A 55,309-nucleotide genomic window follows, 5' to 3' on the forward strand; every position below is an offset into this window, starting at 1 on the left:
GCCGACCGCTTTCTGGAAGCCGTCTGGCGCGAGGCGCTCTGGCTGGTCAAGGATGGCATTGCCACCACCGAAGAAATCGATGAAGCGATCCGCATGGGCTTTGGCATTCGCTGGGCCCAGATGGGATTGTTCGAAACCTACCGCGTGGCCGGAGGTGAAGCGGGGATGCGGCATTTCATGGCTCAGTTCGGGCCAGCCTTGAAATGGCACTGGACCAAACTGATGGACGTGCCGGAATTCACCGATGAACTGGTCGACCTGATCGCCGATCAGTCAGACGCGCAATCCGGAATGCATTCGATCCGGGAACTGGAACGCATTCGCGACAACAATCTTGTCGGCATGATGCGGGCCCTCAAGGCGCAGAATTATGGCGCGGGGGCGGTGCTGAACCAGCATGATGCGCGGTTGAAACCGGGTGCCCTGCCGTCGCTGGATCAGGCGGATCTGAGCCAGCCGATCCTGACCCTGTCCCGCGCCGTTCCGTTGGACTGGACGGATTACAACGGCCACATGAACGAAGCCAAGTATCTGGAAGCCTTTGCGGCCGCCACGGACCGTTTCATGGAGATCATCGGTTGCGATATGGAGTATATCGCGTCGGGTGGCAGCTATTTCACCGCCGAGAACCACATCCGTTACATCGACGAGGTCCATGCAGGGGCGAAGATCGACGTGCGCACGCAGATGCTGTTGGGGCAGGGCAAGAAGCTGCATGTCTTTCACAGCATGTATGAAGGCGACAAGCTGTTGGCCACGGGCGAGAGCTTTCTGCTGCATGTCAGTCTTGAAACCCGCCGTCCCAGCCCGCCGTCGCCCAGGATCGAAGCAGCGATGGCGCGGATTGCCGAGGCACAGGCCGCTTTGCCTTACCCTGAAGGGGCGGGTGCCGCCATTCGGAAGCCATCGTGACTAGGCGCGTATTGGTAACGGCCGGGGCATCAGGTGTCGGTCATGCGATGGCCGCGGCGTTTGACGCCGCCGGTTATAATGTCTGGGTAACGGATATTGACCAGTCAGCCCTGGAAATCTTGCCCGACCATTGGGTGGCGCAAAGGGCTGATGTGACCAATGAGGCCGACATGAGCGCGGTGTTTCAGGCTGTCGGGGCCGCCGGCGGGTTGGATGTTCTGTGCGCAAATGCCGGAATCGCCGGGCCGACCAGCGCGATCGAGGATATCGATCTGGATGCATGGCGCGCCTGCGTTGCGGTCAATTTGGACGGGGCCTTTCTGGCCGCCAAGCACGCGGCCCCTATGATGAAATCGGCGCGGGCGGGCAGCATCATTTTGACCTCTTCGACAGCCGGTCAGTACGGCTATCCGTTCCGAGCGCCCTATGCCTCGGCCAAATGGGCGGTCATAGGGTTGATGAAAACGCTGGCGATGGAACTTGGGCCGATGGGCATTCGCGCAAACGCCATTTGCCCGGGTGCCGTGGAAGGCCCGCGTATGGAAGGTGTCTTGGCCCGAGAGGCAGCTGCGAAAGGCATGACCCGCGATGAGGTCTATCAGGGCTATGCCTCGGGCACCTCTATGGGGCGCTTTGTGGAAGCGCAGGATATCGCCAATATGGCCGTCTTTCTTGCTTCAGACGCAGCACGGCTGGTGTCTGGGCAGGTGATTGCGGTGGATGGGCACACGGTCAACCCCGACCCAAAACTGTAGGTCAGCCCTGATTTGGTCCGCGGATCTGGCGGATGGTCTGACGGACCGCCTGCCAATCCTGCGCCTCTTTCTGGTTTCCGGCGGCTTCGCATTCACGCATTTTCTGCGCGGCTTCCGCCTCGGCCCGGTCTCCGTGCGCGGCATACAGCGCGCGCGCATATTGAGCGGTTTGAATTGCGTCCATTCCTGTGGTCCTCCGTTTGTGATCGGAATGCCCGTTGGTTCGCGCCAAGGGACGATAGCACAGGTTTTGCGCCGCTGCATCAATTCTTGCCGGATACAGCCGTTCTGAGTTGTCGCAAGTGGTCCGGGAAATCGCGGGCGGCCACATCGGCCTCGCGCACAAGTGTGTCGAAGTGCCGTGAAAACGTCTCGATCCGGTCCCGGTCTCGGAACGCCATATAGTGACTGCCTGCATAAAAAACGCACAGCAGCGGCCCGAAAATCGTTACAGGGGCTGAATAAAGCCGTTTGGCATCGAACAGATAAATACGCATTCGGGGATAAAGCTGTTCACACAGCTCCAGCAGGTGATCGATCTGGTCCTGACGAATTTCCGGGCAAAGGCCATGGTAATACCCCGTGCCGCTTGCAAAGCTTTCGATCTCGAACAATGGCATTGCAATTTCGTAATCAGACTGCGCACTGCGCATCCACGCCAACCTGTCTTCGGACGCACCGATGGCCTGATCCGCCGTGCGCCCCAGATGGGGGGCATATTCCCACTCCAGCACCGCGCGCGTCTTGAGCATGTCAGGCAGGGCGGCCGGAACATAGCGGATCTTGTACCCAGCGGCTTCTTTGTGCCAGTCGAAAATCCGCTCATCGACCAGGGCGCGGGGCGCTTCGGTAATGGACAGGGAACTGGCCAGAATCTCTGCCGCGCTTTCCGGCCTGTCGGACAGGCCCAGCAACCAGTCAGCCGAAACGCCCAGTGCCGCGGCGCAGCCACCCACAACATGCGCATTGGGAAGACGCGCGCCATGATCGGCCAACAACTGAGATACGGTTGAACGGTCCACGCCGATATGGCGCGCAAGCGCGCTTTGGCTGACGTGACGGTCCTCAATCGCGCGGGCAAGGCGTAGGCGGAATTGAGCGGCGCGGTCGCGTTTGTCGATATTTTCCTGCATAAGATGAAAAATATCATAACTGATGAGTTTTGTTAATCATATTCAGAATTTTCAGCACGCGCACTGAACGGTAACCCCTTTGTAAAAGCAAAAAGAATGGGGTTCGGAATGGAAACGCGGCGAAGATCTGTCGTGAAAGCAATCGTGTGGAATGCCATGGGGCTGGCGACCATGACGCTGGTGGGCCTAATCGCCACAGGCTCGGCCGCCGTCGGCGGGGCATTGGCGCTGGTGAATACCGCCATCGGCCTGACGCTTTACATTGTCTATGAAAGAATTTGGGCCGGAATTTCGTGGGGGCGCAATGGCTGAGCCCTCAACACCCAAGTCGCCCGAATGGGGTACATTTGCCCTGATCGTCGGCTGCTATGCCGCATGGCTGGTCGGGCTGTTCTGGTTGGCGGATATTTCGCTGTGGTTGACGGTGCTGGCTTTGGGCTTTGTTGCGGCCCTGCATTCGTCTTTGACGCACGAAGTCCTGCACGGGCACCCGTTCCGAGCCAAATGGCTGAATGAGGCGCTGATGGCGCTGCCGTTGACCCTGGCCATTCCCTATAACCGTTTTCGCGATCTGCATTTGGCGCATCATCAGGATGCCACTTTGACCGACCCGTATGACGACCCCGAATCCAACTATCTGGATCCCAAGGTTTGGGCGGACCTGCCGCGCGGCGTGCAGGCTGTGCTGGCCCAGAACAACACGCTTCTGGGGCGGATGGTTCTGGGCCCGGCCATTGGGCAGGTGCTGTTTCTGCGCGACGAATGGCGGGGGCTGCGGCGCGGCGACAGGGCGATCCTGCTGGCCTGGGCATTGCATATCCCCGGCGCGGTTGCAGTACTGTGGATCGTTGCACAGTCGGCCATGCCGATCTGGGCCTATCTGATTTCGGCCTATATCGGGCTGGCGTTGCTGAAAATCCGCACGTTTCTGGAACACCGCGCGCATGAGAAGTCCCGCGCGCGGACCGTGATAATCGAAGACAGCGGGCCGCTGGCATTTCTGTTTCTGAACAACAACCTGCATGTTGTTCATCACATGAATCCCGCTGCGCCATGGTATCGGCTGCCGTCGTTGTATCGGGATGGCAAAGACAGGTATCTGGCCTGCAATGAGGCGTATGTTTACCGCTCCTATGCACAGATCTTCCGGCAGTATCTGCTGCGCGCCAAGGACCCAGTTCCGCATCCGCTCTGGCCAAAGCACTGATTTGGCGACACAACGGGTGACATGAGTCTCTGGATCCCTGTCACCATCGCCGCCGCCAGTTTTCAGACCGTGCGGTTCATGCTGCAAAAATCCTTGAGCAGCGTGAAACTGTCTGCCGCCGGCGCGACCTTTGCGCGATTTGCGTATTCCATGCCGCTGGCCGTTGCTGGGCTGTTTGTGGCGATGCTGACAATGGGCGCCAGCTTGCCTCCGATTGGTGGAGTGTTCTGGCTGTACGCTGTCATCGGAGGCACGTCGCAAATCCTGGCGACGATCTGTGTTGTGGCGTTGTTCAAACAACGAAACTTTGCGGTCGGGATCACCTTCAAGAAAACCGAAGTCATTCAGACCGCGATCGTCGGATTTCTGGTTTTGGGCGACAGCGTTTCCAGCGGCGCGCTGGTTGCGATCCTGTTGGGGTTGATGGCGGTGCTTTTGCTGTCGAAAACCCCCGGAGGAGGCGGCGCCTGGTGGCGGCATCTGACCAACCGCGCGTCCCAACTGGGGCTTGGATCAGGGGTATTGTTTGCGTTTTCCGCCGTCAGCTATCGCGGGGCCTCGTTGCAATTGGGTGATGCCGACGCCTGGTTCCGCGCACTGATCACCCTGGCCGCCGTCGTGACGTTTCAGTTTGTCAGCATGGGCCTGTGGCTGTTGTGGCGCGACCGGGCCGAACTGCGCGCGGTGTGGCAGACCCGATCCACCGGCGTGTTTGTCGGCCTGACCAGTCTGGGCGGTTCGTTTTGTTGGTTCTGGGCCTTCACCCTGCAAAACGCAGCCTATGTCAAAGCGCTGGGGCAGGTAGAGCTGATCTTCAGCTTGATGGCCTCGATCCTGTTTTTCCGCGAGACGATCACCCGGCGAGAAATCGCCGGGATGTTGCTGTTGGGTGTCTCGATACTGGCCTTGGTGCTGGCGATTTAGCCGGCACGACGCTCGTCAAAGCTCAGGGCAATGAAGCTGGGCAGGTGATCGCCCATACCCACCACGGCCCGGCCATTGTCTTCCTTGCGCCCGCGGCCACGCCCTTTGGGCTCTCGCTCTTTCCGGGTGTCTTTCTTGGCTTCGGAGTCCCGGGCTTTTTTCTCGGGCTTCGGCTTTTCAGGCTTGGGCTCTTCCTTGACCGGATTGTCGATGCGCGGGATGTCCTTCTGGATCAGCTTTTCGATCGCAGCCAGGGCTTTTTCATCGCGGACCGAGCAGATCGTGATGGCCTTGCCTTCGCGCCCGGCGCGACCGGTGCGGCCGATACGGTGCACGTAATCCTCGGGGTGGCCGGGGACGTCGAAATTGAACACGTGGCTGACGGCTGGAACATCCAGACCGCGCGCAGCGACGTCGGATGCAACCAGCAGACGCAATGATCCGTCGCGGAACCCGTCCAGCGTCTTCATCCGTTGCGATTGGTCCAGATCGCCATGGATCGCGGCAGCGTCATAGCCGTATTTCTTCAGCGATTTCGCGCAGATATCGACATCGGTCTTGCGGTTGCAGAAGATGATTGCGTTGGTGCACTTTTCGCCCTCTGCGTCGATCAAGGCGCGCAGCACGTTGCGTTTCTGGCTTGCTTCACGGTCCCGACGGCCGCCTTTGAACATGACAACGCCCTGTTCGATCGTCTCGGATGCGGTCGCTTGCCGGGCGACTTCAACCCGGGCAGGGGCGGACAGGAAAGTATCCGTGATGCGCTCGATCTCGGAAGCCATGGTCGCCGAGAAGAACAATGTCTGCCGCGTGAACGGCGTCAGCGAGAAGATGCGTTCGATATCAGGAATAAAGCCCATATCCAGCATCCGGTCGGCTTCGTCCACCACCATGATCTGAACACCGGTCAGCAGCAGCTTGCCACGTTCGAAATGGTCCAGCAGGCGGCCCGGAGTGGCGATCAGAACGTCGACGCCGCGATCGATCAGGGCCTCTTGCTCTTTGAAGCTGACACCGCCGATCAACAGTGCTTTGGTCAGTTTCAGGTGTTTGGTATAGGTGTCGAAATTCTCGGCCACCTGGGCGGCCAGTTCCCGCGTCGGACACAGCACCAGCGAGCGCGGCATGCGCGCGCGGGCGCGGCCACGGGCCAGCAGGGTGATCATCGGCAGTGTGAAGCTGGCGGTCTTGCCAGTGCCGGTCTGGGCAATCCCCAAGACATCACGGCCTTCCAGAGCGGGCGGAATCGCGCCTTCCTGGATCGGAGTGGGGGATTCGTATCCGGCCTCTTCAATGGCTTTGAGGACCTTCGGGTTCAGGTTCAGTTCGTTGAATTTTGTCATGTATGTCCGGTTTTTGCGGACACTTGACCTGGCCCGCGCGTCAAAGATTTGCCGGGCCCGGATGGCCATGCGCGTAATGCGACATTTCGGCTTGTACGCGGACATAACAAAAACGTTGATCGGGGTCAAATGAAGAGAATTTCACCTGACCCTGCTTGTTGTCTGCGGTGAATTTCAGCAACAATTCAGCAACTTCCGGGGAAGTGTTTCTGTAGTTTTTCGTCCAGGTTCAATGGGCGGTGGCGCAGCAGGCCGTGGCGTTCCAGGTTGGCGCGCACCTCTGCGTCCGCGCCGCTCATTTCATTGTAGAACGCACGCAGCCCGACCATGCCCTGTTCGGCCTCGATCCAATTGAGCAGTTCGTTCTTGCTCAGCCCCCCCTGTTCGCGCGGAACATTCGGAGCCATGCCGGCCTGATACGAGCCACGATCCATGCGGAACTGGTAGTGCGCTATCCAGTGGTCCCAGTCCGGGGCATGACGATGGCACAGATCGATCTGCGGAAGCTCGTATTTGCAGGGCAGCAGCACCTTGTTCTGAAACAGGTTGTGGATGCGGATGCTCAGGTTTTTCAAGCCGGTGCGCACGAACAGCTTTCCCTGCACGTGACTCAGGAAACCGCCCATGACGAAGGCGCCGTAATTCGGATAAATGGCCTCGACCAGCGCTTCGCGGTCCGGGCCATGCGGGATATGAGCTTTGTACAGATCATCGCCCCCGGCCAAGGCCTCCAACGGGCGGACGCGCACCGCGGGAACCGTGTCTGGAACATCGCGCAGGACATCGGAAATGGGGGCCGCCGGCCAAAGAAACTCATCCACATCGATATGTGTCAACCAATCCAGCCGAGTGTTTCGATAGGCAAAAGTGGCGTGAACCGACTGGCGCACCTGATGCTTTTCCGGCCGTGCGCGTCCGCGTTTTTCCCAAAAGGCGTCATCACAGTTACGGACCCGGACCTTGGGATGCATTCTCAGTGCCCTGAAGGTGCGGCGGTTGGGTTCGTCCATGTAGATATACATGAAATCCGCCCCCAGTTCGAGGTGATGGGCCACGAACCGAAGGACGTCTTCGGTTGGTCCCCGGACCATGGAAACAATGCCCCAGGTGGTCATTTGCGCGGTGCGCGGGCGTCGCGCATGCGTTTCAGGCGTCGAAAAATTCCACCTGGGTCCTTGTTCAATTGTATCATCAGGTGATCCACCAGCGGCGCAATCGTGGGATCATTCATCGCCCTGGTCCAGATCGGAGCGATGAGATTGACGTCAAGCCCGCCTTTTTCAAAGGAAAAGCCTTTCATCTGATAGGGCAGCGGGACGTGGTTCCTGTCCTTGAACTGAAACGGCGTTTCGGGGGGCAGTCCCGAGAAGAGCCGCTCGAACTCATACAGCTTCATCATGCTGAAGAACACGCGCAAGGCATGTCCGACCTCGCGCTGTGTCGGCGTCTGACCGTGATCCGCAAATGTCTGAACAGACGACACCAGCCAACGCAGGTCGAGGGCGGAAAGAAGATGGTCGGATTGTTCGTCCCACAACCGGCAGAACAGCGCAGGGGCCTGACGCGGAAACGAGCGTTTTCTGAGGTTCGAGATCAGCTGGGCGTTCAGGAAGGCAAGCTCTGACTTTCCGACGAATTCCCGCGCGATCTGAACGCGTTTGCGATCCCAGGTGGTGCTGCGCCCGGGCGGTAATTCGGTGGCGGAGTCAGGTACGATGCGTTTGGCCAGATCATCCAGATCGACGTCAAGCTCGGGCAGGGTCAGGGTGCCGAACTGAAACGGGCTGCGCCGGTTCTCATAGCTGTCCAGCATGTCGGGCAGGCCACCGGGATAGGTCAGTTCGTCGTCACTCATGCGCGCAGGATTGCACAGCCAAACCTGCCTGTGCAATCAGACAGTTGCCTCAGGTCATCATCTCTTTTGTCGCGGTCAGGTTCAGCGCGGGATAGTCACGGACCACCCGATCGATATCCCATTGCAGGCGGGTCAGATAGACGATGTCGCCGTCATGATCATGCGCGATGTGCTGCTTGTTGGCGCCCACGAATTTCTCGACTTCGGCCTTGTCACCGCTTACCCAGCGGGCCGAGGTGAACTGCGATGCTTCGAACCGTACCGGCAGGCCGTATTCCATCTCGATCCGGCTGGCGAGCACTTCGAACTGCAATGCACCCACGACCCCCACGATAAAGCCCGAGCCGATCGAAGGCTTGAACACCTTGGCCGCACCTTCTTCGGCGAATTGCATAAGGGCTTTTTCCAGATGCTTGGCTTTCATCGGGTCGCCCGCGCGGACGCCTTGCAGCAGTTCCGGCGCAAACGACGGGATGCCGGTCACCCGCAGCGCTTCGCCTTCGGTCAGCGTATCGCCAATGCGCAGCTGCCCGTGGTTGGGAATGCCGATGATGTCACCGGCCCAGGCCTCTTCCGCCAACTCGCGGTCGGACGCGAGGAACAGAACCGGGTTCGAGATCGCCATCGGCTTTTTCGACCGCACATGGGTCAGCTTCATGCCACGCTTGAAGTGACCGCTGGCCATGCGGACAAAGGCCACCCGGTCGCGGTGTTTGGGGTCCATGTTGGCCTGAACCTTGAACACAAAGCCTGCAACTTTCTTTTCATCCGGGGAAATCTGGCGGGGTTCTGCGGATTGAACCTGTGGCTGCGGACCATAGGCGCCGATGCCCTCCATCAGTTCCTTGACGCCGAACGAGTTGATGGCGGAGCCGAACCAGATCGGTGTCATGTGGCCTTCCAATACTGCCTGCGGGTCAAGCGCGGGCAGCAATTCGCGCGCCATCTCGACCTCTTCCAGCAGCTTGTCCAGCAGATGCTCGGGGACGTGTTCGGCCAGTTTGGGGTCGTCCAACCCGTTGATTTCGATGCTTTCCGCCACCTTGTTGCGGTCGGCGCGGTCCATCAGTTCCAGCCGGTCGCGCAGCATGTCATAGCAGCCGATGAAGTCGCGCCCCACGCCGATGGGCCAGGCGGCGGGCGTGACGTCGATGGCCAGCATTTCCTGAATTTCGTCGATGATCTCGAACGTGTCGCGGCTTTCGCGGTCCATCTTGTTGCAGAAGGTCAGGATCGGCAGATCGCGCAAGCGGCAGACCTCGAACAGTTTCTGCGTCTGGCTTTCCACACCTTTCGCGCCGTCGATCACCATGACGGCCGCGTCCACGGCTGTCAGCGTGCGATAGGTGTCTTCCGAGAAATCGCTGTGGCCGGGTGTATCCACCAGGTTGAACCGGAAGTTCCCATAGTCGAACGACATCGCCGAGGCCGAGACTGAGATGCCGCGATCCTTTTCCATCTGCATGAAGTCCGACCGGGTCCGCCGCGCCTCGCCTTTGGCGCGCACCTGACCGGCCATCTGGATCGCGCCCCCGTACAGCAGGAACTTTTCCGTCAGCGTGGTCTTGCCCGCATCCGGGTGCGAGATGATGGCGAACGTCCGGCGTCGGGCGATCTCGGGCGGCAGGGTGGGTTGGTTCGAGGTATCAAGCATGAGCGCGCGTATATGCGGGGAATCCTGCCGAAGCAAGACAAAGGGTCTGGTACGAATCATGGGTCTGTGGCAGAAAGAACATATAGTGAACAAATGATGGAGTGGATCAATGAATTTGAAAGAGATTGCCGATGAACTCGTGGCTGGTTGCCGGGAAGACCGGGCCAAGGAAAACCTGTCCAAGCTGTATGCGCAGGATGCGGTGTCGGTTGAAGGGCAGGATTTTCAGGGAATGGGTCGGGAAACCAAAGGGATCGACGCCATCCGTGGCAAGCATGAGTGGTGGGAAAGCGCTCATGAAGTGTCTGGTGCGTCTGTCAGCGATCCGCTTCCTCATGGCGAAGACCGTTTTGCCGTGATTTTCGAAGTGCAGGGCAAGGTGAAGGAAACCGGCGAAGCGTTCGATATGCGCGAAGTGGGTGTCTATCACGTCGCCGACGGCAAGATCATACGGGAAGAGTTCTTCTATTGATCGACGATCCGTTTCTGGTCTTCCCTGTCTGGCCGGTGCTAGACATGCGGCGATGACTGACAGGGAGGATCGTATGGATCTGGGAATTCAAGGAAAACGCGCGCTGGTCTGTGCCAGCAGCAAAGGATTGGGTCTTGGCTGCGCCGAGGCGCTTGCCGCGGCTGGCGTGAATCTGGTGATGAACGCACGCGGCCCCGAGGTGTTGGAGGCTGAAGCCGCACGCCTTCGGTCAGAACACGCCGTCGAGGTGAAGACCGTGGCCTGCGACGTGACCACGCCTGACGGTCAGGCGCAGGTGATCGAGGCCGCGCAGGGCGTTGATATTCTTGTGACAAATGCCGGTGGACCGCCGCCCGGATCGTGGTCGGACTGGGAGCGTGATGATTTCATCAAGGCGCTGGATGCCAACATGTTGACGCCGATTGCATTCATGAAAGCCCTGCTTCCCGGAATGATGGAAAAGGGTTGGGGCCGGGTGGTGAATATCACCTCTCAATCCGTGCGTGCGCCGATTGCGGTTCTGGGCCTGTCAAACGCGGCGCGTACAGGTCTGACGGGCTATGTGGCCGGAACCTCGCGTCAGGTGGCGCCACACGGGGTGACCATCAACAACCTGCTTCCGGGCATCCACGCCACGGACCGGGCGGATTCTCTGGACAGCGGTGTGGCGGCGCAACAGGGAATTTCGATTGACGAAGCGCGTGCCAACCGTGCGGCGACGATCCCGGTCAGGCGCTATGGTTCGCGGCAGGAATTTGGTGCGACCTGTGCGTTTCTGTGTTCGCAACATGCGGGCTTCATCGTTGGCCAGAATATCCTGCTGGACGGCGGTGCGACCAACCTGACGATGTGATCATGGCGCAGGGGTTTTCGTTGAAAGATCAGTTGTTCAACGCTGAGAAAGTCCGCTTTCTCAGCGACTTGTTCTTGGACGCTGAACCGGGTTTCGACGCCTCTGCGTTTCAGTCACAGGTCATGTCGCGCCTGTCTGAACTGGAACTGAAACAGCGTATGAGCTGGATCGCGACATGCCTGCAACAGGCCGTGCCGGGCGACTTGCCGACAGTCGCCCCGGTGATTTTGCGGTCTTTGCCGCCTCCGCTGGACCCTGCCAGATCGGATGATGATTTCGGCGATTTCATTTTCGCGCCGCTGGGCGAATGGGTCGCGGCCATCGGGCTGGATCACGTCGATCTGTCTCTGGATGTGTTGGAGGAGCTGACGCAGCGGTTTTCGATGGAATGGGCCATTCGGCCTTTCCTGAACCATGCCCCGGACAAGGTGCTTGGGCGGATGCAGGACTGGTGCACCCACAGCAGCTATCACGTGCGCCGATTGGTCAGCGAGGGAACGCGGCCCCGTCTGCCATGGGGGCAGGGCATCGGCCTGGGTCTGACGGATCCGTTGCCGCTGTTGGACCGGTTGCACGGCGATCCGACCCGGTATGTGACGCGGTCGGTGGCCAACCATTTGAATGATATCACCAAGAAAGACCCGAGCCTGGTGCTGGGGCGTCTGGACAAGTGGCGCACCGAGGCGCGACAGACTGCGGCAGAGCTGGAGTGGATGACCTCTCATACGCTGCGCGGATTGGTCAAGGCCGGGCATCCAGAGGCGATGAAGATGCTGGGATATGACCCTGATGCGGATATCGCCGTGACAATTGATCTGAGTTCCGAGGCCCGTATCGGCGAAGCGCTGGAGTTTTCCGTTGATCTGACCGGGGCAGGGAAACAACCGGTTCTGGTGGATTATATTATTTATTTTCAGCGTCCTGCGGGAAAAACATCACCCAAGGTGTACAAGCTGAAACAGGCGGCTTTGAACAACGGCAGGCTCACATTGGCCAAGCGTCACAGGCTGAAGGGTGATGCCTCTACCTTCAGGCTAATCCCCGGCGCGCATCGGCTTGAGGTTCAGGTGAACGGCGTTGTCCGTGCCGGCGTGGACTTTGAGTTGTTGGGTTAGTTGGGCGCAGGAACACTCACGCTTTCGTCAGAACGACCGTGGCCGGATTGCGAATGCAAGGCCGCTGCACTAGCTGCGTACAGACACGCATGACGGGGAAGCAGCGATGAAACACGATTCGGTACGGAATTATTATGGTGAAGTCCTGCAAAGCAGTGCGGACTTGCAGACCAACGCCTGTTGCACGCCGGACGACATGCCGGATCATCTCAAGCGGATAGTGTCCAGGATTCATGACGATGTGCTGACCCGATATTACGGGTGCGGTCTGATCGCGCCTCAGGATCTCGAGGGCGTGTCGATTCTGGATCTTGGCTGTGGGGCGGGGCGCGACGTCTATGCGCTGTCTGCCATGGTTGGTGAAAAAGGCCGGGTCGTCGGTGTGGACATGACACCCGAACAACTGGACGTTGCCCGCGCGCATCAGGACTATCACGCCCAAGCCTTTGGACACGCCAAAAGCAACGTTGAATTCCATCACGGCTATATCGAGAAGCTGGAGGAACTGGATCTGGAACTCGGATCGTTCGACATCATCGTCTCGAACTGCGTCATCAACCTGGCGACCGACAAGGATGCCGTGCTGCGCGTCGCGCACCGGTTGCTGAAAGAAGGCGGCGAGATGTATTTCTCGGACGTCTATGCCGACCGCCGTGTCCCGCAGGCGATGGCCGAGGATGAGGTTCTGTATGGCGAATGTCTGTCGGGTGCATTGTACTGGAATGATTTCCTGTCGATGGCGCGCAAGGCAGGTTTCGGTGATCCGCGCCGGGTGACGCACCGCCCGCTGACCATCGAGAACCCTGCGCTGGAAGAACGTGTTGCCCCGCTCAGATTCTTGTCGGCGACCTACCGTCTGTTCAAGCTGCCGGCGCTGGAACCGGCCTGCGAGGATTACGGCCAGGCGGTGATCTACAAAGGCACTGTTCCCAACGCGCCGCATGCGTTTGTACTGGACGATCACCACGTCATCGAAACCGGCAAAGTCTTTCCGGTCTGCGGCAATACCTGGATGATGCTGCGGGACACGCGGTTTGCCCGCCACTTCGACTTTATCGGTGATTTTTCCACCCATTTCGGCATTTTCGAGGGCTGCGGCGGCGAAAGCCCGTTCGAGGCAACAGGTGAAATCGCATCATCCGGCGGTTGCTGCTGATCTCTTGCACCTGAGGGGCGGGGTTGCTATCCCCGCCCAAGCCCGATGGATTTGATCGGGAAAGGCAATGGGGTCCATCGGTGACAGGTAACGCAACTCCTCCGCGTCTGGAAATTCGCAACATTATTCGCCGGTTCGAGGGGCGGGTTGTTGTGGATGACGTTTCATTGACCGTGCAGGCCGGCAAGGTGACGTGTTTGCTGGGGCCGTCAGGTTGCGGGAAATCCACCACCCTGCGCATGATCGCCGGGGTCGAGATGCAAGACTCGGGCGAGATCTACGTCGATGGCAAACTGATCTGCGACACCGTGTTTCGGGTGCCCCCAGAGCGGCGCGAGATCGGGTTGATGTTTCAGGACTTTGCGCTGTTTCCTCATTTGAGCGTGGCCAACAACGTGGCCTTTGGCCTGAAAGGCAGCAAGGACGAAAAACGAGCCCGGGTCGAAGAGCTTTTGCGCAAAGTGGACCTGATGCGGTTCATCGACGGGTTCCCACATCAGCTGTCGGGCGGCGAGCAACAACGTGTGGCCCTAGCCCGCGCTTTGGCGCCACGGCCCCGGATCATGCTGATGGACGAGCCCTTTTCGGGCCTCGACAACCGTCTGCGCGACGGTATTCGGGATGAGACGCTGTCCATTCTCAAGGAAGAGGATGCGGCCGTTCTGCTGGTTACGCATGAACCGGAAGAGGCGATGCGGATGGCGGATGAGATCGCGCTGATGCGGCGCGGCAAGATCGTCCAGCAGGGCGCGCCATACAATGTCTATACCCGGCCGGCGGACAAGGCGGCCGTGGCCTTTTTCAGTGATGTCAACGTGTTGCGGGCGCAGGTGAACGGAGCGCTGGCAGACACGCCGTTCGGCCAGTTTCTGGCGCCGGGTATTCCGGATGGAACGGATGTCGAGATCGTATTTCGCCCCCAGCATGTCAAACTGGATTTCGACCGCAACGGCAAGGGCCCGCTGCCGACCGCAACTGATGGCGTTGCCGCGCGGGGCGTGGTCGAGCGTGCGCGTTTTCTGGGAAACGAAAGCCTGGTCGAGTTTCGCATGGACTACGACGGCTCGATCCTCAGGGCGACGGTCCCCAATGTCTTTGTGCCCAATCCGGGCCGTGTCATGTGGCTGACCATTCGTCGCGACAAATGTTTCGTTTTCCCCGAGACGCAGAGTTAACCTCGCGATTTCCGTGCAAGTGGTGCGCGAAAGCCTCAGATTGCAGGGTCGCGTCGCTTGCCGCATCGCGGGGCTGGGTCTATCAAGGGCCAAACGCGGGGGTAAATCGGGCACATGCGTATTCTTCTGACCAATGATGACGGGATCAACGCTCCGGGCTTGATCACGCTGGAGGCGATCGCTGCCGAACTGGCAGGTCCGGATGGTGAGGTCTGGGTGGTCGCGCCCGCCTTTGAACAATCGGGTGTCGGGCATTGCATCAGCTATACCCATCCCACGATGATCGCCAAGTTGGGAGAACGGCGTTATGCGGCGGAAGGGTCGCCTGCGGATTGTGTGTTGGCGGGGCTGCATGACGTGATGTCAGACTGCCCGCCAGATCTGGTCCTGTCCGGCGTGAACCGGGGCAACAACTCGGCCGAGAACACGCTTTATTCGGGCACTATCGGCGGAGCGATGGAAGCGGCGCTGCAGGGGGTACCTGCGATTGCTCTGTCACAGTATTTCGGCCCGCGAAATCTGGGGCTGGACGACCCGTTCGAGGCTGCCGCGCGGTTCGGGGCCGATCTGGTCCGGCGTATTTTGGATGCAACCCCGGTCGAGCAGGGCGATTACCGCTTGTTTTACAACGTGAACTTCCCACCTGTCCCGGCAGATGAAGTGCGCGGTACGCGCGTTGCCGCGCAGGGTTTCCGGCGCGACACGCATTTTTCGGTCGAGCCGCACAGCTCGCCCTCGGGGCGGCGGTTCCTGTGGATCAAGGGTGGCTATCAGCATAACCCGACTGCGCCGGGAACGGATGCTGCGGTCAATCTGGAAGGCTATATCTCGGTTACGCCGATGCGTGCCGACTTGACCGCATATGACATGCTGGAGGCATTGAAGGCGGTCGAATGAGCGGACTGGACCCGGAAACCGTGATGCAGTTCCTGTTTGCCCTGCGCAAACGGGGGGTCACGGATGCGCGCGTTCTGGAGGCAATGGAACAGGTTGATCGGGGCCGCTTTGTCACCGGCCTGTTCGCAGATCGCGCTTACGAGGACATGCCATTGCCGATCTCCTGCGGTCAGACGATCAGTCAGCCGTCGGTCGTTGGTCTCATGACGCAGGCGCTGGACGTTCGGCCGCGCGATACCGTGCTCGAGATCGGAACCGGGTCAGGTTACCAGGCCGCAATCCTGTCGAAACTGGCGCGCAGGGTCTATACGGTTGAACGCCATCGGCGGCTGGTCAGCGAGACAGGGAAGCTTTTTGCCGATCTGGGGCTTACGAATATCACGGCCATGTTGTCGGATGGATCCTTTGGCTTGCCGGAACAGGCTCCGTTTGATCGGATCATCGTGACGGCCGCGGCCGAAGACCCTCCGGGACCGCTCTTGGCGCAGCTGAAAATCGGGGGTATTATGGTTTTACCCGTGGGTCAGTCGGACACGGTGCAGCAGTTGATCAAAGTAACGCGCACCGAGGCCGGTCTGGACTATGAAGAATTGACGTCGGTCCGTTTCGTGCCTCTGCTTGAGGGGCTTGGCAAGGACGAGGCGTAACAGGCTTGATAAATTGGTCGTCGAAACCCCGGACAACAGGGGCAGGCGTTGAGGACAGAAATATGAGTGCAGTATCCAAATCAGCTATGCGTCGCTGCGCGACCGGAGTGGCCGCTCTGGCCATTCTGGCTGGGTGTGAAGGGCCACTGGATTATGACCTGCGCGGTCAGGTCGGCGGATTTTCGACCACTGATGCAGTGCAGTCGGCAACGACGTCGCGCCCGTCGCCCGACAGCCGGGGGGTGATAACCTATCCGAACTACCAAGTTGTCGTGGCCCGACGCGGCGACACGGTGCGCGATGTGGCCGCGCGTGTCGGCCTGCCCGAGGGTGAGCTGTCTCGGTTCAACGGCCTTCAGACAACCGACACCCTGCGAGAGGGCGAAGTTCTCGCCTTGCCGCGTTCGGTAGGTGCAGGCAGTGGCGTAGATATCGCATCAGTTGCCGGAGCCGCCATTGATCAGGCCCCTGAAACGGGGGGCGTCCGGACAACGACGCTGGAGCCTGCCAAGCCAGCCCCGGCGCCCGTCGCAAGCGGGCCGGAACCTGTCCGCCACAAGGTCAAGCGCGGCGAAACGGCTTACACGATCTCGCGCCTCTATCAGGTGCCGGTGGAATCGCTGGCGGAATGGAACGGCCTGGGGTCCGACTTCACCGTGCGTGAAGGTCAGTTTCTGTTGATCCCGGTCAAGAACCAGTCCGCGCCACGTCAAAGCGCTGCTGCAGCGGCACCGGTTGCGGCCACCGAGGTAACGGAGCCGGGGCAGGGGTCGCCGACGCCGACGCCTCCAAGTGCCACGCAGCCCTTGCCCGACGAAAAGGTCGCGCCGCGCGCTGAAGCCCCTGATGTGACGGCCGAAGCCCCGACAAACACGCGATCTACGGCCCTGTCCCTGCCGGTCAGCGGCACCATCATCCGCGGCTATGAAAAGGGCAAGAACGAAGGTATCGACATCGCTGCGGCCCCCGGCACAGCCGTCACCGCGGCTGAGGCCGGAACCGTAGCGGCGATTACCGCAGACGCGGATCAGGTGCCGATCATCGTGGTCAAACACAATAATGATCTGCTGACGGTCTATGCCAATGTTGATGAGATCACCGTCAAGAAAGGGGATCGTGTACGCCGTGGACAAAAGCTGGCGCAGTTGAGGGGCGGGGACGATGCCTATGTGCATTTCGAGGTGCGCAAGGGGTTTGAATCGGTGGATCCGGACCCCTACCTGAAGTGAGGGTGTATGGCCCTTTCGGGCCATGCCTCCGGCGGGAGTATTTTTGAAAAGATGAAGTGTGTCAGGCGTTTGGGTGGTAGTCGCTCAGGCGTTTGCCGGGTTCGTCCGCGAAGATCTCTGGCAGCGGCGAGACGGATTCGATCAGGTCGATGCGGAAGACGCGGAAGCCGTTGCGCAATTCGCACCATGCGGTAAGTGTCCAGACCCGTCCCCAGTATTCCATATGCAAGGGGCGGATGGTGCGTTCAGTCAGAACGCCGTCAATACGGCGGTAGGACAGCCGAAGCTTTTGGCGTGATTTGATGGCCGCGCGGATCGGAGCCATATGTGCAAGCCCGCGGGCTGCATCTGCAAAAGGGTAGACCGCGAATTTCCAGCTATCGGCTTCGGCCACAACCTGTGTGGGCAGAACGGCGTCGATCTTGTCTGCCAGAGAGTTCGCGGCGGCTTTCAGGTCTGGATCTGCGGCTTCGGCCACGATCGCCATGCCGAGGTTCAGGGCCTCAAGCTCGGCCGGGGTCAGATTCAGCGGCGGCAGGGTGATCTGCTCGCGCACCATGTACCCCACGCCGCGCTCTCCTTCGACCGGAACGCCCGAGGCGACCAGCGTGTCCATGTCGCGATAGATGGTACGGACCGACACTTCCAGCCGGTCCGCGATGTCCTGCGCGCGGTGCAGTTTGCCGTCGCGCAGGATCTGGATGATATCGAACAGGCGGTCAGTTCGGCGCATGACACGCCGTCCGGACCGCGCCTAGGCAGTCATGTTCCATAATACAGCCTCATGGCGCATCTGAACGCTTTCAGGGTTGATGGCTGCCATCATGCCTGCTGCACATTCCTGTTGCGGGAACTGTGCCGCAGCGTCCTGCGCGGCCTTCATGTCCGTCCAGACGACATAGTCCGTCCAGCTGCCGTCTGCGCCCTGGCTGAGCCGTCGGTGGGCAAAGCCGGGTGCGCTGCGAACAAAGGCTTCGGATGCCTTGCTGAGCTTTACGAACTCTTCAGGGGTGGTGCCGTTGGCAAGAGTGAAGGTGACGATTTCAGCAACATGGGTCATGTGAGTCTCCGTTGACCAGGTTTCGATGCCATCGTTCTAGCCACTTCCAACTGACATAAACCTGTCAGTTGGAAAATGCGAGCCCATAGTTTTTTGCAGATGAGGTCAATTTTCGCCCTCAATCTGTGCCGGATCCCTTTTGGGACGGGGCCTGGGGGCGTAAACACGCACCCAGTTCATATTCCCGGCGCACAAGGGCGCCGATGAAAAAGGAGAAATGAGATGCTGAACAATATTGGCCTTCCCGGTCTTCTGCTGATCGCCGTTGTGGTTCTGGTTCTGTTTGGTCGCGGCAAGATCAGCTCGCTGATGGGCGAAGTCGGCAAAGGCATCACCGCGTTCAAGAAGGGCGTGAAGGACGGTTCGGAAGAACTGGAACAGGACGCGTCGGAACTGGCCAAGGACGTCACGCCTGAAACCGAGAAAGACAAGGCGTAAGCGCAGATGTTTGATCTGGGCTGGACCGAACTTCTGGTCATCGGCATTGTCGCCCTGATCGTCGTCGGGCCGAAGGACCTGCCGGTTTTGTTCCGCAATGTCGGGCGGTTTGTCGGCAAGGCCCGTGGCATGGCACGCGAATTCAGCAGCGCCATGAACGAGGCTGCCGATCAGGCCGGTGTGAACGAGATCAAGAAAGGTCTCAACGCCGCCGCGAATCCTGTTGGCTCGGCCATGGACGGCGTGAAACAAGCCGCGCAGGATATGGCAAAAAGCATGGATCCCACCAAGTTCGATCCTGACAGCGAAACCGGCAAACTGGCAGCCGAGCGAGCCGAACAGGCCAAGAAAATTCAGGCCTCAACGGCCCGCGCTGCCGCCGAGCGCAAGGCCAAGGAAGCTGCCGAGGCCCTGGCCAAGGCCGAAGAAGCCGAAGCGGCGCTGAAGACTGAAGGCGAAACATGACCAAGACCGACGAGATCGAAGATACCTCGGCCCCATTGATCGAGCACCTGGCCGAGCTGCGTACGCGGTTGATCCACTGCGTCGTGGCTTTTCTGGTCGGGATGATCATCTGCTTTACGGTGGCCACGCCGATCTTCAATTTTCTAACCAACCCTTTGTGTGAGGTCCTGACCGAGCGCGGACAGGATTGCGGCCTGATCTTCATCTCGCCGCAGGAAGGGTTCTTTGTCGCGATCAAGGTTTCGCTTTTGGGGGGCTTCATTCTGGCGTTTCCCTATATCGGGATGCAGATGTGGCGCTTTGTGGCTCCGGGCCTCTACAAGTCGGAAAAGAATGCGTTTCTGCCCTTCATGCTGGCCTCGCCCTTCATGTTCCTTCTGGGCGCCAGCTTTGCCTTCTACGTCGTCACGCCTCTGGCCTATGACTTCTTCCTTGGGTTCCAGCAATTCGGCGCTGAAGGCGAAGCCGTGGCCGATGGCGCGACGGCGGCACCGCTGAGCGTGGTGTTTCAGGGTTCGGCACAGGAATACCTGAACCTGACAATCAAGTTCATCGTGGCCTTTGGGCTGTGCTTCCAATTGCCGGTTCTTCTGACCCTGATGGGCAAGGCAGGGCTGGTCAGCGCCGAGGGGCTGGGGGCCGTTCGCAAATATGCGGTGGTCGGCATTCTGGTGCTGGCGGCGATCGTGACGCCTCCTGACGTGATCACGCAGATTATCCTTTTTGTCGTGGTCTATGGCCTCTACGAGATTTCGATCTTCCTGGTGGCCCGGGTTGAAAAGAAGCGGGAAGAGCAGTTGCGGGCCGACGGCTACTACGATGATGAAGAAGCCGAAGCGGACGAAGATCTGATGCGGGAATTCGAAGACGACAAGTAACCTGCTGAAACAACAGTCGAGGCGCGCCCCGTTCGGGCGCGCCTTTTTCGTTCGCGGGCCTTGTTGCGCCAATCAGAACGTGCTTTGAACCGATCCGTATCTGACCGGAGGAGCCGATGGACGACCAAGCCCTGAACCGTATTGCTGCCGCGTTGGAGCGCATGGCGCCGGCGCCTTTGGCCACACCGGATTTCAATGCGGCCCCGGCCTTTGTCTGGCATGTGGAACCGGAACGCCTGGAACCGGTCGAACAGGTCAATCGCGTCGATCTGGATCTGCTGGTCGGCATCAATCGGTCGCGCGACACGTTACTTGACAACACCCGCCGCTTCGCCGCCGGCTACAAGGCAAACAATGCACTGTTGTGGGGCGCGCGCGGGATGGGCAAATCCAGCCTTGTAAAGGCCGTCCACGGCACGCTGAGTGCAGATCATCCTGACCTGAAGCTTGTGGAGCTACAGCGCGAGGATATGGCCTCGGTCGCGCGTCTGCTGAACCACCTGCGCGCGGCGCCTTATCGGTTCATCCTGTTTTGCGACGACCTCTCGTTCAGTCACGATGACCAGCACTACAAATCGCTCAAGGCCGTTCTGGATGGCGGTATTGAAGGTCGCCCGGAAAACGTGGTGTTCTACGCGACCTCGAACCGCCGTCACCTGATGCCGCGGGACATGATTGAAAACGAACGTTCCAGCGCCATCAACCCGTCAGAGGCGGTCGAGGAAAAGGTTTCACTGTCCGACCGCTTCGGTCTGTGGCTGGGATTCCACCCCTGCGATCAGGACGAATATCTTGCCATGATCGACCGCTATTGTGCCGCCTATGGCGTTTCGGTCGATGCCGAAATCCTGCGTGCCGAAGCAATCGAATGGCAGGCCACGCGCGGATCGCGTTCAGGCCGTGTCGCGTGGCAGTTCTTCGTCGATCTGGCCGGGCGCAACGGCGTTCATATCGTCTGATTCCAGCTTCATCTGGCTCAAAATATCCCCGCCGGAGGCATGGCCCGTCAGGGCCATTTCCTAAAGCAGCGCCAGTATCCGGGCGGCCTCATCAGCCGTGCTCGTCAGTGCATCGCGATCTTCGCCCGGGTGGAACCGGGCACGCACGGCGGTCGGCATCGGTGCGGGTTCCACGATCGAAACGCGCGGACCGGTGCGTTCGGTCTCGGCCGCCCAACTGCGGGCCAGGGCCATTTGCGCGGCCTTGGTGGCTCCGTAGATGCCATAGAATTTCTGACCGGCCTTCGGGTCATCAAAAAACACCGCGTGGCCGTTTTCACCCAGCAGGGGCGAGACATATGGGATCAGAACCGAGGTTGCGTTTGCATTCGTGTTGACTGCCTTGGTCCATTCCTTGGGGTCGACGAAATGTACCGGCGTCAGCGCCGAGGTGTGAATGGCCGTATGCAGCCACAAATCCACCTTGCCCCACCGGTCATGGATCCCGCGGCACAGGGTTGCCATCGCGTTCGGATCGGTGATGTCCATCGGTGCCAGCGTGGCAGAGCCACCCTTGGCCTTGATGCGATCGTCCAGTTCTTCCAGCCCGCCAGTGGTCCGGGCGACGGCGACGATGTGGTATTCGGGCGCCAGCGCTTCGGCCAGGGCAGCGCCCAACCCGCGCGAGGCCCCGGTTATCAGGGCGATTTTGGTCGTATCGGTCATGCCTGCGGTTTGAACCCCCGCGCGCGGGGCGTCAAGATGTGATCAGCCGCCGGGGATGGCGATACGCCGGGTCTGGCCGCTTTGTCGCAGCATTATGCCATGCTCATCAATCGCGACAATTGTGCCCGAGGCAACGCGGCTTCCGGGTTTTACTTCTTTCACGCGGCCTGATGACAGTCGCATCAGGGCGCGCATATCCGCTTTCGGCCCGAATACGCCCAGAACCGAGACGGAATTCTTCTTCAGCGCGCCCCGCTGTGTGGCCGCGCTTTGGACTTTGGCATTTGACATGATCTGCGGACCGGGACGTGGCCCGGACCCCTTCTTGCGTGAGTGGTCGCGGCCGGATAGCAAAACGCTCAAGCGAACAAAAGCGCTGCAAGGACAGGTGTCATCACGATTTGGCGCCCTTGAAAAAAGCCCTTGTGATTGCGCGGAATTCGCCGACTGGTTGTGGCAAATTTCCACTCATCCACATCACATGACAGCAATCAGGCCGGCCGAAAGCTGTTGGCTGGCCGGGATGTTCCGCCGTTTTGATTCGCTTTTCAGAACGGAAAACTGACTGTGTCAGTCCCGTTTCGTCCGCTCAGCCCGAGGCCAGTTTCGCCGCATTCCAGGACCCGCCCGGAACCTGCATGTCGGCGCGCTTCTGGCTGACACGGCTGCTGTTCTCAAGATTGTCCAGATAGTCTTCGCTGACGCTGCCCGTGATGTATTTGCCGTCGAAACAGGAACAGTCGAAGGCTTCGATTTCGGGATTGCCCTCCTTGGCGGCCCAGATCAGATCTTCCAGGTGCTGATAGAACAGGGCGTCGGCACCCAGTTCTTCGCGGATCTCCTCGATTTCCTTGCCGTTCGCGATCAGTTCGGCCTTGGTGGGCATGTCTATACCGTAGACATTGGGGTATTTCACCGGCGGCGAGGCGCTGGCGACATAGACTTTCTTGGCCCCGGCATCGCGGCACATCTGAACGATCTTCTTGATGGTGTTGCCCCGTACGATGGAATCGTCGATCAGCAGAACACTGTGGCCGTCGAATTCCAGCGGCACGGCATTCAGCTTGCGGCGGACGGATTTCTGCCGTTCCGCCTGACCCGGCATGATGAACGTACGCCCGACATAGCGGTTTTTCACCAGCCCTTCGCGATAGGGGATGCCGGTGATCTTTGCGGCTTCCAGGGCCACGGGGCGGGCGCTGTCGGGCACCGGGATGATCCGATCTATTTCCAGCCCTGAATCCTGAATCTGTTTCGCCAGCGTCTGGCCCATGCGCATCTGCGTCTTGTAGACCGAAACACCGTCCAGCAAAGAATCCGGGCGCGCCAGGTAGACATACTCGAATATGCAGGGCGTCAGCTTGCCTTCGACCGCCTGAAACTCGTGCATGTTGCCGTCCAGATCGATCAGGATCGCCTCACCCGGGCGAAGATCACGCAGCTTTTCAAAGCCGTTGATGCCAAAGGCCACGTCTTCCGAGGCAAAGGCATAATCATCACCGTCCCCGTCCACTTCGCGTTTGGCGACCGAAAGTGGGCGAATGCCAAACGGATCGCGGAAGGCCAACATACCGACACCCGCGACCAGACAGATCACGGAATAGGCGCCCTGAACGCGTTCCATCGTCATCTTCACACCGGCAAACAGATTGCGGATGGGTTCGCCGTTGCCATTCACCTTGATCGCGTCCGCCACTTTGTCGGCCAGGACGTTCAGAAGGATTTCAGAGTCTGACGTGGTGCGCAGGTGACGGCTGTATTTGCCGGTAACCTTTTCGCGCTGCTCAGCAGTGTTGGTGATGTTGCCGTTGTGAACCAGATAGATGCCGTAAGGGGCGTTCACGAAAAAAGGCTGCGCTTCGGCCGCGCTGAGGGACCCCGCCGTCGGATAGCGCACATGCCCCATGCCCACACGACCCAACAAGGTTTCTGCATCCTGGGCGTTGAACACATCCTTGACCAGACCGTTGGCCTTCTTTTCGCGGAAGAACTCGCCGTTGTAGGTCACAATCCCTGAGGCATCCTGACCCCGGTGCTGCAACATCAGCAGCCCGTCATAGATTTCGGCAAACACATCATGTGTCCGGCTTGCGATTCCCAAAATCCCACACATTTACGGGGCTCCAACTTCTATGACGATTTGACCTGAGGGTTGACCGCCGTTCGGCTTCGGATCCTCTGCACGGCGCGTGCTGTCAGTTTGGTGGCAGGCGAAAACGACGCCATTAGGGCGACCATCACAACGACCAGCGCGCATTCGAACAGAAAGAACAAGATCGGTGGCTCCGATTCCGTGGCGGGTTGGCCTCCACATAATGCCTAATGGCGTGGCTGTCATCAAAGGATCACACTCACCTATTGCCGCAGGTCAGGATTTCGCAGATCGGGGCAAGTTCACGAAGGAGATGACATGTGCAATCATATGTGCTGTCATGCCAATTAATATGTGCAAATCAGGATGGGTGAAGCACGCAAAGGGCCGGAATGTGGCAACATAAACCTCAAAAGAAGCAGGAGCGGATTAAACAACGGTGCCACAGGTGCCGGGGAATGGGCCGGGCGCCCTGTCAGATCTGCAACGGGGCAGGCGAAGTTGTCAAAAGCCGGGATATTCTTGGAAAACCGATTTCCAGCCGGTGCGATGGGTGTTTTGGGTTGAAAACGATCCGCTGCACGGTTTGTGGCGGGGAAGGGTACGTTTGAATAGAAAAAGCCCGGACAGTGCCGGGCTTTCATCATGCAATGCACCTTGAGTTTACCCGTCAGCTGGTGCCGTGGTTTCGGGTTGTTCGTTTCCTGCCGTGCAGCTGGCAACCAGTTCCTCGTATTGTGCAGTCACCCAACCCAGAGCGGCTTCGGGGTTTTGCTCTTCAATCTGACTGCTGAACTGCTCGAACACCTTGGCCGAACGGCTTTCGTCAACGATTGTATAGGACTGGCCAGTCATGACCGTGTCATAGACAAAGAAGGCGATTGCAACCAGCAGAATACCGCGCGCGATGCCGAAGAACAGCCCCAGCGCCTGATCCAGGCCACCCAAAGCCGAGCGCTGCACCAGCGATGAAAACAGCGGTGTGAAGATGCTGACCACAATCAAAGCCAAGGCAAAGACGGCTGCAAAGCCGGTGATCACCGAAAGTTCACAGCTGTCGCGCAGGAAATCTCCGACCACCGGGATTTCTTTGACCAGCGGTACAGCCTGTGGCGCAAAGATGAATGCCAGAACGGCCGCCGCGACCCAGCCTGCAATGGCCAGAACTTCGCGCATGAAGCCACGTGAGTAGGCCAGCAAGCCCGACAGCACGATGATCAGGGCGACGACCCCGTCAATTATTGTAAAACCTTCCATGGCCCTCGCCTGTTCTTTTTCTGCCCCTCGGGGCGCGACTTTAACCTGCTCCGAAGGTTTCGCCAACAAACCCCACCAAATCAGAGGGTCGGGTGAGTGTCAGACCTGCCACAGTGCCGGTTTTGCCACCAGCCGGAGCAATTGCCGACGTGAAACCAAGTTTTTGCGCTTCTTTCAACCTGTTTTCGGTCTGTGGGGCCGGTCTAAGTGCCCCGGACAGCGAGATTTCTCCGAATACGACCGTGTCGGCGGGCAATGCTGTGTCTTCGCGGGCACTCAGAAGGGCGGCGGCCACAGCCAGATCGGCGGCGGGTTCGCTGACCTTCAGACCTCCTGCGACGTTGAGATAGACGTCGAGCCCGGCAAAAGGAATGCCGCAGCGGGCCTCGAGCACCGCAAGGATCATCGCCAACCGCCCGCTGTCCCAACCAACAACGGTGCGGCGGGGCTGTGAGTGGGGCGAGGGTGCGACCAGAGCCTGCAATTCGACCAGCACGGGACGGGTGCCTTCAATGCCCGCAAAAACAGCAGAGCCGGGGCTTGGCCTGCCACGTTCGGACAGGAACAGGGCCGAGGGGTTGGTCACTTGCGCCAGACCCTTGCCGGTCATCTCGAACACGCCGATTTCGTCCGCTGGCCCAAAGCGGTTCTTGACCGCGCGCAGGATGCGGAACTGGTGGCCGCGCTCGCCCTCGAAATAAAGGACGGTGTCAACCATGTGCTCGACCACACGAGGGCCCGCGATCTGGCCTTCCTTGGTGACGTGGCCAACCATGATGATCGAAACACCGTGCCGTTTCGCAAACGTGGTCAGTTCATGGGCCGCAGCCCGGACTTGTGACACGGAACCGGGTGCGCTGTCGACATTGTCCGCCCACATCGTCTGAATCGAATCGATGATGGCCAGGCCCGGTTTTTCGGCCTCCAGCGTCGTGAGGATGTCGCGCAGGTTGGTTTCGGCAGCAAGTTGAACGGGGGCGTCCTCAAGCCCAAGACGGCGGGCGCGCATACGAACCTGTGCGCTGGCTTCTTCGCCCGAGACATAGATGGTCTTCACGCCCGCACGCGCGAAACGCGCTGCGGCTTGCAGCAGCAGGGTGGATTTCCCGATGCCGGGGTCTCCGCCCACCAAAAGGGCGGAGGCCGGGACCAGCCCGCCGCCCAAGACGCGGTCCAGCTCCTCGACCCCGCAGAGGGTGCGGGGCGGCGGTGTTTCCTCGGTGGACAAATCCGTGAGTGCGATGGACTGGCCGCGTTTGCCGCCGAGGGATTTTCTGGCCGGGCCAGTCGATATGGGCGCGTCCTGAACAATGGTGTTCCATTCGCCGCAACCGTCGCAGCGTCCGGACCATCGTGTATGCGTCGCACCGCAGGCCGAGCAGGAGAAGGATGTCGTCTTTGCCATGACGCACTTGGTGCCCGAGCTTGGGCGGTTCTTCAAGCCCTTGCGGGCTTTCCTCACCGCCGATGGCGCGCTGCGGCCTCAGGCCCGGTTGGGCCATCGCCCGAAGCGGGCGCTGGCGCGCCTATTCCGCCGGTCGAAGGGGCGACATTGCAACCACGCTGGACGCCTTTGAGGAGCCGTTGTTGCGCGGTGTGTGCAGTTGGGTCGACAATTCGGGCAGAAGCTCGAACAACTCATCCCGCAGGCGGGTAAGTTGCGACCTGGCGATCGTCTCTTCCATTTCCACATCGCGCGTCCACTGGCGCAATTCGTTCTGGATGACCTGCGCCTCTTCCAGACGCTGTTGAAACAGTTCGATCTCTTCCTGTCGCTGTTGCAGGAACATCCGTGCGCGTTCGACCTGCGCATCGCCATAGGTCCGGGCCAGTTCCTGACTGATCTGGCTCATCTGCGCGGCCAGTTCCAGGATCTCGGGCTCGAGCGATTGCAGGTCGGGGTGCTGGCGCAGAAACCCTATACGTTCCTTGACGGCGTCAAACTCGGACGACATCACGAACAGCCCGCCGCGATCGGCGGCATGGGCCATTTGATACGCGTCCGCGATGTCATGCATATTGAGCGCAAATTTGCGGTGGTTGTTTTCCAGCGCCATCATTCGGGCATTTGCCGGCAGGTAAAACGCCAGCATGAGAATCAGCGCTGTCAGGCCAATCTGGATGAACATGCCGGCATCCTTTGCCGGTGCCTCGCCAAATCCGGCCTGCATCGAGAGCCAGGGCAATACGCCAAAAGCGGATAAAAGTGTGGCTGAAACGGCCAATAAGGCCGCCAAACAGATCAGGAAAAAAGTCAGTCTTAAAAAGGCATTCTGAAATTGCAATGTAATACTGTGGAGGGCGGCCATGATCGTCGAACTCCTTCTCAAACCGGTACACACCGGGCCAAAGCGGAAGGTAATCTAACGATTGCGTGCGATCCGCTGCGGACCCGAAAACTACAAAACACTGCTGCTCGAAATATGAAGATGATACTTAGATTTGTGTTTTCAATCAATTAGGTCTGAGCTTTTCGTGAAGTGGATGTCATCTCTGTAATATGGCCCACAACGATAGAGGCCAGAATGCAGGCTGTGAACAGGTAGAGACCCCATGCGGTCTCAACGGTGGCGTATGAGATGCCCTTGGCCAAAGTGATGTAAAGCGCGATCAGGAAGATGTCGGCCATGGCCAGTTTGCCAAGGATATTGAGCGCAGGTTGGACGCGGGCATCCAGCAGGTTCCATTGGATCAGCGCGGTGCCGATGGTTTTGATGTAGGGCGCGAAAAGGGCGAATATGGTGACGATCAGCGCGAGGAAGACGTCGGATTTCCACAAGGATTGTAGCCCGGTGATGACACTGATTTCGCTGAGGCCGAAGATCGGCAGAAACCCCGCACGCATCAGTGGGGCGAACCACGCGATGGGGTAGAGGATCAGGAGCGAGAGAGTGGCGAGGCGGAGGGGCATGACTAGGCGTCTAGGTAAGATTTCGAAATTTGCGGCGATGATTTGATATGGTTACCTTAAACCAGCACTCGCCACTGAGTTATTTTTAGACGGGGAGGAATGATGTCGGGTTTTGTGGCCTTCAAGTCAATTGTCGATCCATCGGACTGTGATTTTCTGGGGCATATGAACGTGTCCAAGTATTTTGCGGCATGTTCGGATTCCGTTTTTGCGTTGCAGGCAGAGTTGGGGCTGACGTCCGAAGACATGCGGTCAGGAAGAAAGCTATCCTTTGCGGTGGTCCATGCAGAAAGCAATTTCCTTGCGGAGTTGAGTGCCGGCGAGGCGATCCAAATGGAAAGCGAAATCCTGAAAGTAGGAACGAAGTCCATGACTTTCAGCCACAAATTAGTTCGAGTGATGGACGGTGAAACGACATTCTCGACGGTTTTCAAATGCGTCTTGCTCAACCTGCAGACAAGGCGCGCCGAAGCTATTCCTCAGGACGTTATCGAACGCTCGGCAAAGTGGCTGGCAAAGAGCGAAGATTAACGCACCGCCTCAATCGGCCCTTCTGCGCTCCCGCTGATGAACTGCTCCACGTAGGGATCACCCGACGCATCCATCTGGCCCACCGGGCCGGTCCACTGGATCACGCCTCCATGCAGCATGGCGACGTTGTCGGCAATCGCGCGGACGGAACTCATGTCGTGGGTGATGGTCATCGCGGTGGCGCCCATCTCGGTCACGATCTCGCGGATCAGGTCATTGATGACGCCGGACATGATCGGGTCAAGACCGGTGGTGGGTTCGTCGAAAAAGATGATCTCGGGCTCGGCGGCGATGGCGCGGGCCAGACCCACACGTTTTTGCATCCCACCTGAAAGTTCCGCCGGAAAGCGGTCGGCTACGTCGGATTTCAGACCTACGCGGCGCAGTTTTTCGATGGCGATTTCGCGGGCTTCCTCGGTCGGGCGTTTCAACGAGCCACGCAGCAGGCGGAAGGCGACGTTCTGCCAGACGGTCAGTGAATCAAACAGGGCCGCGCCCTGAAACAGCATTCCGAACCGGGCCAGAAAGGCATCTCGGTCGCCCTTGCTGGCGTCTTTGCCGTCCACATAGATCATGCCGCTGTCGGGCTTGATCAGGCCCAGAATGCATTTCAGCGCGACCGATTTTCCGGTACCTGAACCGCCGATGATGACCATCGAGGTGCCTTTGGGGATCTCAAGGTTCATGCCTTGCAGCACGTGGTTGTCGCCAAAGGCCTTATGTACGTTCTCCATCCGGATCATAGCGAGAAGAATACCCCTGTGAGAACGAAGTTTGCGGCCAGGATCAACACCGCCGCGGCCTCGACCGAGCCTTTGGTGGCGCGGCCCACGCCTTGTGCGCCACGGCCGGAATTCATGCCGTAGTAACAGCCCATGATCGCCGCGATCAGGCCAAAAGCCGCGCCTTTGACCAGCGACGAGACGATGTCGCGGGTTTCAAGGAAATCGACCGTGTTTTTAAGATAGGCGGCCGGGTTGAAGCCCAGGTTTTGCGTGGCGACGGTGTAGCCCCCGGCAATTCCGATGATGTCACCCACTGCCACCAAAGCCGGCACTGTGATCAGGGCGGCCAGAACCCGCGGGGCGGTGAGGTATTTCATCGGATGCGTGGACAGCGTGACCAGCGCGTCGATCTGTTCGGTCACTTTCATCGTGGCGATCTCCGCCGCGATCGAGGATGTCACGCGGGCGGCAATCATCAGGCCGACCAGAACCGGGCCAAGCTCTCGCACCATGCCGATGGCGACGATCTGGGGCACCACGGCTTCGGCGTTGAAACGCGCGCCGCCGGCGTAGATCTGCAACGCCAGCGCACCGCCGGTGAAAATCGCGGTCAGGCCGACGACCGGCAGGGACAGCCAGCCGATGTTCAGCAGGGCCATGCCAAATTCGCGCGGATAGAAGGGGGGGCGCAGAATGTGCGAAATCGCATCAAGCGCGAACAATGCCACCCGGCCAAAGGCCGCAAGCAGGCTCAGAACCGTGCGGCCCAGACCTCCGAGCGCGGTGAGCGGGATCATTCCACATAGCCCCGCGAATAGCGATTGCCCATTGATGTGAGGATTTCATAGCCAATTGTACCGGCAGCTTCGGCCAGGTCATCGACGGTCTGATGGCCATTCAGGATGCGCAGGCGTTCCGGGTCTTTGGGCAGGTCTGTTACGTCCACCGTGATCAGGTCCATCGAGATACGGCCAACAACCGGGCAGGGCTGATTTCCGGCGAAGGCGTCGATGCCGCCCCCGATGGCGCGATGCAGGCCGTCCGCATACCCGGCCGCGACGGTGGCGATACGGGACGGCCGGCGCGCCACCCAACTGTTGCCGTAACCAACAGTTTCGCCCACGGCCAATCTGCGCACCTGAATGACAGGCAGATCGACGGTGACAACGGGTTTGGCATCCGCAAAGGGCAGGCCGCCATACAGGCCGATGCCCGGGCGGCAAAAGTCGAAATGGAACTCGGGCCCCAAAAGCAAACCGCCGGTCGCAGCCAGAGAACGCGGCGCGGCGATACCGTCGGTCATCTCGCGGAAGGTTTTCAGCTGCTGGCGGTTCATCGGATGGTCCGGCTCGTCCGAGCAGGCCAGATGAGACATGACAACGGCCGGGTTCAGGGCCTCGGCCCTTGGGCGCAGTTCGGCCCAGTCGGCGGGTTCCAGCCCCAGCCGGTTCATGCCACTGTCCAGCTGAATGCCAAAGGGATGGTCGGGCAGGGCCTCCATATGGCGCTGATACTGCTCGCCCGAGTTGATCAGCGGCGTCAGGTCGTTGGCGCGCAGAAGGTCTGTGTCGCCCTCCATATGGCCGGAAAAGACAAAGATCATCGGGCCGGGGCCGACCGCATTGCGGACAGCGGCGCCTTCTTCTGCGGCCGCCACAAAAAACTTGCGAACGCCTTCCTCGGCCAGCGTATCGCTGACGGGCCTGGCACCCAGCCCATAGGCATCGGCCTTGACCACGGCGCCGGTTTCGACCCCGGTTTTCGCGTCGAGCGCCCGCCAATTCCTGGCGAGCGCCTGAAGATTGATCGTCAAACGTGCAGTACTCATGGCACTGTTCATGACATTGCGCCGTCCAAGGTCAAGAGGGAATGGCGCATTTACCTGTCGGTTTATGTTGGTGTTTGGTCTGTTGTTACGGAAAACACCATAAAACCAGAAGAAATGGCAGCATTCCGCCATGGTTGCACGTTTTGGGATTGTCTTCACATCAACGTTAAAGCGATCCTGGGAACCGGATCGTTCGGTTCCGGTAAAGACCGGGCGCAGCGTCAACTCATGAGGGAGCCATGGATTTTTCTACCGGTTTGACCCGGGACCCGTCAGAGATCATCCGTCTTTTTGCAGACGTTTTTTCCGCATCGGAAGGGCCAGAGGAGGGGGCGGCAATCGGCGCTTTCGTAGATGAATTGCTCAACAGCACGCCGCCTGAAGATATCCTGGTGTGTACGGCTCAACACGATCACGAGCTTCTTGGCTGTGCCATCTTTTCCCGGATGACGTTTTCGCAGGATACGCGCAATGTGTTCATACTCTCGCCGATGGCCGTGCAAACGGGCAGGCAAAAAACAGGTATTGGACAGGCGCTGATTTCCTATGGTCTGGATCGCTTGCGGGCCGCAGGTGTGGACGTGGCACTGACCTATGGCGACCCGGCCTATTATTGCAAAACGGGTTTTGTGCAGATCACCGAGGATACTGCCCAGCCACCGCTGAAACTCAGCCATCCGCACGGCTGGTTGGGACAGGCGCTGGACGGTTTTGACCTGAAACCGCTGAAAGGCCCGTCGCGATGCGTTTCCGCGCTGAACAATCCATTGCTGTGGTAGGCGGGATCGGTTTTTTCGCTTTGGTCGATGGCCTCGGATCTAGAGCCTAGAACAGAGCCTCATCTATGATCGCCTTGCTGTTCCGGACATGTCGGGCCACCAGCTTTTTCTGTCGCCTGCCGCTGGGGATATAGAAGGCAGGGTCCATATCCTTATTGCAGTCGAGATCGGGAAAAATCTGCAACAGCTCGTGCAACGCTTCGGGCGGAAGGGATTTGAGGGCTTCGGGGCCGGTGAACAGGCTTTCACTTGGCGCGCCTTCGGCAAAAAGAACCACGTGACGGTCACAGACAACGTGATGATAAACCACCTGCGTCGCATCGTAATCCACGTAAACGCCCGGCAGGTCTGTCAACCGGATGGCCGAGACCAAAACGTCTCTTGTGTCGAACATGCGCTGCGCGATGTCCGATCGGACCAGCATTCGGTGCTGTCGCGAAACCGTCAGGTCTCGGCGGGGCAGGCCGTGCCCCAGGGCGCCGGCCGTAATGCGGACTGGGCGCAGTTCGGGTGATTTCAACAGATCGGCCTGGCGCAATGACCGGGACAGAACAAGCCGAACGGTGGCCGCGCTGCCTTCGGTCGTCATCACTTTGTCACCGGGGCGGATATCCTGAACGCTGATTTCGCCACGGTCCGTCAGGATCAGGGTGTCCGAAACAAAACAGGGGGCGCCGGGGCTGGGATTGGGATCCTCAACAAAGTTGACCCCGTCCTTCGATGACAGAGACGCGGTATCGTCCGTGCCGTTGCTGCCGATCTGGGTCGAGGTTTGGCCACTGGCCGGCCCCTGTGTCGCAGTTACCTGCGAGTCGAAGGATACAAAGCTGAGAACCGAACCATTGTCCGAAAGTGAGACCGCCCCAAACCGGTTGATGCGCGCCGAAATCACGTAATAGTCGAACCCGCCCACGGTGGTCATCGTTCCGTTGTCGACATCCGTCGAACTGCGGACCGAGCCATTGGGGTTGTAAACATCGACCTGCAAGCCGGTGACGTCGGTTCCGGTCGGAACCCGGATTTCAATGAAATCTCCGTCCGGAGCAAAGTTCGGGCCGTTGCGATATCTTATTTCCGATATGATCGCGGGCAAATCAGTGGGTCTCCGGGCGGGTTTGGCGCGTTGTGGTTGAACGGCACCGTCACGTTAACACCGGGCAGGAAAAACACCAAAGGGCTTGGCGTTTCATATCTGGGGCAGGTGTTCTGTCCGCGATCAATAACCCTCGATTTCACCACCCTGTTGCCAGGGCTTGACCAGATTGCCAAAGCGGGTGAATTGGGCTTCGAACGACAACTCGACCGTACCGATGGGTCCGTGACGCTGTTTGCCGACAATGACTTCGGCCTTGCCGTGCAGACGTTCCATCGCCTGCTTCCACTCTTCCATCTTTTCCAGTTCGTGATCGCCGGGCTTTTCGCGCTCTTTGTAGTATTCCTCGCGGAACACAAACATCACAACGTCGGCGTCCTGCTCGATCGAGCCGGATTCGCGCAGGTCGGACAGCTGCGGGCGCTTATCGTCGCGGTTTTCCACCTGCCGCGACAGCTGTGAAAGAGCAATGACCGGGATGTTTAGTTCCTTGGCGATAGCTTTCATGCCCATCGATATCTCGGCGATTTCGTTCACCCGGTTGTCGGCCATGCCGCGGCAGAGCTGTAGATAGTCGATGACCAGCAAGTCCAGCCCGTGCGTTCGTTTCAACCGTCGTGCCCGGGCGGCGAGTTGCGAGATCGGCAAGGCAGGGGTGTCGTCAATAAACAGGGGACACGCCTCAAGCTCTTTGGCCGCATCCACAAATCGACGGAACTCGGCCTCGGTCATGTCGCCCTGACGGATTTTGTGGCTGGAAATCTCCGAGGCTTCCGCCAGAACCCGGCCTGCAAGCTGTTCCGCACTCATCTCGAGTGAGAAGAAGCCAACAACGCCGCCATCGATTGCGCCTTCGCTGCCGTCGGGCTTTGTGCCGCGCTTGTAGGCCTTGGCAACGTTGAAGGCGATGTTGGTCGCCAGCGAGGTTTTACCCATGGATGGACGACCGGCCAGAATAATCAGGTCGGACGGGTGCAACCCACCCAATTGCTTGTCCAGATCGGCCAGACCGGTGGAAATCCCGGCCATGCCGCCGCCGCGCTGGTAGGCCTCGTTGGTGACGTTGACGGCTTCGGTGACGGCCTTGAGGAAGGACTGAAAGCCTTGCTCGGTCTGGCCCTGCTCGGACAGCTGGTACAGCTGCTGCTCGGCCTCGACGATCTGTTCTTTCGGCTCGCTCGAAACATCGACCCGCGCCGCTTTGTCCGAGATGTCGCGGCCCAGCCGGATCAACTCGCGCCGGATGGCAAGATCATAGATCATCTGGGCATAGTCGTGCACCGCGAATGCGCTGATCGAAGCGCCCGCCAGTTTGACCAGATAAGCGGGACCGCCCAGTTCTTTCAGGCCCTCATCCTCGGCCATGAATGATTTGAGCGTCACGGGCGAGGCAAGCGCATTCTTTGCAATGCGGGCCGAGGCCACTTCGTAAATCCGGGCATGGACCGGATCATAGAAATGTTCAGCCCCGATGATCGAGGCGACCCGGTCGTACAGGTCGTTATTGGTCAGGATCGCACCCAGAAGCTGCTGTTCGGCCTCAATGGAATGCGGCATGGTATCGGCGTTTTGAATCTGTGCCGCTGCCTGCTCGATACTGCTGATCTCGTTCATTTTGTCCCCGCTGCCCGTTCCGAGGTTCTACACGCGAAACGTCACCGCAAGCTATCTGGAAATACCTGTGACTAACTTGGGGTAAAGCCTAGGGATAACTTTCCAGACCGCTTGGATGCCTGCATATGCATCGCTTATTATGTAGGAATTGTCGGAAAAGTCACCACATATCGTGGCGACCTGCCCGATTCTTTCGGGTTTATCCCCAATCCTTCCACAAGAGGTTTACGCTGGTTTATTGGCCTCTTGCCATCCGCGCGGGTCGTTCAGGAAAGCTTCGACACCATCAAGTGTTTCCTGATCAAAGGCTTTCTGTGCCTTGGCCTCGGCCAGAACATCCCACCATGTGCAGAGCGAGTGCAGCTTGACGCCATGATCACCCAGCGTTTTCTCGGTCTCGGGGAAGATGCCATAGTAGAAGATGACGGCGGTGTGCCCGCAGGTGGCACCGGTTTCGCGGATCGCATCGACAAAGGACAGTTTCGAGCCGCCGTCGGTTGTCAGGTCTTCAACCAGCAACACACGCTCACCTTCGCTCATCGCTCCCTCGATTCGGGCGTTACGGCCATAGCCCTTGGGTTTCTTGCGCACGTAGGTCATGGGCAGAGCCATGCGCTCGGCGACCATGGCGGCAAAGGGGATGCCCGCCGTTTCCCCGCCTGCGATGTTGTCGAATGCCTCAAAGCCAGCCTCCCGCATTACCGTGACGGTCAGGAAATCCATCAGGGTCGAGCGGATGCGCGGATACGAGATCAGTTTGCGGCAGTCGATATAGGTCGGGCTGGGCAACCCGCTGGCCAGCGTGAACGGTTCCCGCGAGTTGAAATGCACGGCTTTGATCTCCAGCAGCATCCGTGCAGTCAGGCGGGCGATTTCGGTGCTGTCGGGAAAAGAACTGGGGATCATGGCGCAAACCTCGGGGCTGAAAACACGTTGCGGGCTGATAGCCCGACCCTTGGGCCGGAGTCGAGAGGGATTGGGCAAAAGAAAAGCGGACCCCCAAGAGGTCCGCTTTTGCCCATACGGGCGATGGGCAGCCAAGGTGGGCTTAACTGCTCATGTCATAGGCCCGCTCGCCATGTACCGAGAGGTCGAGGCCATTTGTCTCGGTCTCGGCGTCTACGCGAAGTGGTGTGATCTGTGCAACCAGTTTGACCAACACAAACGTGACAACTGCCGTAAAGGCACCCACGACAATCAGCCCGCCCAACTGAGCGGTCCAGGTTCCTAGGCCAAACAGGGCGATCATGAGCGTACCGAAGATACCGCCGACACCATGCACGGCGAAGACATCCAGCGTGTCGTCGATATTCAGCTTGTTGCGCACGATGCTGACGGCTTCCTGACACAGAACACCGGCCACCGCGCCAATGATCAGGGCCTGAACCGGACCGACGAAACCCGAAGCCGGCGTGATCGAGGCCAGACCCGCGATCGTGCCGGTGACCAGACCGACCATCGAGGCCTTGCCAAAGCGGATACGCTCCCACAGGGCCCAGCTCAGCGAAGCGGTGGCCGCGGACAGGTGCGTGACGGTCAGGGCCATCGCCGCTCCGCCATCGGCGGCCAGTTGCGAGCCACCATTGAAGCCGAACCAGCCGACCCACAGCATTGCGGCGCCGACCATGACATAACCGGGGTTGTGCGGCGGAGTGGTGCGGTTGCGGCGCGGCCCGAGGATCACCGCGACAATCAGCGCCGCCAGACCAGCGGTTTCATGCACAACGATGCCGCCAGCAAAGTCTCGCACACCGATCTCGCCCAGAATGCCGCCATCAGCCAGCATCCCGCCACCCCAGATCCAGTGCACCACGGGCGCATAGCACAGCAGCATCCACAGCGCCGAGAAAGTCAGGACAAAGCCAAAGCCCACACGTTCGACATAGGCGCCCACGATCAACGCAGGGGTTATGATGGCAAAGGTCATCTGGAAGGCGAAGAACAAGATCTCGGGCAGGGTTCCTGCAAGGCTGTCCACATCGACGCCGTTGAGGAAGGCCTTGCCCAAACCACCCCAAAGCCCGCTTTCACCGGGTCCGAACGCGATGGAATACCCTGCTACCAGCCACAGGACGCTCATCAAACAGGCGATGGCAAAGCAATGCATGAAAACGCTGAGAACATTTCGGGCACGCACGAGCCCGCCATAGAACAGGGCGAGGCCCGGCAATGTCATGAAAAGGACCAACGCGGTTGCTACGATGATCCAGGCTGTATCGGCTCCGTTCATGGGCCATTCTCCCTTCCGAATGAGTGCGCGGATCCGTGGAAACTGGGCACGGATCGGCGCTGCGTGAGCGGTGTGGGCTGTTTCAAGCCACCGTCGGTTGGAGAAAAAAGAGGCAAAGCGAAAAAAAGTGCCTGTTTTGGCAGCCTTTTTTCAACTGACTTCAAAAGAAGCGGTTTTTTTGGCCATGTGCTGAAAGTTTAGGCGTCTGCGGAAAGGGCCGTGTACAGCAGGGTCAAGGCGTGGTCACGCGCCGCGCGCCGCACGGCATCGCGACCGGGCGCGCCGAATTCGACGGTTTCGACATGCGTCGGCTGTCCCTTGACGGCCAAGCCGAAACACACGCGCCCTTCGGGTTTGAATTCGGACCCGCCCGGCCCGGCAATTCCCGTGATCGAGACGGCAAGTTGCGCCAGTGAGTTGCGCAGCGCGCCATCTGCCATTTCGCGGGCCACCTGTTCGGAAACCGCACCGTGCGCGTTCAGCGTTTCGGTCTGAACGCCCAGCATGTCCTGTTTGGCCTCGTTGGTGTAGGTGACAAAACCCCGATCCACGACCGCAGAACTTCCGGGAATATCGGTCAGGGCCGCAGCGACCATGCCGCCGGTGCAGCTTTCGGCGGTGGCGATCATCACGCCCTGCGCCTTGGCGCGGTCCAGCAGGTCTGTCACGTTCATAGCCCCAGAACTCCGTGTGCGATACCTGCCAGAACCATCACACCGATGGCTGCAAACATACCCGCAATCACGTCATCCAGCATCACGCCCATCGGATCGCCGCGGCGATCAGCCCAGCCGACAGGGCCGGGTTTGGTGATGTCGAACAGACGAAACAGGATGAACCCAGCAACCCAGCCGGGCCAGAGCGCGGTAATGTCGATTCCATGCGCCCAGGACGGATAGGAAATTGCCCAAAGCGCAATGAACTGGCCTGCGACCTCATCAATGACGATTTCAGATGGGTCGTGGTCATCCTGACCTTCGGTCATCACGCGTGTGGCCCATAGGCCGCCGGCAAAAACCGCAACCGTTGCAAGGGCCAGCAACGGGAATCCGCCCAGCATGTGCAATACCCAGGCCATCGGCAGGGCCACCAGCGATCCCCAGGTGCCCGGGGCAGGGCGCAAATAGCCGACGCCGCCGACAGTCCCGATCATCTGTGCCGCGTTCATGCTTTCACCAGACAGGCCGTGGCGAGCGAGGCGATGCCCTCGCTGCGGCCGGTGAAGCCCAGACGCTCGGACGTTGTCGCCTTGACCGAAACCTGATCTACACGCAGGTCCATGATTTCAGACATTTTTTCTCGCATGTCTGGTGCATGAGGGCCAATCTTTGGATATTCGCAGACCAGCGTGCAATCGACGTTCGATATACGGTATCCCATCTGCCCCGCCAGCTCGACCGCGTGGCGCAGGAAAACCTCGCTGGCGGCGCCTTTCCATTGCGGATCCGAAGGCGGGAAATGCTGCCCGATATCGCCCTGTGCCAGAGCGCCATAGATCGCATCGGTGACCGCGTGCATTCCGACATCGGCATCCGAATGGCCTTGCAGTCCGCGGTCATGCGGCACTTTCACACCGCAAAGGATCACATGATCCCCATCGCCAAAACGGTGCACGTCGTACCCGTTACCCAGCCTTACATCCATGTCCGTTCCCATTATGCGTTCCGCCCGGGCAAAATCCTCGGGTCGGGTGATTTTCAGATTGTCCGCATCGCCCGGTACGATGCAGACATCAAGTCCGGCGGCGCGGGCCACCTCGACATCATCCGCAGCGCCGCCCGGATGGGCGGCGTGGGCGGCGGTGATGGCGTCATAGTGAAACCCCTGCGGAGTTTGCGCGGCAAACAGGTTGCTGCGATCCTGCGTACCGGTCACGGCCTGTTCATGCCCAACCCACAGCGCATCCGTCACCGCCAGCCCGGGCGCCGCCGCCGGACATGTTTCCAGGGCGTTCAGAACGTCGGTGATGACGCGGGGTGTGACGCAAGGCCTTGCAACGTCGTGGATCAAAACGCGCTGCACGTTCCGGTCGGCCAGAGCAGCCAATCCATTGCGCACCGATCCCGCGCGATCCGTTCCGCCCGCAGCCAGGATCAGGTCGGTTGCACGGAATTCTTCCCATGCGGCGCTGTCTTCTTCGGACAACACCAGAACAATGTGATCCACCAGTCCGCGAAAGCGTTCGATCGTCCAATCGGCCACCCGCCGGCCCGCTAGGCTGCGCCATTGTTTTGGCACGCCACCCCCGGCGCGCGACCCGCGACCGGCGGCAACTATGATGGCGGCGGTTGTCATATGTGTGCGCTTTCCTTGTGATGGGCATTGTTTAGGCGGCGGTGAATGCAGAGGCAATCACCCATGGTCATGTGATTAAAAAATAGGCAAATGATGATTTTGCGGGCTTGCTGCATGCCGATTTGTTGTTCATATGCGCAGAAAGCGATATCAAAACCACAACTGCCCAAGGATTAAGCACGTTGACACTGCACCTTGCCGACAAGGAAATAGCACCGCCTGTTTTGCTGGCCCCCATGGCCGGAATCACCGACCGCCCGTTTCGCGATCTGGTGATGCGTTTCGGTGCGGGTATGGTCGTCAGTGAAATGGTCGCCAGTCAAGAGATGGTACAGGCCAAGCCCGGCGTGCGGGAACGGGCGGAACTGTCCGCTGATGTGGAAAACACCGCCGTGCAACTGGCCGGGCGCGAGACCCATTGGATGGCCGAGGCGGCCCGTCAGGTGGCCGACCGTGGCGCGCGTGTGATCGACATCAACATGGGGTGCCCTGCCAAGAAGGTAACAAACGGTTATTCCGGCTCGGCCCTTCTGAAAACGCCGGACCACGCGCTTGCACTGATCGAGGCCGTGGTGGGCGCGGTCGATCTGCCGGTGACGCTGAAAACCCGGCTGGGATGGGACGTTAGTCTGTTGAACGCGCCCGACGTGGCACGCCGCGCTCAGGACGCGGGTATTCAGATGGTCACGATCCATGGCCGCACACGCTGTCAGTTCTACAAGGGTCACGCCGATTGGCGGGCAATCCGGGCGGTGAAAGAGGCCGTATCGATCCCGGTCATCGCGAACGGAGACATCGTGGACTCTCACGCCGCCCGAACCGCGTTGCTCCAATCCGGCGCGGATGGGGTGATGGTCGGTCGTGGCGCCCAGGGCAAACCTTGGGTGTTGGCGCAAATCTGTCACGACCTGTACGGGGCCGAGGCACCCGAGATTCCGACCGGTCATGATCTGGTTGATATGGTTTGCGCGCATTATCAGTCGATGCTGGATTTCTATGGCGCTGATCTGGGTCTGCGTGTCGCCCGCAAGCACTTGGGGTGGTACATGGACGAAGCCGCAACGCCTGCGCCCTTACGCCGGGCGGTCCTGACGTCGCGCGATCCGGCGGAAGTTCTGCGCCTGTTGGCGGATGCGCTCAGCGATACGGACGAGGTGGCGGCATGAATTCCGATGCCAGCATCTGGAACTCGCTGCCGGTTCCGGCGTTCATTATTGATGAACAGGACCGGATATCCGATGTGAATGCTGCCGGTGAGGGGTTTCTGAACGCGTCGCGCAAATCTGTGATCGGCCATCCGGTGTGGGATCAGATCGCCGTGGACGCGCCGTTGGAAGAGGCGTTCGAGCGCGCCCGCTGGCAGGGCACACCTTTGTTCGTGAATGATGTGGATGTGGGGTCGGGCAGCCGGGCGCCGCTGCAATGCGCGTTGCAGATTGCGCCTTTGGTCGGACATCTGGGTTCCATGATCATGATCATCTCGCCTCGTGAACTGGCAGGTCGGATGACGCGGGGGAATACGGTCAAGTCCGCGGCACAATCCGCCATCGGCATGGCGGAAATGCTGGCGCACGAGATCAAGAACCCGCTGGCCGGGATCACCGGTGCGGCGCAGTTGCTCAGCATGAATATACCGCCGCAAGACCTTGAGCTGACGGACCTTATTGTCGCCGAAAGCCGCCGGATAGTGAAGTTGCTGGAACAGGTCGAGCAATTCGGGAACCTACAGAAACCCGACTTCAAGCCGGTCAACATCCACGATGTGCTGGATCGCGCAAGACGGTCGGCATTGTTGGGATTTGGCGCCGACATGACGATCGTCGAAGACTATGACCCGTCGCTGCCGCTGGCTTACGGAGACCCGGATCAGATTCTGCAGGTGATCCTGAATCTGCTCAGGAATGCGTCCGAAGCCGCAGGACCGCAGGGTGGAACGATCCGCCTGCGGACCTATTTCGAACATTCCTTCCGGTTGCGTCGCAGTGACGGGTCAGGGCATTCGCTGCCCTTGCAGATCGAGATCATCGATGATGGTCCGGGCCTGCCAGAAGACATCCGCGGCGACATTTTTGATCCCTTCGTATCCGGCAAGGAAAACGGCACCGGCCTGGGGCTGGCGCTGGTCAGCAAGATCATCTCGGACCATGACGGCTGGATTTCGGCCGAATCCGTGCCCGGGCGAACGGTATTCAAACTGTCGCTGCGCCGCGCGCCGCGAGACGCAATCGAGGACAAGAAGGAGAGCACCTGATGGATGGCACCGTATTGGTCGCGGACGACGATCGCACGATCCGCACTGTTCTGACACAGGCCCTCACGCGTGCCGGGTGCAAGGTGCATGCGACCTCATCACTGACCACGTTGATGCGCTGGGTCGGCGAGGGGAAAGGGGACGTGGTGATTTCCGACGTGGTCATGCCAGATGGAAACGGTCTTGAGATGCTGCCGAAGATTGCCGAAGACCGCCCCGGTTTGCCGGTGATCGTGATTTCCGCACAAAACACCATCATGACGGCGATTCAGGCGACAGAGGCGGATGCGTACGATTATCTGCCAAAACCCTTCGACCTGCCGGATCTGATGAAACGGACGGCGCGGGCGCTGGATCAGAAGCAACGCGCCCAGCCAGAGCCGGCCGTGGGCACAAGCGAGCGCCCCGAAGAACTGCCTCTGGTCGGGCGAACACCGGTGATGCAGGCCCTGTACCGGTTGGTCGCCCGGGTGATGAACACGGATCTCTCGGTCATGATTTCCGGTGAAAGCGGCACGGGCAAGTCACTGATTGCGCGAGCCATTCACGATTTTTCCGACCGTCGAACCTTGCCCTTTGTCACTGTCACCGCTGCCGAATTGCGCGATCTGGAAGGCCCGGCCCGTGTGATGGCGCGGGTTCGCGGCGGTACGCTGTTGATAGACGAAATCGCAGATATCGAAGATGAGGTTCAGGCGCGCATCGTCCGCATGATGGACACACCGGGCGATCACGTTCCTCGTTTCATGGCCACCAGCCAGTCGGACCTGACCGAAGGGATGGAGAACGGGCGCATCCGTCAGGACCTTTACTATCGCTTGTGCGGGGCGACGATCCACGTTCCATCGCTGCGTGAAAGGGTGGATGACATTCCGCTGCTGGCCGAGCATTTCCTGGCGCGGGAAGAGCGGGAAAACGGCACCAAGCGCTGGCTCAGCCCCGAGGCGGTGGAACTGGTGCGGCGCTATTCCTGGCCCGGGAACGTGCGGCAACTGGAAAATGCCGTGCGCCGGTTGGGTCTGACCAGCCGTGCTGATGAAATCACGAAAGCCGAAGTGGAAACGGTGCTTGGCAGCCAGCCAGAGGCGGAACCGGTCCTGAGCGGCGGTGAGCGCGAAAAGCTTTCGACCTCGGTCGAGCGGCATCTGCGGAGGTATTTTGACCTGCACGGCAACATTCTGCCGCCCCCGGGCCTGTATCAGCGTATTTTGCGAGAAGTTGAGGCGCCACTGATCGAAATCGCGTTGGATGCAACTGGCGGAAATCAGGCGAAATGTGCCGATTTGCTGGGAATCAACCGAAATACGTTGCGAAAAAAGATTACGGATCTCGATATTCAGGTGACACGTCGACGCAAACTGATGTAATATCGCCACACAAACCGTGGCTTCCCGGCATCTGTTGGGAAAAGATCACGATATATGGCGGTAAGCCGCGCAAGCGGCACATCAGGATGAGGGCAGACAGTGGCAACCCGAGCACAGAGCGGGATGATCCCATCGATCAGTCGATGGCGTAAATCACGGAAACTGCGCAATTTTGGCACGTTTGGCCTGGTTCTCATGGGGCCTGTTCTGGCGCTGGCCACTTACCTTGTCATCGGTCCTTTCGATCTTGGCGCCACTGCACCGACTTTGCGGCTGATTCTGTTGGCCGATCTCGTATACGTTCTGGTTGTTGCAGCACTTGTGCTTGGGCAGGTTGGCAGCTTGATTGCCGCACGTCGGGCCAAGTCGGCGGGTTCGCGCCTTCATTTGCGCCTGATCGGGGCGTTTACTCTGCTGGCGCTGGTTCCAACCGTGACCGTGGCGATTTTTGCCGGATTGACCGTCAATATCGGGCTTGAGGGCTGGTTTTCCGACCGCGTGCGTCAGGTTGTTGGGTCTTCGCTGACCGCGGCAGAAGCGTATGAACAGGAACACCGCCGAGGGTTAACGCAAGACGCGTCTGTTCTTGCGCGATATCTGGACAACGCGCGATCGCTGGATTTCTACATCTCCGACGCGGAACTGCGCGAAGTTCTGGCGCAGGGGCAGGCTCAGATTCAACGGGGGCTGCGCGAAGCCTATGTCATCGACGGTGGTGGCGAAATCAAATCGCGCGGGGACCGGTCCTACCTGTTCAACTACGAAGCCCCAACCCCCGAGCAGATTGCAGAAGCCACCGACCAGGGCCTGCTGATCATCGCCGACTGGCCCAACAACGAGTTCCGCGCGCTGGTTCCCCTGAAGGCTTATCTGGATCGCTATCTCTATGTCAGCCGCGAGGTGGATGGGCAGTTGTTGACGCTGCTGGACGATACCAAGGAAACGGCACAGTTCTATCAGCAACTGGAAAGCGAACGGGGCAGGGTGCTGTTCGAGTTCGGCCTGTTGTATCTGGGCTTTGCGTTGATCCTGATCCTTGCGGCAATGTCCCTGGGCATGTGGTTTGCCGAACGGCTGTCGCGTCCCGTGGGGCGGTTGACCACCGCGGCGCAGCGGGTTGGGGCCGGTGATCTGAGCGTCCAGGTGATTGAAGAGGCCAGCGACGACGAAATCGCGATGCTGGGCCGGTATTTCAACCAGATGACCCGGCAGTTGAAAGGACAGCGCGATACGCTGTTGGAGAACACGCGGCAAATTGAAAGCCGGCGCCGTCTGTTCGACTCGGTGCTCAGTTCGGTCACTTCGGGTGTCGTTGGGGTGGACCCGGAAGGATGCATTACCTTCGTGAACCGTTCGGCCGAGCGGTTGCTGGATTGGACCGGGGGCGAGCAGCATCTGGCCATCGGCATTGCGGTGCCGGAATTTCTGCCCCTGTTCGAAAGTCTGAAGGACAGCGGGCAAGAGGCCGTTCAGGGCGAAATCAAAGTGACCCGCAAGGGGCGGCTTGAGAACCTGTTGGTCCGCATGGCCATCCGTCGCGGAGAAGACGGGGGCCTGGAAGGTTATGTGGTTGCCTTCGATGACGTCACAGATCTGGTCAGCGCCCAACGGATGGCGGCCTGGGGTGACGTGGCCCGCCGCATCGCGCATGAGATCAAGAACCCTCTGACCCCGATCCAGCTGAGCGCGGAACGGATCAAGCGCAAGTTCTCGCGCAAACTTGATGAGGAAGACAGCAGCAGCCTGGATTCGATGACGAACGTGATTGTGCGTCAGACCAACGATCTGCGTCGCATCGTGGATGAATTCTCGAAGTTCGCACGGATGCCCGAACCTGAACGCAGGGAAGAAAACCTTGTTGATCTGGTGCACGAGGCGGTCCTGCTGCAACAGGCCGGGCAGCCGGATGTGCAGATCGATGCCGATCTGCCGCAACAGCCCATCATGGCTGATGTGGATGCAACCATGCTGAACCAGGCGCTGACCAACCTCATCAAGAATGCCGGGGAAGCCATTGTAACCCTTAAGGAAAAAGGGGCGCCCGACAACCTTCTGCCACAGATCAAAGTGGCGGTTACCAGTGATGATGCGGGTACGGTCATAACCATTGCAGATAACGGGATCGGCTTGCCCGAGGATCGGGCTCGGCTGTTTGAGCCCTATGTAACGACACGTGACGAAGGGACCGGGCTGGGCCTGCCCATCGTCAAGAAGATCATTGAAGAGCATGGCGGCGCGCTGACCCTCGAGGATGCGCCCGTATTTGACGGACAGGACCATTTTGGCGCGATGGCCGTGATCCGATTGCCGGGGGTTACTGTGTCCCAAACGGCAGCGCCACAGAAGCAGGCAATTAGAACCAACAAACTGAAAGCAGGCCAAAGATGAGTGACATTCTGATCGTAGATGATGAGCGCGATATTCGCGAGCTGGTGTCCGACATTCTGGAGGACGAAGGCTATTCAACCCGGCTGGCGGCCAACTCGGACGAGTGCATGGCGTCAATCAACTCTGAACCGCCGGGGTTGTTGATCCTGGATATCTGGCTGAAAGACAGCCGTATGGATGGCATCGATATCCTGAAAGCGGTGAAACGCGACAACCCGGATGTGCCGGTGGTGATCATTTCGGGCCACGGCAACATTGAAATTGCCGTCGCCGCAATCAAGCAGGGCGCCTATGATTTTATCGAAAAGCCGTTCAACATAGACCAGTTGATGGTGGTGATCCGCCGCGCGATGGAGACCTCTCGCCTGCGTCGCGAGAATGCGTCTTTGAAGCGGAAAGAAGTCAACAATTCCGACATGATCGGCAAATCCGCCGCGTTCCGCGCCATGCAGGGGCAGTTGGACAAGGTGACCAAGTCGAATGGCCGCGTGATGCTCAGCGGCCCAGCTGGGTCCGGCAAAGAGATCGCAGCACGGTATATCCATGCCCATTCAAATCGTGCCAACGCGCCATTTGTCACGGTAAACTGCGCCGGGATCGAGCCCGAACGTGTGGAAGAGGTGCTGTTTGGCCGGGAATCGGCAGAACGCGGCGTGGAATCGGGTTTGCTGGAAGAGGCGCATGGAGGCGTGGTCTATTTTGACGAAGTCGCCGACATGCCCCTTGGGACACAATCAAAAATCCTGCGGGTGCTGGTGGATCAGCAATTCCAGCGTGTCGGTGGCAGTGACAAGGTGCGCGTGGATCTTCGCGTGATCTCGTCAACAAGCAAGGATCTTGACGAAGAAATCGCGGCTGAACGCTTCCGGGAAGAGCTGTACCACCGTCTGAACGTCGTCCCGATTGCCGTGCCGTCACTGGAAGATCGGCGCGAAGATATCCCGGTTCTGGCGCAGCACTTTATTGAGATGTGCAACGAAACTCAGGGTTTGCCGATCAGGGAACTTTCGGAAGAGGCTGTCGCGCTGTTGCAGACGATGACCTGGCCCGGCAACGTGCGCCAGCTCAAAAACCTGATCGAGAGGGTTCTGATCCTTGGCGATGGCTCCGGCCCGATTGAGGCGCGTGAGTTGCCCAACGAGGAAGAAAAGGCAGAAGATTCAGGCCGTGTCGTGTTGTCTGGCGCACTGGCCACCTTGCCGTTGCGCGAAGCCCGCGAGGCGTTCGAGCGAGAGTATCTGCTGACACAGATCAACCGGTTTGGCGGCAATATCAGCCGCACGGCCAGCTTTGTAGGCATGGAACGCAGCGCCCTGCATCGGAAATTGAAATCTCTGGGCGTGGTGACTTCGAACAAATCCGGTGCGCGCGTGGCGCAAATCGATGAACCCGAACCGGCAGAATAATCTGCCGGTCGCACGGCCTCAGCCGGCCTGGCCAGGCGTTATGATCTGAAATGAGCCGTCATCGAATTTTACAAAGCACGACGCGCTGTTGAGTGGTGGCAAAGTGGTTGTTCGCGTTGCGGGCGCGCGTGATTTTACGTTCTGCTTGCATGGCGGCAGGCTTACGGGTCGAAACCCTTTCTGGGCCATGCATTGCGCTTCGACCGTGTTGCGCAGGCCCTGATTCACATCCACGGTATAAACACGGCCGGGCTGCCACCAGCCGGGTGATCGATAGCAACGACCCCTGCCATCGCAATATGTACGCCCCGGCCAGTAGGTTGGCGGGCTTTGGCGGATCTGATTGGCTACCGGCACCTCTTTGACCGCCTTCAGCTGGCACTGAGTGGTCTCTTTTTGCAGGCGCGATACGGTTTCACCTTCGCGGTAGTACAGCGAAAGTGGTCCGCAAGAAGACAGCACCATCAAAGGTACCAGCATAGGAAACAGCGTTTTCATACGCTTATCTTGCCGCAGCCGGGCTGCGATGACAATTCAATTGACCGCTCTGGGGGCATCTGTCATTCAATCCTTTCAGGCAGAAGGGCCAGAAGCATGAAGGTCATTATTTGCGGTGCGGGTCAGGTCGGCTGGCAGATCGCGCGGCATCTTTCGGGCGAGCTGAACGATGTTACCGTCGTGGACAACAATCCCGACCTGGTAAGGCGGGCGACGGAAACGCTTGATGTGCAGGGGATCGCCGGGTTTGCAAGTTATCCGGACGTGCTGGAACGGGCAGGGGCCCGTGACGCTGACATGATCATTGCCGCCACCCATTCGGATGAGGTGAACATGGTCACCTGCCAGATGGCGCATTCGGTCTTTTCGATCCAGCGCAAGATCGCGCGCCTGCGGTCGAAATCCTACCTCGAGGCGATCCACTCGGATCTGTACCGTCGTGATCATCTGCCGATTGATGTGGTGATCAGCCCCGAACGCGAAGTTGCCGCCGCCGCCATGCGCCGCCTGTCTGCCCCATCCGCCTTTGATACCGAGATTTTCATGGACGGCAAGGCGCAGCTGCTTGGGGTGCGGGTGGAAGAGGATTGCCCGATCGTGAATACACCGTTGCGGCAGCTGACGGATCTGTTCTCGACCCTCAGTTCCATCGTGGTTGGGGTGCGGCGCGATGGCACGCTGTTTGCGCCCGAATCCGAGGATCAGTTGTTCGTGGGCGACGAATGCTATGTCTTTACCAACGTCAAGGACGTGGATCGCACCATGGAGGTGTTCGGCAAGGCGCAGAAGCGGCAGGATCGCGTAGTGATCGTGGGCGGCGGAAATGTCGGGCTGGAAGTGGCCAGAACGCTGGAGGAACGCGAAAGCCGTGTGCGGGCCAAGATCATCGAACGCGACCGCCATTGCGCTGAACTCGCCGCCGAAGCTCTGGAACGGACGATCGTGCTGCATGGCGACGGGCTGGATGCCGGGTTGCTGAGCGAAGCGGGGATCGAGCGGGCCGATGCGATGCTGGCAGTTACGGATGACGACCGTACGAACATGCTGGCCGCGGTGCGTGCCAAGGCCGAAGGCTGCGCTCTGGCGATTGCATTGATCAACGATCCCAGCATGGTGGCCCTGATGGGGCCCTTGGGAATCGATGCCTATATCAACCCGCGGGCCACGACCGTCAGTTCGATCCTGCGGCACATCCGGCATGGACGGGTGCGTCAGGTCTATTCCATCGGGGACGCCGAGGCCGAAGTGATCGAGGCCGAGGTTCTGTCAACCTCGCCCATGGCCGGGCAACGTCTGCGCGATATCGACTTTCCCGAGGGGGTGCTTGTGGGTGCGGTCCGCAAAGGAGACGAGGTTCTGCGACCGACCGGCAGCCTGCGGATCGATGAAAAAGATGTGGTCGCAATCTTTGCCATGGCCAAAGACGTGCCAGAGGTTGAACGCCTGATGCAGGTTTCAATCGATTTCTTCTGATGGCGCATGCAGGGACACAACGGGTTGGAGTGTTGCGGCGGTTGCCGTTGTTCCTGCTGATCTGGGGCATTGCATCCCTGACCATGTGGATTCCGGCGATCTATGCGTTGGCTCTGGACGATCACGACACGTCACGATCCTTTCTGTATTCCGGGATTCTGGGCTTGTTTCTGGTTGCCACCATCGCGATGGCGTCTTCCAACCGAATACCCCGGCGCGGCACGTTGGGGCAGTTGGCGGTGATGCTGGCCTGTTTCACGCTGCTGCCCATCTTTCTGGCGATCCCATTTCACGACGCGCTTGGAACGACCACCTTTCTGAACGCCTATTTCGATATGGTCAGCTCTCTGACGACCACGGGGGCGGACCTGTTTCCGGATCCGGCCCGCCTGACGGCCCCGTTGCATTTGTGGCGCGCCATGGTCGGTTGGATGGGCGGCCTGCTGATGTGGATCGCCGCTGCGGCGATCCTTGCGCCGCTGTCGCTTGGTGGGTTCGAGGTCACTGCCAAAGGCCAGCCGGGGCGCCCGGTGTCAGGGGTGGCACAGAGCGAGCGCGTGGACCCGCGAGGCCGTCTGATCCGTGTCGCCAGGACCCTGACGCCCGTCTATGTCGGGCTGACGACCGTGATCTGGGTTCTTCTGTTGATCGCCGGTGAAGTCGGTCTGACGGCCGTGTGCCATGCGATGGCAGTGATGGCCACGTCCGGAATCTCACCGGTCGGCGGCATGGAGGGGGCGCAGGCCGGGTTTACGGGCGAAGCCATCCTGTTTCTGTTCCTGTTCTTTGCTCTCTCGCGTCTGACGTTTTCGAAGGATACCGCGACAACGGGCTATTCCCGTCTGGATACGGACCCAGAGTTTCGCATCGGTCTGATGATTGTCCTGGCTGTCGCAATCCTGTTGTTCTTCCGGGTTGTCGCGGGCGTGACGGAAATCGGTGGTCAAATGGAGCCAATGCAGGCCTTGCAGGTCATCTGGGGGATGCTGTTCACCGTTCTGGCTTTCCTCACGACGGCCGGTTTCGAAAGCGCGAACTGGAACGACGCACAGCAACTGTCGGGTTTGGGAACGCCCGGTTTGCTGTTGATGGGGCTGGCACTGATCGGCGGCGGGGTCGCGACGACGGCCGGAGGGGTCAAGTTGTTGCGGGTCTTCGCGCTGTATCTGAATGGCGCACGAGAGATCGACCGCCTGATCTATCCCTCGTCCGTCAGCGGTGCAGGGGGTGGCAATCGCCGCATTCAAAGCGACGGGGCGTTCATCGCCTGGATATTTCTGATGCTTTTTGCGCTGACCCTTGCGGTATTCAACCTATTGCTTGCGGCGATGGGGTCCGGGTTCGAACAGGCCATGGTGCTCAGCGTGGCCACGCTCAGCACGACGGGGCCGTTGATCGAGTTGGCCACCGACGTACCAATTCGCCTGATCGATCTTTCTGCCAGCGCCAAGCTGACGCTGTGCGCGGCGATGGTCATCGGGCGTCTGGAAACGCTGGCGATCATCGCCCTGATCACCCCGTCGCTTTGGCGGGATTGAGCCGGGCACATCATGCGGCGGCTAACGCCTGATTTTTCATCTGGAATATCTGTGCGTAGCACTCCATACTCTGCCGGAGGGAGCGCGTTGGTCCGCAGCGCGTAGCAAGAACAATGGCGAGATTATAAAAATATGGCTTCGGACAGACAGAATCTTCAGGATGCCTTCCTGAACAATGTACGGAAAGCTAAGGTTCCGGTCACGATTTTCCTGATCAACGGTGTGAAATTGCAGGGTGTCATCACCTGGTTCGACAATTTCTGCGTATTGTTGCGCCGCGACGGACAGTCGCAGCTGGTCTACAAACACGCGATTTCGACCATCATGCCGTCACAGCCGATCAACCTGTATGAGGGCGAAGACGCCTCTTGATGGAACATGAGCGGGCGCGCACCCGGGCCTGGGTGCTGCATCCCGAAATCAAATCAGACGAACAGCGCCGTGTCCCCGAACCGGCGCTGGAAGAGGCGGTGGCACTGGCCGCCGCATTGCCCGATCTGGACGTGATCGGATCAGAAGTCGTGCGCCTTCAACGCGCGCAGGCCGGGTATTTGTTCGGCAGCGGCAAGATTGAAGAACTTGGCGAACGTTTTCGCGACAACGAGGTTGAACTGGTTCTGATCGACGGGCCGGTGACCCCGGTGCAGCAGCGCAACCTGGAAAAGGCGTGGAAGGTCAAGATCCTTGACCGGACCGGGTTGATTTTGGAGATTTTCAGCGATCGTGCCCGCACGCGGGAAGGGGTGTTGCAGGTCGAGATGGCCGCGCTCAGCTATCAAAGGACGCGGCTGGTACGGGCGTGGACCCACCTTGAACGTCAGCGCGGTGGTTTGGGATTTGTCGGCGGACCCGGCGAAACCCAGATCGAAGCCGACCGCCGCGCCATTGACGAACAACTGGTGCGCTTGCGGCGGCAGTTGCAGAAGGTGGTCAAGACCCGGACACTGCACCGGGCCGCCCGGGCCAAGGTGCCTTATCCAATCGTCGCACTCGTGGGCTACACAAACGCGGGTAAATCCACGCTGTTCAATCACCTGACCGGGGCCGAAGTGATGGCCAAGGACATGCTGTTCGCCACGCTGGACCCGACCATGCGCCGCGTACAGTTGCCCGACGGCCCCGAAGTGATCCTGTCAGACACGGTGGGCTTTATCTCGAACCTCCCGACCGAGCTTGTGGCGGCTTTCCGGGCCACGCTGGAAGAAGTCCTGGGTGCCGACCTGATCGTCCATGTGCGTGATATCAGCCACGAGGAAACCGAGGCGCAGGCGCAGGATGTCGAGGCGATCCTGACCTCGCTGGGCGTCGACGAAGAGAGGCCCCGGCTTGAGGTCTGGAACAAGATAGACCTGCTGAGCGCCGATGAGCGCGAGGCAACGCTGGCGCGGGCGGACCGAGATCCGGAGATATTCGCGATTTCGGCTGTAACCGGGGAAGGCATCGCGCCATTGCTGTCCGAGATCGCGATGCATCTGCAAGGTGCACGGCGTGAGGCGGTATTGGATCTGTCTTTCTCTGACGGGGACAAGCGGGCATGGTTGTTCCGCCAAGACGTGGTGCGCACAGAAGAACAGACCGATGACGGTTTCCGCATCACGGTATTGTGGACCGATAAACAGGCGGCTCAGTTCGAGGCGCTGAAGAATTAGCGATGGGGCCGGATATGTCTGACAAGCCGGGCCAAAGAGTGCTCCTGACCGGCCATATCGATGTGCCTGCGGACCGGCTGGAAGAGGTGCGCGCGGCGTTGCCGGACCATGTGAAACTGACCCGTGCGGAACCGGGCTGCATATCCTTCGACGTGATCGAGGATCAGAACTGTCCGGGTCGGTTCAACGTGTCAGAAGTGTTTGCGGATCAGCAGGCTTTCGATACACATCAGGCCCGGACACGGGCGTCTGACTGGTCGCGGGTCACTCTGGGGATTCCGCGGGACTACAGGATGGAACGCGCATCCAACGGACGGTGAGTCAGGCCCCGTCGATCTGCCGTTGATGGTCGTCCGCGTCGAACCAGCCCGATGATGATTGTACAAGGTAATCTGACGTCAGTTCCCACTCTTCCCAGCCGCGCGCAATGACGTGATTGCCGGTTACGGAATGGTGCCCTTCGCGGGTCCAGACGAATATGGCATGAGATCCGGCCCATCGCATCATGTCGCAACGCAGCTCGAGATCCGGAAAATCCGCGTAAAACCTCCGGGCCATGTCGGCGATCGCCGCGCGCCCCTCGATCGGGTCGCCCCGGTTGATGGTGACCTGCCCGTTTGACGCGAAGAAGCTGGCAACCGCGTCGGGGTCACCCGAGCTCCAGGCTATTGCGTAGTCTCGCGCGAGGTTATTCAGAGTATCCCGAATGCTGGCCATACTCGCCCCCTTTTGGTCCCACATGATCGGTGATGTTATGTTAGGCGAATAAAGCTGTGGGTGCCACGATGCCCCCGCGAACAGGGCGGGGACTTGCCGAATAGGCGGATTATCGCGGGATCAGATTGGTTACCCCGACGGCCGCGGCGCGGGCCAGATCAAGATCCAGTGACATGGGTATGTATTCGCCACGCCGCCACAGCTGCGCCTGATCGTCATAGTAGCGCGACAGGAAATGACCCGATTGGCCGGTCGCCGTAATGAAGACCGAGCTGTTGGGGTCGGCAAAGTCATAAACCCCGCGATACCCGGCGCCGTGCACATTCTGGAACGGATCAGGCCCTTCGCCCGATGTTCGGCCACGCAGCAATGTGTTGTCGCCGCCGCTGGTCGATTGGCGAATGTTCACAAAAAAACGCAATATCGGGACAGAGCCCAGCACGGGGTGATCATGAGTTGCCTGATGCGCGTCGCCCCAACGAAGGGATTCAAGCGCGCTGCCATATCGTTCAGAGATCCAGATCAGCGCGTCGTCCAGCGCAAGCCGCGCCATCTCGGTGCATGTCTCGACCGGTGCGCTTTGAATCACGTCGCACCAGACACCCGCGCCGTCAATGTCGCGATAGACCCGTTCGATGAACAGCGGTTCGACATGTTTGTATTCACTGGCCAGAGGCCCAAGCTCGTCCGAGATCAGCCGGATTTGCAGCGCACGCAGCCAGGCCGCATAGATCAACGGCTCGGGCAGGTGTTCGTTCATCTCACCGTTCCAGTCCGCCAGCAGCGACAGCGCGATCTGGCGCTGGCGTTCCGGCGTTCCTTCCGGGGCCGAAGCCCCGGTGAACCACAGATCGGCACCGATCAGCGGCAGCAGGGACCGCGCGGTAAAGCTGACCGTGTCCAGCTGTGCCTCGATAAAGCTGTCGCGGGTATGCACCTCGCGCGATTGCATCAGGCGTTCCCAGCGATGCACGCGCTGCGTATCGCCCCATTCATACGAGACGTGATCCGGGAAGGGGCGGTCGATGATCTTGTTGTTCGTGTTGCCCAGAACACCGCCGACGGGGGCCACGAATTCCGGGTTGTCGGCATAGGGCAGGCGGCCTTGCCAGCGATTGGCCTCGATCCAGCCGGGCGAGGGGATGCGCCCCCGGCTTTGGTTTCGCGGATCACGCCGAGGCATGGCGCCGATCAGCTTCATCCCGATGGTCGTCTTGTCGACCAGCGACAGGTTCTGAGAAGGCGCGATGAACTGCTCACCGACCGCGATGGCCTGCTCCACGTTGTCGGCGTTCATCAGCGCCATGGACGCCGACATCGACGTGTCCTGCGGGCTGAGGGCCGTCCAGGACAGCGACGCCACATGGCCCGGCGGCGTGATGGTTTCCAGCTTGTAATCCGTGCCCGGCAGCACCGGCCCATTGTCCGTCCAGCGCAGGGTCAGCGTTACCGGAGCTTCTCCCTTGATCTCGATGATCGAAGGGCGGGTCTGGAATTCCTTGAAGCCGGTCGGGGTCAGGTATTCCTCGGGATTGTCAGGATTCAGCTGCTCGATATGAACGTCCTGATCGTCAAGATACGAGGATGTCAGCCCCCATCCCAGCCGGTCGCTGCGTCCGGTCATGATGGCGGGCACACCGGGGATCGAGGCCCCGATGACACCGCCTTTTTCCAGACCAAGATGTGCCAGGTACCAAATCCCGGGCGCAGTGAAACCCAAATGAGGGTCGTTGGCCAACAGGGTTCCGCCACTTGCAGAACGTGACGGCGCGGCGGTCCAGGCGTTTGAAGCTCCGGCCAGACCACGTTTGGGAAGGGGCGAAAGAGGTGTGTCGGGAACGTCCGTTCCCGCCGCATACCGCGGAAGATTTGGGAACAGGGCGGCATATTCCGGCAACGCCGCGATGCCGGGTCCGGGAACGTCGGGCAGGATATCGGCCAGACGTTCGGGGTTGTTCAGCATCAGGGACGTACGCGCACGCAGAACTTCATCGCTCAGGTGGCCTGACAGTTGCAGCGCCATCAGCTTGATCATCGCGATGCTGTCACCCGGTTGCCAGGGTGAGACCGGAGCGTTGAACAGGAACATCTCGGGTGCGCCGCGACCCAGCGCCTCTTCGTTGATCTCGGTCAGGCGGGCATTGACCCCGGCGGAATAGGCGCGCAAGGCGGCCTTGGTATAATCGTCCTGCACCTCGACCGAGCGGTGGGCCAGCCCGTAAAGGTCCAGTCTGCGCAGCAGCTTGTCGATGTGAAGCGTGCGCGGGCCAAAGACCTCGGACAATCGGCCTTGCGCGGTGCGGCGCATGACCGTCATCTGCCACAGTCGATCCTGTGCATGGGCATATCCCAAACCAAAGAACACATCGGGATCGGTCTGGCCCAGAATATGCGGCACGTTGGCGGTGTCGCGCACGATCTCGACCGGGGCGGTCAGACCGTCGACCTCAAGCGTTTGGTCATAGTCCGGCAGGGATTGGCTGGCTAGAAAATAGACAAGGCCCATGGCGGCGAGGATCAGGATGATCAGACCCGAAGCGATGCGCACCAGCCAGCGGAAAACAAGACCCATTGCTGCCCCTATACTTGTTCAGATGAATGTTGCGCAGAGACTAGAGGATGGCCGGTCTAACCGAAAGAGGAACGCGGCAAGAACCTGCGCGGGAAGGGTTGAAATCAAATGCCCCGCCGCAGTGTTTTGCTGCGACGGGGCCGTGTGTGGGGGAAGTGGTAATCCGGCTTATGGGATGATGCGGGTGTATTTCGTGCCTTCGACGGTCGCGCCGAATTTTAGACCGGCCTGGCCAAAGACCACCGCCAGCACCGGCGAACGCA

59 protein-coding genes (2 of these 59 running past the window's edge) are annotated in these 55,309 nt (G+C 59.8%); 30 read left to right on the plus strand and 29 right to left on the minus strand.

Annotated elements, in window-relative coordinates:
- Both GOW60_RS03100 and GOW60_RS03105 read left to right on the plus strand, forming a co-directional pair.
- Positions 1-912, plus strand: the 3' portion of a protein-coding gene (locus GOW60_RS03100; protein ID WP_171228182.1) for a carnitine 3-dehydrogenase. It extends 555 nt beyond the left edge of the window; 912 of the gene's 1,467 nt are visible here — the last part of the coding sequence; its start codon lies beyond the left edge, outside the window; the stop codon is at positions 910-912.
- Entirely contained in the window at positions 909-1,667 is a 759-nt protein-coding gene (locus GOW60_RS03105) for an SDR family oxidoreductase (protein WP_171228183.1), read from the plus strand. Before GOW60_RS03100 ends, GOW60_RS03105 begins: the two co-directional genes overlap by 4 nt.
- Before the next feature lies 1 nt (position 1,668).
- Here GOW60_RS03105 and GOW60_RS03110 read toward each other — a convergent pair whose 3' ends face one another.
- Entirely contained in the window at positions 1,669-1,851 is a 183-nt protein-coding gene (locus GOW60_RS03110; protein ID WP_117868740.1) for a hypothetical protein, read from the minus strand.
- Between the two features lie 79 nt (positions 1,852-1,930).
- Positions 1,931-2,800, minus strand: a complete 870-nt coding sequence (locus GOW60_RS03115; protein ID WP_171228184.1) for a helix-turn-helix domain-containing protein — start codon at positions 2,798-2,800, stop codon at positions 1,931-1,933.
- A 108-nt stretch (positions 2,801-2,908) separates the two neighbouring features.
- Between GOW60_RS03115 and GOW60_RS03120 the strand changes: the two genes are divergently transcribed.
- The 3 genes from GOW60_RS03120 to GOW60_RS03130 are packed head-to-tail and all read left to right on the plus strand — an operon-like array spanning position 2,909 to position 4,931.
- Positions 2,909-3,112: a DUF2061 domain-containing protein gene (locus GOW60_RS03120; protein WP_170344057.1), complete on the plus strand. Its 204-nt coding sequence runs from the start codon at positions 2,909-2,911 to the stop codon at positions 3,110-3,112.
- The gene (locus GOW60_RS03125) at positions 3,105-4,007 is read left to right on the plus strand and encodes a fatty acid desaturase (protein ID WP_171228185.1); all 903 of its coding nucleotides are present in this window, start codon (positions 3,105-3,107) and stop codon (positions 4,005-4,007) included. Before GOW60_RS03120 ends, GOW60_RS03125 begins: the two co-directional genes overlap by 8 nt.
- 21 nt (positions 4,008-4,028) lie before the next feature.
- Positions 4,029-4,931 carry an EamA family transporter gene (locus GOW60_RS03130; RefSeq protein ID WP_171228186.1) on the plus strand — a complete coding sequence of 301 codons (903 nt, stop codon included), beginning with the start codon at positions 4,029-4,031 and terminating at the stop codon, positions 4,929-4,931.
- Here the strand turns inward: GOW60_RS03130 and GOW60_RS03135 are convergent.
- The 4 genes from GOW60_RS03135 to GOW60_RS03150 form a co-directional block, all read right to left on the minus strand.
- Positions 4,928-6,274 (minus strand): DEAD/DEAH box helicase, encoded by a 1,347-nt coding sequence (locus GOW60_RS03135; RefSeq protein ID WP_152458188.1) that lies wholly within the window; start codon positions 6,272-6,274, stop codon positions 4,928-4,930. The two genes, GOW60_RS03130 and GOW60_RS03135, sit on opposite strands and share 4 nt — an antisense overlap.
- 185 nt (positions 6,275-6,459) lie before the next feature.
- Positions 6,460-7,389, minus strand: a complete 930-nt coding sequence (locus GOW60_RS03140) for a glycosyltransferase family 2 protein (RefSeq protein WP_254443817.1) — start codon at positions 7,387-7,389, stop codon at positions 6,460-6,462.
- On the minus strand, positions 7,386-8,129 hold the full coding sequence (locus GOW60_RS03145) for a hypothetical protein (RefSeq protein WP_171228187.1): 744 nt from the start codon (positions 8,127-8,129) through the stop codon (positions 7,386-7,388). Before GOW60_RS03145 ends, GOW60_RS03140 begins: the two co-directional genes overlap by 4 nt.
- Before the next feature lie 49 nt (positions 8,130-8,178).
- A complete protein-coding gene (locus tag GOW60_RS03150) occupies positions 8,179-9,783 on the minus strand; it encodes a peptide chain release factor 3 (protein ID WP_171228366.1) in 1,605 nt (534 codons plus the stop codon).
- A 109-nt stretch (positions 9,784-9,892) separates the two neighbouring features.
- Here GOW60_RS03150 and GOW60_RS03155 point away from each other — a divergent pair, with 109 nt between their 5' ends.
- From GOW60_RS03155 to GOW60_RS03190, 8 genes are all read left to right on the plus strand, one after another.
- On the plus strand, positions 9,893-10,255 hold the full coding sequence (locus GOW60_RS03155; protein ID WP_171115594.1) for a nuclear transport factor 2 family protein: 363 nt from the start codon (positions 9,893-9,895) through the stop codon (positions 10,253-10,255).
- A gap of 73 nt (positions 10,256-10,328) precedes the next feature.
- Positions 10,329-11,108: an SDR family oxidoreductase gene (locus tag GOW60_RS03160; RefSeq protein WP_171228188.1), complete on the plus strand. Its 780-nt coding sequence runs from the start codon at positions 10,329-10,331 to the stop codon at positions 11,106-11,108.
- A gap of 2 nt (positions 11,109-11,110) precedes the next feature.
- Positions 11,111-12,223: a hypothetical protein gene (locus tag GOW60_RS03165; protein WP_171228189.1), complete on the plus strand. Its 1,113-nt coding sequence runs from the start codon at positions 11,111-11,113 to the stop codon at positions 12,221-12,223.
- A 106-nt stretch (positions 12,224-12,329) separates the two neighbouring features.
- Positions 12,330-13,379 (plus strand): methyltransferase domain-containing protein, encoded by a 1,050-nt coding sequence (locus GOW60_RS03170; RefSeq protein WP_171228190.1) that lies wholly within the window; start codon positions 12,330-12,332, stop codon positions 13,377-13,379.
- A gap of 80 nt (positions 13,380-13,459) precedes the next feature.
- Positions 13,460-14,554, plus strand: a complete 1,095-nt coding sequence (locus tag GOW60_RS03175; protein WP_171228191.1) for an ABC transporter ATP-binding protein — start codon at positions 13,460-13,462, stop codon at positions 14,552-14,554.
- Positions 14,555-14,668: 114 nt separating this feature from the next.
- Positions 14,669-15,451, plus strand: coding sequence for a 5'/3'-nucleotidase SurE (gene surE / locus GOW60_RS03180; protein WP_171228192.1), 783 nt, complete (start codon positions 14,669-14,671; stop codon positions 15,449-15,451).
- Complete coding sequence (locus tag GOW60_RS03185; protein WP_152458180.1) at positions 15,448-16,098, plus strand: protein-L-isoaspartate(D-aspartate) O-methyltransferase; 651 nt, start codon at positions 15,448-15,450, stop codon at positions 16,096-16,098. The genes surE and GOW60_RS03185 overlap by 4 nt, the downstream gene beginning before the upstream one ends.
- 62 nt (positions 16,099-16,160) lie before the next feature.
- Positions 16,161-17,327, plus strand: coding sequence for a peptidoglycan DD-metalloendopeptidase family protein (locus GOW60_RS03190; RefSeq protein WP_171228193.1), 1,167 nt, complete (start codon positions 16,161-16,163; stop codon positions 17,325-17,327).
- 61 nt (positions 17,328-17,388) lie between these two features.
- Here the strand turns inward: GOW60_RS03190 and GOW60_RS03195 are convergent, their stop codons facing one another.
- Positions 17,389-18,060, minus strand: coding sequence for a YafY family protein (locus GOW60_RS03195; RefSeq protein WP_171228194.1), 672 nt, complete (start codon positions 18,058-18,060; stop codon positions 17,389-17,391).
- Between the two features lie 21 nt (positions 18,061-18,081).
- The gene (locus GOW60_RS03200) at positions 18,082-18,387 is read right to left on the minus strand and encodes a hypothetical protein (protein ID WP_171228195.1); all 306 of its coding nucleotides are present in this window, start codon (positions 18,385-18,387) and stop codon (positions 18,082-18,084) included.
- 222 nt (positions 18,388-18,609) lie between these two features.
- Between GOW60_RS03200 and GOW60_RS03205 the strand changes: the two genes are divergently transcribed.
- From GOW60_RS03205 to GOW60_RS03220, 4 genes are all read left to right on the plus strand, one after another.
- Positions 18,610-18,825, plus strand: coding sequence for a twin-arginine translocase TatA/TatE family subunit (locus GOW60_RS03205; RefSeq protein ID WP_152458176.1), 216 nt, complete (start codon positions 18,610-18,612; stop codon positions 18,823-18,825).
- Between the two features lie 6 nt (positions 18,826-18,831).
- Positions 18,832-19,290: a Sec-independent protein translocase protein TatB gene (gene tatB, locus GOW60_RS03210; protein WP_152458175.1), complete on the plus strand. Its 459-nt coding sequence runs from the start codon at positions 18,832-18,834 to the stop codon at positions 19,288-19,290.
- Positions 19,287-20,168, plus strand: a complete 882-nt coding sequence (gene tatC, locus GOW60_RS03215) for a twin-arginine translocase subunit TatC (RefSeq protein ID WP_171228196.1) — start codon at positions 19,287-19,289, stop codon at positions 20,166-20,168. Before tatB ends, tatC begins: the two co-directional genes overlap by 4 nt.
- 116 nt (positions 20,169-20,284) lie before the next feature.
- Positions 20,285-21,127 carry an ATP-binding protein gene (locus GOW60_RS03220; RefSeq protein WP_171228197.1) on the plus strand — a complete coding sequence of 281 codons (843 nt, stop codon included), beginning with the start codon at positions 20,285-20,287 and terminating at the stop codon, positions 21,125-21,127.
- A 60-nt stretch (positions 21,128-21,187) separates the two neighbouring features.
- Here GOW60_RS03220 and GOW60_RS03225 read toward each other — a convergent pair whose 3' ends face one another.
- The 6 genes from GOW60_RS03225 to GOW60_RS03250 form a co-directional block, all read right to left on the minus strand.
- Positions 21,188-21,832 carry an SDR family oxidoreductase gene (locus tag GOW60_RS03225; RefSeq protein WP_171228198.1) on the minus strand — a complete coding sequence of 215 codons (645 nt, stop codon included), beginning with the start codon at positions 21,830-21,832 and terminating at the stop codon, positions 21,188-21,190.
- 42 nt (positions 21,833-21,874) lie between these two features.
- Positions 21,875-22,123, minus strand: a complete 249-nt coding sequence (locus tag GOW60_RS03230) for a hypothetical protein (protein ID WP_171228199.1) — start codon at positions 22,121-22,123, stop codon at positions 21,875-21,877.
- A 298-nt stretch (positions 22,124-22,421) separates the two neighbouring features.
- Positions 22,422-23,945 carry an amidophosphoribosyltransferase gene (purF, locus tag GOW60_RS03235; RefSeq protein WP_171228200.1) on the minus strand — a complete coding sequence of 508 codons (1,524 nt, stop codon included), beginning with the start codon at positions 23,943-23,945 and terminating at the stop codon, positions 22,422-22,424.
- 642 nt (positions 23,946-24,587) lie between these two features.
- Entirely contained in the window at positions 24,588-25,181 is a 594-nt protein-coding gene (locus tag GOW60_RS03240) for a CvpA family protein (RefSeq protein WP_152458169.1), read from the minus strand.
- A gap of 40 nt (positions 25,182-25,221) precedes the next feature.
- Positions 25,222-26,586 (minus strand): DNA repair protein RadA, encoded by a 1,365-nt coding sequence (radA, locus tag GOW60_RS03245; protein WP_171228201.1) that lies wholly within the window; start codon positions 26,584-26,586, stop codon positions 25,222-25,224.
- 121 nt (positions 26,587-26,707) lie between these two features.
- Positions 26,708-27,310: a DNA repair protein gene (locus tag GOW60_RS03250; protein WP_254443818.1), complete on the minus strand. Its 603-nt coding sequence runs from the start codon at positions 27,308-27,310 to the stop codon at positions 26,708-26,710.
- Between GOW60_RS03250 and GOW60_RS21080 the strand changes: the two genes are divergently transcribed.
- On the plus strand, positions 27,303-27,458 hold the full coding sequence (locus GOW60_RS21080; RefSeq protein WP_254443819.1) for a hypothetical protein: 156 nt from the start codon (positions 27,303-27,305) through the stop codon (positions 27,456-27,458). The two genes, GOW60_RS03250 and GOW60_RS21080, sit on opposite strands and share 8 nt — an antisense overlap.
- A gap of 181 nt (positions 27,459-27,639) precedes the next feature.
- Here GOW60_RS21080 and GOW60_RS03255 read toward each other — a convergent pair whose 3' ends face one another.
- Positions 27,640-28,092: a paraquat-inducible protein A gene (locus GOW60_RS03255; RefSeq protein WP_171228203.1), complete on the minus strand. Its 453-nt coding sequence runs from the start codon at positions 28,090-28,092 to the stop codon at positions 27,640-27,642.
- 102 nt (positions 28,093-28,194) lie between these two features.
- Here GOW60_RS03255 and GOW60_RS03260 point away from each other — a divergent pair, with 102 nt between their 5' ends.
- The gene (locus GOW60_RS03260; protein ID WP_152458165.1) at positions 28,195-28,623 is read left to right on the plus strand and encodes a thioesterase family protein; all 429 of its coding nucleotides are present in this window, start codon (positions 28,195-28,197) and stop codon (positions 28,621-28,623) included.
- On the opposite strand, the gene GOW60_RS03265 is transcribed toward GOW60_RS03260, so the two are convergent.
- From GOW60_RS03265 to alr, 3 genes are read right to left on the minus strand one after another with little or no spacing between them, the layout of a single operon-like run.
- Entirely contained in the window at positions 28,620-29,366 is a 747-nt protein-coding gene (locus GOW60_RS03265; RefSeq protein ID WP_171167850.1) for an ABC transporter ATP-binding protein, read from the minus strand. The two genes, GOW60_RS03260 and GOW60_RS03265, sit on opposite strands and share 4 nt — an antisense overlap.
- Positions 29,363-30,145, minus strand: coding sequence for an ABC transporter permease (locus tag GOW60_RS03270; RefSeq protein ID WP_171228204.1), 783 nt, complete (start codon positions 30,143-30,145; stop codon positions 29,363-29,365). Before GOW60_RS03270 ends, GOW60_RS03265 begins: the two co-directional genes overlap by 4 nt.
- Complete coding sequence (gene alr / locus GOW60_RS03275; RefSeq protein ID WP_171228205.1) at positions 30,142-31,176, minus strand: alanine racemase; 1,035 nt, start codon at positions 31,174-31,176, stop codon at positions 30,142-30,144. The genes GOW60_RS03270 and alr overlap by 4 nt, the downstream gene beginning before the upstream one ends.
- A 239-nt stretch (positions 31,177-31,415) precedes the next feature.
- On the opposite strand from alr, the gene GOW60_RS03280 reads away from it, so the two are divergent.
- Positions 31,416-31,955 carry a GNAT family N-acetyltransferase gene (locus GOW60_RS03280; protein ID WP_171228206.1) on the plus strand — a complete coding sequence of 180 codons (540 nt, stop codon included), beginning with the start codon at positions 31,416-31,418 and terminating at the stop codon, positions 31,953-31,955.
- Between the two features lie 46 nt (positions 31,956-32,001).
- Here GOW60_RS03280 and GOW60_RS03285 read toward each other — a convergent pair whose 3' ends face one another.
- From GOW60_RS03285 to GOW60_RS03315, 7 genes are all read right to left on the minus strand, one after another.
- Positions 32,002-33,048: a Hint domain-containing protein gene (locus GOW60_RS03285; RefSeq protein WP_171228207.1), complete on the minus strand. Its 1,047-nt coding sequence runs from the start codon at positions 33,046-33,048 to the stop codon at positions 32,002-32,004.
- A gap of 123 nt (positions 33,049-33,171) precedes the next feature.
- Positions 33,172-34,662, minus strand: coding sequence for a replicative DNA helicase (locus GOW60_RS03290; RefSeq protein WP_171228208.1), 1,491 nt, complete (start codon positions 34,660-34,662; stop codon positions 33,172-33,174).
- A 225-nt stretch (positions 34,663-34,887) separates the two neighbouring features.
- The gene (locus GOW60_RS03295; RefSeq protein ID WP_171228209.1) at positions 34,888-35,568 is read right to left on the minus strand and encodes an orotate phosphoribosyltransferase; all 681 of its coding nucleotides are present in this window, start codon (positions 35,566-35,568) and stop codon (positions 34,888-34,890) included.
- Positions 35,569-35,710: 142 nt separating this feature from the next.
- Positions 35,711-36,892: an ammonium transporter gene (locus GOW60_RS03300; protein WP_171228210.1), complete on the minus strand. Its 1,182-nt coding sequence runs from the start codon at positions 36,890-36,892 to the stop codon at positions 35,711-35,713.
- Between the two features lie 197 nt (positions 36,893-37,089).
- Positions 37,090-37,566 (minus strand): CinA family protein, encoded by a 477-nt coding sequence (locus GOW60_RS03305; RefSeq protein WP_171228211.1) that lies wholly within the window; start codon positions 37,564-37,566, stop codon positions 37,090-37,092.
- Complete coding sequence (locus tag GOW60_RS03310) at positions 37,563-38,060, minus strand: phosphatidylglycerophosphatase A (protein WP_171228212.1); 498 nt, start codon at positions 38,058-38,060, stop codon at positions 37,563-37,565. Before GOW60_RS03310 ends, GOW60_RS03305 begins: the two co-directional genes overlap by 4 nt.
- Complete coding sequence (locus tag GOW60_RS03315) at positions 38,057-39,187, minus strand: bifunctional 2-C-methyl-D-erythritol 4-phosphate cytidylyltransferase/2-C-methyl-D-erythritol 2,4-cyclodiphosphate synthase (protein ID WP_171228213.1); 1,131 nt, start codon at positions 39,185-39,187, stop codon at positions 38,057-38,059. Before GOW60_RS03315 ends, GOW60_RS03310 begins: the two co-directional genes overlap by 4 nt.
- A gap of 182 nt (positions 39,188-39,369) precedes the next feature.
- Between GOW60_RS03315 and dusB the strand changes: the two genes are divergently transcribed.
- The 5 genes from dusB to GOW60_RS03340 all read left to right on the plus strand — a co-directional run bounded on the left by dusB (position 39,370) and on the right by GOW60_RS03340 (position 46,599).
- Positions 39,370-40,353: a tRNA dihydrouridine synthase DusB gene (gene dusB / locus GOW60_RS03320; protein ID WP_256369175.1), complete on the plus strand. Its 984-nt coding sequence runs from the start codon at positions 39,370-39,372 to the stop codon at positions 40,351-40,353.
- A complete protein-coding gene (locus GOW60_RS03325; RefSeq protein ID WP_171228215.1) occupies positions 40,350-41,438 on the plus strand; it encodes a nitrogen regulation protein NR(II) in 1,089 nt (362 codons plus the stop codon). Before dusB ends, GOW60_RS03325 begins: the two co-directional genes overlap by 4 nt.
- Positions 41,438-42,805: a response regulator gene (locus GOW60_RS03330; RefSeq protein ID WP_171167875.1), complete on the plus strand. Its 1,368-nt coding sequence runs from the start codon at positions 41,438-41,440 to the stop codon at positions 42,803-42,805. Before GOW60_RS03325 ends, GOW60_RS03330 begins: the two co-directional genes overlap by 1 nt.
- 123 nt (positions 42,806-42,928) lie before the next feature.
- Positions 42,929-45,193, plus strand: a complete 2,265-nt coding sequence (locus GOW60_RS03335) for a PAS domain-containing sensor histidine kinase (RefSeq protein ID WP_171228367.1) — start codon at positions 42,929-42,931, stop codon at positions 45,191-45,193.
- Positions 45,190-46,599, plus strand: coding sequence for a sigma-54 dependent transcriptional regulator (locus GOW60_RS03340; protein WP_152458151.1), 1,410 nt, complete (start codon positions 45,190-45,192; stop codon positions 46,597-46,599). The genes GOW60_RS03335 and GOW60_RS03340 overlap by 4 nt, the downstream gene beginning before the upstream one ends.
- Positions 46,600-46,617: 18 nt before the next feature.
- Here GOW60_RS03340 and GOW60_RS03345 read toward each other — a convergent pair whose 3' ends face one another.
- A complete protein-coding gene (locus tag GOW60_RS03345) occupies positions 46,618-47,079 on the minus strand; it encodes a hypothetical protein (protein WP_254443820.1) in 462 nt (153 codons plus the stop codon).
- Positions 47,080-47,193: 114 nt separating this feature from the next.
- Between GOW60_RS03345 and trkA the strand changes: the two genes are divergently transcribed.
- The 5 genes from trkA to GOW60_RS03370 all read left to right on the plus strand — a co-directional run bounded on the left by trkA (position 47,194) and on the right by GOW60_RS03370 (position 52,077).
- Positions 47,194-48,570 carry a Trk system potassium transporter TrkA gene (gene trkA / locus GOW60_RS03350; protein ID WP_171228217.1) on the plus strand — a complete coding sequence of 459 codons (1,377 nt, stop codon included), beginning with the start codon at positions 47,194-47,196 and terminating at the stop codon, positions 48,568-48,570.
- Positions 48,570-50,108 carry a TrkH family potassium uptake protein gene (locus GOW60_RS03355; protein ID WP_171228218.1) on the plus strand — a complete coding sequence of 513 codons (1,539 nt, stop codon included), beginning with the start codon at positions 48,570-48,572 and terminating at the stop codon, positions 50,106-50,108. Before trkA ends, GOW60_RS03355 begins: the two co-directional genes overlap by 1 nt.
- A 132-nt stretch (positions 50,109-50,240) precedes the next feature.
- Positions 50,241-50,480: an RNA chaperone Hfq gene (gene hfq, locus GOW60_RS03360; protein WP_005982826.1), complete on the plus strand. Its 240-nt coding sequence runs from the start codon at positions 50,241-50,243 to the stop codon at positions 50,478-50,480.
- Complete coding sequence (gene hflX / locus GOW60_RS03365; protein WP_171228219.1) at positions 50,480-51,757, plus strand: GTPase HflX; 1,278 nt, start codon at positions 50,480-50,482, stop codon at positions 51,755-51,757. The genes hfq and hflX overlap by 1 nt, the downstream gene beginning before the upstream one ends.
- Positions 51,758-51,771: 14 nt before the next feature.
- On the plus strand, positions 51,772-52,077 hold the full coding sequence (locus tag GOW60_RS03370; protein WP_217355445.1) for a putative quinol monooxygenase: 306 nt from the start codon (positions 51,772-51,774) through the stop codon (positions 52,075-52,077).
- Between the two features lies 1 nt (position 52,078).
- Here GOW60_RS03370 and GOW60_RS03375 read toward each other — a convergent pair whose 3' ends face one another.
- The 3 genes from GOW60_RS03375 to GOW60_RS03385 form a co-directional block, all read right to left on the minus strand.
- On the minus strand, positions 52,079-52,474 hold the full coding sequence (locus tag GOW60_RS03375) for a nuclear transport factor 2 family protein (protein WP_171228221.1): 396 nt from the start codon (positions 52,472-52,474) through the stop codon (positions 52,079-52,081).
- Between the two features lie 109 nt (positions 52,475-52,583).
- Positions 52,584-55,046, minus strand: a complete 2,463-nt coding sequence (locus GOW60_RS03380; RefSeq protein WP_171228222.1) for a penicillin acylase family protein — start codon at positions 55,044-55,046, stop codon at positions 52,584-52,586.
- Between the two features lie 168 nt (positions 55,047-55,214).
- Positions 55,215-55,309, minus strand: the final stretch of a protein-coding gene (locus GOW60_RS03385) for a YSC84-related protein (RefSeq protein WP_171228223.1). It continues 481 nt past the right edge of the window; only the last 95 of its 576 coding nucleotides appear in the window; its start codon lies off the right edge, out of view; its stop codon occupies positions 55,215-55,217.

This window comes from Ruegeria sp. HKCCA4008 (assembly GCF_013033125.1).
Taxonomy (GTDB): Bacteria; Pseudomonadota; Alphaproteobacteria; order Rhodobacterales; family Rhodobacteraceae; genus Ruegeria.

Coding starts and splice junctions, on each gene's coding strand:
- alr (WP_171228205.1), bottom strand. CDS start 31,176: ATGAGTACTGCACGTTTGACGATCAATCTTCAGGCGCTCGCCAGGAAT.
- trkA (WP_171228217.1), top strand. CDS start 47,194: ATGAAGGTCATTATTTGCGGTGCGGGTCAGGTCGGCTGGCAGATCGCG.
- GOW60_RS03255 (WP_171228203.1), bottom strand. CDS start 28,092: ATGCCCCTCCGCCTCGCCACTCTCTCGCTCCTGATCCTCTACCCCATC.
- GOW60_RS03295 (WP_171228209.1), bottom strand. CDS start 35,568: ATGATCCCCAGTTCTTTTCCCGACAGCACCGAAATCGCCCGCCTGACT.
- GOW60_RS03290 (WP_171228208.1), bottom strand. CDS start 34,662: ATGAACGAGATCAGCAGTATCGAGCAGGCAGCGGCACAGATTCAAAAC.
- GOW60_RS03190 (WP_171228193.1), top strand. CDS start 16,161: ATGAGTGCAGTATCCAAATCAGCTATGCGTCGCTGCGCGACCGGAGTG.
- GOW60_RS03260 (WP_152458165.1), top strand. CDS start 28,195: ATGTCGGGTTTTGTGGCCTTCAAGTCAATTGTCGATCCATCGGACTGT.
- hfq (WP_005982826.1), top strand. CDS start 50,241: ATGGCTTCGGACAGACAGAATCTTCAGGATGCCTTCCTGAACAATGTA.
- radA (WP_171228201.1), bottom strand. CDS start 26,586: ATGGCAAAGACGACATCCTTCTCCTGCTCGGCCTGCGGTGCGACGCAT.
- GOW60_RS03325 (WP_171228215.1), top strand. CDS start 40,350: ATGAATTCCGATGCCAGCATCTGGAACTCGCTGCCGGTTCCGGCGTTC.
- GOW60_RS03145 (WP_171228187.1), bottom strand. CDS start 8,129: ATGAGTGACGACGAACTGACCTATCCCGGTGGCCTGCCCGACATGCTG.
- GOW60_RS03355 (WP_171228218.1), top strand. CDS start 48,570: ATGGCGCATGCAGGGACACAACGGGTTGGAGTGTTGCGGCGGTTGCCG.
- GOW60_RS03230 (WP_171228199.1), bottom strand. CDS start 22,123: ATGTCAAATGCCAAAGTCCAAAGCGCGGCCACACAGCGGGGCGCGCTG.
- GOW60_RS03120 (WP_170344057.1), top strand. CDS start 2,909: ATGGAAACGCGGCGAAGATCTGTCGTGAAAGCAATCGTGTGGAATGCC.
- GOW60_RS03380 (WP_171228222.1), bottom strand. CDS start 55,046: ATGGGTCTTGTTTTCCGCTGGCTGGTGCGCATCGCTTCGGGTCTGATC.
- GOW60_RS03155 (WP_171115594.1), top strand. CDS start 9,893: ATGAATTTGAAAGAGATTGCCGATGAACTCGTGGCTGGTTGCCGGGAA.
- GOW60_RS03125 (WP_171228185.1), top strand. CDS start 3,105: ATGGCTGAGCCCTCAACACCCAAGTCGCCCGAATGGGGTACATTTGCC.
- GOW60_RS03205 (WP_152458176.1), top strand. CDS start 18,610: ATGCTGAACAATATTGGCCTTCCCGGTCTTCTGCTGATCGCCGTTGTG.
- GOW60_RS03140 (WP_254443817.1), bottom strand. CDS start 7,389: ATGACCACCTGGGGCATTGTTTCCATGGTCCGGGGACCAACCGAAGAC.
- GOW60_RS03240 (WP_152458169.1), bottom strand. CDS start 25,181: ATGGAAGGTTTTACAATAATTGACGGGGTCGTCGCCCTGATCATCGTG.
- surE (WP_171228192.1), top strand. CDS start 14,669: ATGCGTATTCTTCTGACCAATGATGACGGGATCAACGCTCCGGGCTTG.
- GOW60_RS03160 (WP_171228188.1), top strand. CDS start 10,329: ATGGATCTGGGAATTCAAGGAAAACGCGCGCTGGTCTGTGCCAGCAGC.
- hflX (WP_171228219.1), top strand. CDS start 50,480: ATGGAACATGAGCGGGCGCGCACCCGGGCCTGGGTGCTGCATCCCGAA.
- GOW60_RS03375 (WP_171228221.1), bottom strand. CDS start 52,474: ATGGCCAGCATTCGGGATACTCTGAATAACCTCGCGCGAGACTACGCA.
- GOW60_RS03185 (WP_152458180.1), top strand. CDS start 15,448: ATGAGCGGACTGGACCCGGAAACCGTGATGCAGTTCCTGTTTGCCCTG.
- GOW60_RS03370 (WP_217355445.1), top strand. CDS start 51,772: ATGTCTGACAAGCCGGGCCAAAGAGTGCTCCTGACCGGCCATATCGAT.
- GOW60_RS03330 (WP_171167875.1), top strand. CDS start 41,438: ATGGATGGCACCGTATTGGTCGCGGACGACGATCGCACGATCCGCACT.
- GOW60_RS03250 (WP_254443818.1), bottom strand. CDS start 27,310: ATGTTCATCCAGATTGGCCTGACAGCGCTGATTCTCATGCTGGCGTTT.
- GOW60_RS03115 (WP_171228184.1), bottom strand. CDS start 2,800: ATGCAGGAAAATATCGACAAACGCGACCGCGCCGCTCAATTCCGCCTA.
- purF (WP_171228200.1), bottom strand. CDS start 23,945: ATGTGTGGGATTTTGGGAATCGCAAGCCGGACACATGATGTGTTTGCC.
- GOW60_RS21080 (WP_254443819.1), top strand. CDS start 27,303: ATGAACATGCCGGCATCCTTTGCCGGTGCCTCGCCAAATCCGGCCTGC.
- GOW60_RS03340 (WP_152458151.1), top strand. CDS start 45,190: ATGAGTGACATTCTGATCGTAGATGATGAGCGCGATATTCGCGAGCTG.
- GOW60_RS03165 (WP_171228189.1), top strand. CDS start 11,111: ATGGCGCAGGGGTTTTCGTTGAAAGATCAGTTGTTCAACGCTGAGAAA.
- GOW60_RS03335 (WP_171228367.1), top strand. CDS start 42,929: ATGATCCCATCGATCAGTCGATGGCGTAAATCACGGAAACTGCGCAAT.
- GOW60_RS03135 (WP_152458188.1), bottom strand. CDS start 6,274: ATGACAAAATTCAACGAACTGAACCTGAACCCGAAGGTCCTCAAAGCC.
- GOW60_RS03305 (WP_171228211.1), bottom strand. CDS start 37,566: ATGAACGTGACAGACCTGCTGGACCGCGCCAAGGCGCAGGGCGTGATG.
- GOW60_RS03225 (WP_171228198.1), bottom strand. CDS start 21,832: ATGACCGATACGACCAAAATCGCCCTGATAACCGGGGCCTCGCGCGGG.
- GOW60_RS03150 (WP_171228366.1), bottom strand. CDS start 9,783: ATGCTTGATACCTCGAACCAACCCACCCTGCCGCCCGAGATCGCCCGA.
- GOW60_RS03265 (WP_171167850.1), bottom strand. CDS start 29,366: ATGATCCGGATGGAGAACGTACATAAGGCCTTTGGCGACAACCACGTG.
- GOW60_RS03310 (WP_171228212.1), bottom strand. CDS start 38,060: ATGAACGCGGCACAGATGATCGGGACTGTCGGCGGCGTCGGCTATTTG.
- tatB (WP_152458175.1), top strand. CDS start 18,832: ATGTTTGATCTGGGCTGGACCGAACTTCTGGTCATCGGCATTGTCGCC.
- tatC (WP_171228196.1), top strand. CDS start 19,287: ATGACCAAGACCGACGAGATCGAAGATACCTCGGCCCCATTGATCGAG.
- GOW60_RS03270 (WP_171228204.1), bottom strand. CDS start 30,145: ATGATCCCGCTCACCGCGCTCGGAGGTCTGGGCCGCACGGTTCTGAGC.
- GOW60_RS03315 (WP_171228213.1), bottom strand. CDS start 39,187: ATGACAACCGCCGCCATCATAGTTGCCGCCGGTCGCGGGTCGCGCGCC.
- GOW60_RS03220 (WP_171228197.1), top strand. CDS start 20,285: ATGGACGACCAAGCCCTGAACCGTATTGCTGCCGCGTTGGAGCGCATG.
- GOW60_RS03195 (WP_171228194.1), bottom strand. CDS start 18,060: ATGCGCCGAACTGACCGCCTGTTCGATATCATCCAGATCCTGCGCGAC.
- GOW60_RS03110 (WP_117868740.1), bottom strand. CDS start 1,851: ATGGACGCAATTCAAACCGCTCAATATGCGCGCGCGCTGTATGCCGCG.
- GOW60_RS03200 (WP_171228195.1), bottom strand. CDS start 18,387: ATGACCCATGTTGCTGAAATCGTCACCTTCACTCTTGCCAACGGCACC.
- GOW60_RS03300 (WP_171228210.1), bottom strand. CDS start 36,892: ATGAACGGAGCCGATACAGCCTGGATCATCGTAGCAACCGCGTTGGTC.
- GOW60_RS03130 (WP_171228186.1), top strand. CDS start 4,029: ATGAGTCTCTGGATCCCTGTCACCATCGCCGCCGCCAGTTTTCAGACC.
- GOW60_RS03345 (WP_254443820.1), bottom strand. CDS start 47,079: ATGCTGGTACCTTTGATGGTGCTGTCTTCTTGCGGACCACTTTCGCTG.
- GOW60_RS03280 (WP_171228206.1), top strand. CDS start 31,416: ATGGATTTTTCTACCGGTTTGACCCGGGACCCGTCAGAGATCATCCGT.
- GOW60_RS03170 (WP_171228190.1), top strand. CDS start 12,330: ATGAAACACGATTCGGTACGGAATTATTATGGTGAAGTCCTGCAAAGC.